The sequence below is a fragment of the Gramella sp. Hel_I_59 genome, from assembly GCF_006714895.1.
Classification (GTDB): domain Bacteria; phylum Bacteroidota; class Bacteroidia; order Flavobacteriales; family Flavobacteriaceae; genus Christiangramia.
In genome coordinates this window covers 2,249,189-2,306,859 of the sequence record NZ_VFME01000001.1, presented here as the reverse complement: position 1 = coordinate 2,306,859, position 57,671 = coordinate 2,249,189, and the positions used below count along the sequence as shown (strand labels likewise).

The 57,671-nt window shown below is 31.2% G+C and carries 62 protein-coding genes (2 of these 62 running past the window's edge); 4 read left to right on the top strand and 58 right to left on the bottom strand.

Features of this window, described 5'->3' with window-relative positions:
- The 9 genes from JM79_RS10580 to JM79_RS10540 all read right to left on the bottom strand — a co-directional run.
- Positions 1–357: the 5' portion of a hypothetical protein gene (locus JM79_RS10580; RefSeq protein ID WP_141878119.1), read on the bottom strand. Its footprint begins 51 nt before the window's first position; 357 of the gene's 408 nt are visible here — the first part of the coding sequence; the start codon lies at positions 355–357; the stop codon falls past the left edge of the window.
- Positions 358–626: 269 nt separating this feature from the next.
- Positions 627–1,295, bottom strand: a complete 669-nt coding sequence (locus JM79_RS10575) for a hypothetical protein (RefSeq protein WP_185739486.1) — start codon at positions 1,293–1,295, stop codon at positions 627–629.
- Between the two features lie 263 nt (positions 1,296–1,558).
- Positions 1,559–2,476, bottom strand: a complete 918-nt coding sequence (locus JM79_RS10570) for a hypothetical protein (protein WP_141878118.1) — start codon at positions 2,474–2,476, stop codon at positions 1,559–1,561.
- Between the two features lie 184 nt (positions 2,477–2,660).
- Positions 2,661–3,029, bottom strand: a complete 369-nt coding sequence (locus JM79_RS10565) for a transcriptional regulator (protein WP_141878117.1) — start codon at positions 3,027–3,029, stop codon at positions 2,661–2,663.
- An 11-nt stretch (positions 3,030–3,040) separates the two neighbouring features.
- Positions 3,041–3,337, bottom strand: a complete 297-nt coding sequence (locus JM79_RS10560) for a type II toxin-antitoxin system HigB family toxin (protein ID WP_141878116.1) — start codon at positions 3,335–3,337, stop codon at positions 3,041–3,043.
- A 220-nt stretch (positions 3,338–3,557) separates the two neighbouring features.
- Positions 3,558–4,064, bottom strand: a complete 507-nt coding sequence (locus JM79_RS10555; protein ID WP_185739485.1) for a hypothetical protein — start codon at positions 4,062–4,064, stop codon at positions 3,558–3,560.
- A gap of 187 nt (positions 4,065–4,251) precedes the next feature.
- Entirely contained in the window at positions 4,252–4,668 is a 417-nt protein-coding gene (locus JM79_RS10550; protein WP_141878114.1) for a hypothetical protein, read from the bottom strand.
- 269 nt (positions 4,669–4,937) lie between these two features.
- Positions 4,938–5,888: a hypothetical protein gene (locus JM79_RS10545; RefSeq protein ID WP_141878113.1), complete on the bottom strand. Its 951-nt coding sequence runs from the start codon at positions 5,886–5,888 to the stop codon at positions 4,938–4,940.
- Between the two features lie 152 nt (positions 5,889–6,040).
- On the bottom strand, positions 6,041–6,538 hold the full coding sequence (locus JM79_RS10540; RefSeq protein ID WP_141878112.1) for a hypothetical protein: 498 nt from the start codon (positions 6,536–6,538) through the stop codon (positions 6,041–6,043).
- A gap of 230 nt (positions 6,539–6,768) precedes the next feature.
- Between JM79_RS10540 and JM79_RS10535 the strand changes: the two genes are divergently transcribed.
- A complete protein-coding gene (locus JM79_RS10535) occupies positions 6,769–7,755 on the top strand; it encodes an IS110 family transposase (protein WP_141878058.1) in 987 nt (328 codons plus the stop codon).
- A gap of 160 nt (positions 7,756–7,915) precedes the next feature.
- On the opposite strand, the gene JM79_RS10530 is transcribed toward JM79_RS10535, so the two are convergent.
- The 3 genes from JM79_RS10530 to JM79_RS10520 form a co-directional block, all read right to left on the bottom strand.
- The gene (locus JM79_RS10530) at positions 7,916–8,302 is read right to left on the bottom strand and encodes a hypothetical protein (RefSeq protein WP_141878111.1); all 387 of its coding nucleotides are present in this window, start codon (positions 8,300–8,302) and stop codon (positions 7,916–7,918) included.
- A 202-nt stretch (positions 8,303–8,504) separates the two neighbouring features.
- A complete protein-coding gene (locus JM79_RS10525; protein ID WP_141878110.1) occupies positions 8,505–9,512 on the bottom strand; it encodes a hypothetical protein in 1,008 nt (335 codons plus the stop codon).
- A gap of 150 nt (positions 9,513–9,662) precedes the next feature.
- A complete protein-coding gene (locus tag JM79_RS10520) occupies positions 9,663–10,244 on the bottom strand; it encodes a hypothetical protein (RefSeq protein ID WP_141878109.1) in 582 nt (193 codons plus the stop codon).
- Positions 10,245–10,480: 236 nt separating this feature from the next.
- On the opposite strand from JM79_RS10520, the gene JM79_RS10515 reads away from it, so the two are divergent.
- Positions 10,481–11,467 (top strand): IS110 family transposase, encoded by a 987-nt coding sequence (locus JM79_RS10515; protein WP_141878058.1) that lies wholly within the window; start codon positions 10,481–10,483, stop codon positions 11,465–11,467.
- A 166-nt stretch (positions 11,468–11,633) separates the two neighbouring features.
- Here JM79_RS10515 and JM79_RS10510 read toward each other — a convergent pair whose 3' ends face one another.
- From JM79_RS10510 to JM79_RS10440, 15 genes are all read right to left on the bottom strand, one after another.
- Positions 11,634–12,611 carry a hypothetical protein gene (locus JM79_RS10510; RefSeq protein ID WP_141878108.1) on the bottom strand — a complete coding sequence of 326 codons (978 nt, stop codon included), beginning with the start codon at positions 12,609–12,611 and terminating at the stop codon, positions 11,634–11,636.
- A gap of 768 nt (positions 12,612–13,379) precedes the next feature.
- Positions 13,380–13,904: a hypothetical protein gene (locus JM79_RS10505; RefSeq protein WP_141878107.1), complete on the bottom strand. Its 525-nt coding sequence runs from the start codon at positions 13,902–13,904 to the stop codon at positions 13,380–13,382.
- A gap of 262 nt (positions 13,905–14,166) precedes the next feature.
- Complete coding sequence (locus tag JM79_RS10500; RefSeq protein WP_141878106.1) at positions 14,167–14,931, bottom strand: hypothetical protein; 765 nt, start codon at positions 14,929–14,931, stop codon at positions 14,167–14,169.
- Positions 14,932–15,095: 164 nt separating this feature from the next.
- Positions 15,096–15,764, bottom strand: a complete 669-nt coding sequence (locus JM79_RS10495) for a hypothetical protein (protein ID WP_260443418.1) — start codon at positions 15,762–15,764, stop codon at positions 15,096–15,098.
- A gap of 155 nt (positions 15,765–15,919) precedes the next feature.
- The gene (locus JM79_RS10490) at positions 15,920–16,792 is read right to left on the bottom strand and encodes a hypothetical protein (RefSeq protein WP_141878105.1); all 873 of its coding nucleotides are present in this window, start codon (positions 16,790–16,792) and stop codon (positions 15,920–15,922) included.
- Between the two features lie 275 nt (positions 16,793–17,067).
- Positions 17,068–17,397 (bottom strand): hypothetical protein, encoded by a 330-nt coding sequence (locus JM79_RS10485; RefSeq protein WP_141878104.1) that lies wholly within the window; start codon positions 17,395–17,397, stop codon positions 17,068–17,070.
- A 165-nt stretch (positions 17,398–17,562) separates the two neighbouring features.
- Entirely contained in the window at positions 17,563–18,126 is a 564-nt protein-coding gene (locus JM79_RS10480) for a hypothetical protein (protein WP_141878103.1), read from the bottom strand.
- Positions 18,127–19,520: 1,394 nt separating this feature from the next.
- Positions 19,521–20,126, bottom strand: a complete 606-nt coding sequence (locus JM79_RS10475) for a hypothetical protein (protein ID WP_141878102.1) — start codon at positions 20,124–20,126, stop codon at positions 19,521–19,523.
- Positions 20,127–20,279: 153 nt separating this feature from the next.
- Entirely contained in the window at positions 20,280–20,774 is a 495-nt protein-coding gene (locus tag JM79_RS10470; protein ID WP_141878101.1) for a hypothetical protein, read from the bottom strand.
- 178 nt (positions 20,775–20,952) lie between these two features.
- Positions 20,953–21,432, bottom strand: a complete 480-nt coding sequence (locus JM79_RS10465; RefSeq protein ID WP_141878100.1) for a DUF423 domain-containing protein — start codon at positions 21,430–21,432, stop codon at positions 20,953–20,955.
- Between the two features lie 281 nt (positions 21,433–21,713).
- Positions 21,714–22,409, bottom strand: coding sequence for a CPBP family glutamic-type intramembrane protease (locus JM79_RS10460; RefSeq protein WP_141878099.1), 696 nt, complete (start codon positions 22,407–22,409; stop codon positions 21,714–21,716).
- A gap of 223 nt (positions 22,410–22,632) precedes the next feature.
- Entirely contained in the window at positions 22,633–23,124 is a 492-nt protein-coding gene (locus JM79_RS10455; protein WP_141878098.1) for a hypothetical protein, read from the bottom strand.
- A gap of 325 nt (positions 23,125–23,449) precedes the next feature.
- Entirely contained in the window at positions 23,450–24,367 is a 918-nt protein-coding gene (locus JM79_RS10450) for a hypothetical protein (RefSeq protein ID WP_141878097.1), read from the bottom strand.
- A 155-nt stretch (positions 24,368–24,522) separates the two neighbouring features.
- The gene (locus JM79_RS10445) at positions 24,523–25,155 is read right to left on the bottom strand and encodes an MAE_28990/MAE_18760 family HEPN-like nuclease (RefSeq protein ID WP_141878096.1); all 633 of its coding nucleotides are present in this window, start codon (positions 25,153–25,155) and stop codon (positions 24,523–24,525) included.
- Positions 25,145–26,248 carry a DUF262 domain-containing protein gene (locus JM79_RS10440; protein WP_141878095.1) on the bottom strand — a complete coding sequence of 368 codons (1,104 nt, stop codon included), beginning with the start codon at positions 26,246–26,248 and terminating at the stop codon, positions 25,145–25,147. Before JM79_RS10440 ends, JM79_RS10445 begins: the two co-directional genes overlap by 11 nt.
- Positions 26,249–26,482: 234 nt before the next feature.
- Between JM79_RS10440 and JM79_RS10435 the strand changes: the two genes are divergently transcribed.
- Positions 26,483–27,469: an IS110 family transposase gene (locus JM79_RS10435; RefSeq protein WP_141878058.1), complete on the top strand. Its 987-nt coding sequence runs from the start codon at positions 26,483–26,485 to the stop codon at positions 27,467–27,469.
- A gap of 167 nt (positions 27,470–27,636) precedes the next feature.
- On the opposite strand, the gene JM79_RS10430 is transcribed toward JM79_RS10435, so the two are convergent.
- The 24 genes from JM79_RS10430 to JM79_RS10315 all read right to left on the bottom strand — a co-directional run bounded on the left by JM79_RS10430 (position 27,637) and on the right by JM79_RS10315 (position 50,533).
- Positions 27,637–28,308 (bottom strand): hypothetical protein, encoded by a 672-nt coding sequence (locus tag JM79_RS10430; protein WP_141878094.1) that lies wholly within the window; start codon positions 28,306–28,308, stop codon positions 27,637–27,639.
- A 139-nt stretch (positions 28,309–28,447) separates the two neighbouring features.
- Entirely contained in the window at positions 28,448–28,747 is a 300-nt protein-coding gene (locus tag JM79_RS10425; RefSeq protein WP_141878093.1) for a HigA family addiction module antitoxin, read from the bottom strand.
- A gap of 18 nt (positions 28,748–28,765) precedes the next feature.
- Positions 28,766–29,047, bottom strand: coding sequence for a type II toxin-antitoxin system RelE/ParE family toxin (locus JM79_RS10420; protein ID WP_141878092.1), 282 nt, complete (start codon positions 29,045–29,047; stop codon positions 28,766–28,768).
- A 184-nt stretch (positions 29,048–29,231) separates the two neighbouring features.
- On the bottom strand, positions 29,232–29,900 hold the full coding sequence (locus JM79_RS10415; protein WP_141878091.1) for a tetratricopeptide repeat protein: 669 nt from the start codon (positions 29,898–29,900) through the stop codon (positions 29,232–29,234).
- A gap of 160 nt (positions 29,901–30,060) precedes the next feature.
- Positions 30,061–30,684: a hypothetical protein gene (locus JM79_RS10410; protein WP_141878090.1), complete on the bottom strand. Its 624-nt coding sequence runs from the start codon at positions 30,682–30,684 to the stop codon at positions 30,061–30,063.
- 398 nt (positions 30,685–31,082) lie between these two features.
- A complete protein-coding gene (locus JM79_RS10405) occupies positions 31,083–31,544 on the bottom strand; it encodes a hypothetical protein (RefSeq protein WP_141878089.1) in 462 nt (153 codons plus the stop codon).
- Between the two features lie 130 nt (positions 31,545–31,674).
- A complete protein-coding gene (locus JM79_RS10400) occupies positions 31,675–32,193 on the bottom strand; it encodes a hypothetical protein (RefSeq protein ID WP_141878088.1) in 519 nt (172 codons plus the stop codon).
- Between the two features lie 779 nt (positions 32,194–32,972).
- Entirely contained in the window at positions 32,973–34,007 is a 1,035-nt protein-coding gene (locus JM79_RS10395) for a S41 family peptidase (protein ID WP_141878087.1), read from the bottom strand.
- Positions 34,008–34,136: 129 nt separating this feature from the next.
- Positions 34,137–35,264, bottom strand: a complete 1,128-nt coding sequence (locus JM79_RS10390; protein ID WP_185739484.1) for a DUF4105 domain-containing protein — start codon at positions 35,262–35,264, stop codon at positions 34,137–34,139.
- Between the two features lie 708 nt (positions 35,265–35,972).
- Entirely contained in the window at positions 35,973–37,232 is a 1,260-nt protein-coding gene (locus tag JM79_RS10385) for an HNH endonuclease (RefSeq protein ID WP_141878085.1), read from the bottom strand.
- A gap of 169 nt (positions 37,233–37,401) precedes the next feature.
- Positions 37,402–38,037 (bottom strand): hypothetical protein, encoded by a 636-nt coding sequence (locus JM79_RS10380; protein WP_141878084.1) that lies wholly within the window; start codon positions 38,035–38,037, stop codon positions 37,402–37,404.
- A 142-nt stretch (positions 38,038–38,179) separates the two neighbouring features.
- The gene (locus JM79_RS10375) at positions 38,180–38,704 is read right to left on the bottom strand and encodes a hypothetical protein (protein WP_141878083.1); all 525 of its coding nucleotides are present in this window, start codon (positions 38,702–38,704) and stop codon (positions 38,180–38,182) included.
- Between the two features lies 1 nt (position 38,705).
- Entirely contained in the window at positions 38,706–39,284 is a 579-nt protein-coding gene (locus tag JM79_RS10370) for a porin family protein (RefSeq protein ID WP_141878082.1), read from the bottom strand.
- Between the two features lie 146 nt (positions 39,285–39,430).
- Entirely contained in the window at positions 39,431–39,994 is a 564-nt protein-coding gene (locus tag JM79_RS10365) for a hypothetical protein (RefSeq protein WP_141878081.1), read from the bottom strand.
- A gap of 369 nt (positions 39,995–40,363) precedes the next feature.
- Complete coding sequence (locus JM79_RS10360) at positions 40,364–40,783, bottom strand: hypothetical protein (protein ID WP_141878080.1); 420 nt, start codon at positions 40,781–40,783, stop codon at positions 40,364–40,366.
- Between the two features lie 479 nt (positions 40,784–41,262).
- Positions 41,263–42,246: an ATP-binding protein gene (locus JM79_RS10355; protein WP_141878079.1), complete on the bottom strand. Its 984-nt coding sequence runs from the start codon at positions 42,244–42,246 to the stop codon at positions 41,263–41,265.
- A 157-nt stretch (positions 42,247–42,403) separates the two neighbouring features.
- The gene (locus JM79_RS10350) at positions 42,404–43,342 is read right to left on the bottom strand and encodes a hypothetical protein (protein ID WP_141878078.1); all 939 of its coding nucleotides are present in this window, start codon (positions 43,340–43,342) and stop codon (positions 42,404–42,406) included.
- A 281-nt stretch (positions 43,343–43,623) separates the two neighbouring features.
- Positions 43,624–43,983: a hypothetical protein gene (locus JM79_RS16190; RefSeq protein WP_141878077.1), complete on the bottom strand. Its 360-nt coding sequence runs from the start codon at positions 43,981–43,983 to the stop codon at positions 43,624–43,626.
- Between the two features lie 404 nt (positions 43,984–44,387).
- On the bottom strand, positions 44,388–46,919 hold the full coding sequence (locus JM79_RS10340; protein WP_141878076.1) for a type ISP restriction/modification enzyme: 2,532 nt from the start codon (positions 46,917–46,919) through the stop codon (positions 44,388–44,390).
- A gap of 73 nt (positions 46,920–46,992) precedes the next feature.
- A complete protein-coding gene (locus JM79_RS10335; protein WP_141878075.1) occupies positions 46,993–47,310 on the bottom strand; it encodes a hypothetical protein in 318 nt (105 codons plus the stop codon).
- Between the two features lie 210 nt (positions 47,311–47,520).
- The gene (locus tag JM79_RS10330) at positions 47,521–48,024 is read right to left on the bottom strand and encodes a hypothetical protein (RefSeq protein ID WP_141878074.1); all 504 of its coding nucleotides are present in this window, start codon (positions 48,022–48,024) and stop codon (positions 47,521–47,523) included.
- A gap of 250 nt (positions 48,025–48,274) precedes the next feature.
- Positions 48,275–48,727, bottom strand: a complete 453-nt coding sequence (locus JM79_RS10325; protein ID WP_141878073.1) for a hypothetical protein — start codon at positions 48,725–48,727, stop codon at positions 48,275–48,277.
- 162 nt (positions 48,728–48,889) lie between these two features.
- A complete protein-coding gene (locus tag JM79_RS10320; protein ID WP_141878072.1) occupies positions 48,890–49,759 on the bottom strand; it encodes a CPBP family intramembrane glutamic endopeptidase in 870 nt (289 codons plus the stop codon).
- 168 nt (positions 49,760–49,927) lie between these two features.
- A complete protein-coding gene (locus JM79_RS10315; RefSeq protein WP_141878071.1) occupies positions 49,928–50,533 on the bottom strand; it encodes a hypothetical protein in 606 nt (201 codons plus the stop codon).
- A gap of 221 nt (positions 50,534–50,754) precedes the next feature.
- On the opposite strand from JM79_RS10315, the gene JM79_RS10310 reads away from it, so the two are divergent.
- Positions 50,755–51,741 (top strand): IS110 family transposase, encoded by a 987-nt coding sequence (locus JM79_RS10310; RefSeq protein ID WP_141878058.1) that lies wholly within the window; start codon positions 50,755–50,757, stop codon positions 51,739–51,741.
- A gap of 167 nt (positions 51,742–51,908) precedes the next feature.
- On the opposite strand, the gene JM79_RS10305 is transcribed toward JM79_RS10310, so the two are convergent.
- The 7 genes from JM79_RS10305 to JM79_RS10275 all read right to left on the bottom strand — a co-directional run.
- The gene (locus JM79_RS10305; RefSeq protein WP_141878070.1) at positions 51,909–52,337 is read right to left on the bottom strand and encodes a DUF3997 domain-containing protein; all 429 of its coding nucleotides are present in this window, start codon (positions 52,335–52,337) and stop codon (positions 51,909–51,911) included.
- Positions 52,338–52,523: 186 nt separating this feature from the next.
- Complete coding sequence (locus JM79_RS10300; protein ID WP_141878069.1) at positions 52,524–53,105, bottom strand: hypothetical protein; 582 nt, start codon at positions 53,103–53,105, stop codon at positions 52,524–52,526.
- Between the two features lie 163 nt (positions 53,106–53,268).
- Positions 53,269–54,111, bottom strand: a complete 843-nt coding sequence (locus JM79_RS10295) for a hypothetical protein (RefSeq protein ID WP_141878068.1) — start codon at positions 54,109–54,111, stop codon at positions 53,269–53,271.
- Between the two features lie 151 nt (positions 54,112–54,262).
- Positions 54,263–55,057, bottom strand: coding sequence for a hypothetical protein (locus tag JM79_RS10290; protein ID WP_141878067.1), 795 nt, complete (start codon positions 55,055–55,057; stop codon positions 54,263–54,265).
- A gap of 158 nt (positions 55,058–55,215) precedes the next feature.
- Positions 55,216–56,181, bottom strand: a complete 966-nt coding sequence (locus JM79_RS10285) for an RES family NAD+ phosphorylase (RefSeq protein WP_141878066.1) — start codon at positions 56,179–56,181, stop codon at positions 55,216–55,218.
- Positions 56,178–56,729 carry a hypothetical protein gene (locus JM79_RS10280; RefSeq protein WP_141878065.1) on the bottom strand — a complete coding sequence of 184 codons (552 nt, stop codon included), beginning with the start codon at positions 56,727–56,729 and terminating at the stop codon, positions 56,178–56,180. The genes JM79_RS10285 and JM79_RS10280 overlap by 4 nt, the downstream gene beginning before the upstream one ends.
- Positions 56,730–56,894: 165 nt before the next feature.
- A protein-coding gene (locus JM79_RS10275) for a carboxypeptidase-like regulatory domain-containing protein (protein WP_141878064.1) crosses the window boundary here: on the bottom strand, positions 56,895–57,671 show its 3' portion. Its footprint extends 63 nt past the window's final position; only the last 777 of its 840 coding nucleotides appear in the window; its start codon lies off the right edge, out of view — the gene reads right to left on this strand; it ends in the stop codon at positions 56,895–56,897.

The window sequence follows — 57,671 nt, the reverse complement described above, 5'->3', positions numbered from 1 at the left end:
ATAATTTATATAGAATAGGCAAGTCCATACTGCAGCCACTACTATACAAGTAATTGAAGTTAGAACAGTGGTGTTTTCAATTTCATTTTCAACCATCACTAATGAAAACAAAGTAATCAAAATCATTAGAATCAACATTATCGATATATAGCTTGCGACTTTTTCAAATCTCATTTCTAAGAAACCTGTCAGAAAATTCCAGCCTTTCAGTTTAGCAGAAATATCAGTTTTATTATTTGAAAAATCTACTTGAAATATGAGAGGTTTTGTAGTTGTTATTATAATGTTATTCTCAATCTCAGAGTAAGATTCGCAGTATTTTTCTAAATGCTCGGTTAGTTGTGATTTTTTATTCATTTTATATATCGGGTTATTTGACTTTTTTAGACTGGTCTGAGTTTATTAAGAAGCAACTTTTAATATTTTCTTTAAGTTCAAGTTTTCATTGGTTTGTTGCCAACGGTCTCGGTTATCGCCAGTTGGCGGAGTAAGGGACTCGGGTTTGTCGGCTTAGTATTGGTTTGTTGGTCAAGATAATTATTTTCTTTCTAACGCTGCCGTCTATTGGCGATTAACCGTTGTTGGCAACTGGCTAATTCTATACTCTATAATTAGAACTATAACTTTTAATCGTTATTTGGTCTTTCAGGAATGTAAACGAAATTAATTTCGATATCATTTTTATATTGAACTATCATAGAACATAACACTGAGACACTTTTTCCATTGTCAATAGCTGGTTTCATAATTGGCATTTTTCTAAGCACTCTCAAAATTTCAGCTTGAATCGTTAATTCTGTATTTCTCACTTTCATACCGGTTAGATTTCCGTTTTCAGTAATTATGAAAAAGGCTTCGACCTTCTTTGGTTCTGAAAGATTTAATTCTTTCAATAAACTTGAGTTAAATTCACTCTCTACAAATTTCGCTACTTTTTCCTTGAAGCATTCTTTTGTTTCTTTTTCTGAGAGATCTTCACAACCATCATACACTGGCGCAACTTCTACATCTTTTAATATTATACTATCGTCAGAAGTATAGATTGCCATACCATCATCTTGCGATACTATGCTGCATAAACTTAATAAAGCCTGTTCCTCTTTTGCCGTCACATTTCCTTGCGCCATCACTTGTTCCTGAACAGCATTTATTTTCGTTATTAAATCACTTTCTGTATTTTTCAAGGAGTTGGATTCTTCCTTACAAGAAAAGCATGATAGAACAACAAAAATGGCTAAAAAGCCAATTAAAGTTTGGAATTCAAATTTTATATTTCGGTTAAAATTGTATTTCATAAGTTTGGATGTTTTAGCTTGTTGCCAACGGTTACGGTTATCGCAAGTTGCGGGAGTAAGGACGCGGACTTGTCGGATTGATATTTTTGTTTCCTGGTTTCTAAAATCACACTTTTTCCGGAATACCCGTTATTTGCGATGAACCGATGTTGTAAAATGTAACAACACTATTAAATTAGTTTGAAGTAACAAATCCGATTAGTCCCAATCATGTTGTATAACTAATATTTTATTGAATTTGCTCTTAAAAGTCTAATGAATCATTATAGATCTTTTAGTTTCCTATATTCTTTTTGCATTTTGTATGGTCTTAAACCTACCTTTAATCTTCTACTATCTAACTCTTGAAAATCCTTAATATTTGTGCTGTCAGCAGAACTATAAATCCCATATGTATATTCATCAGTCCCCCTTTTTCTACTATCAATCATAGCGGCCAAAACATCTGTAGGTGCTTCTCCTTTTCTAATGTAATCTATTAACCTTGGTTTGAACCAGATTGTATCATCAAAATGCATTAAAAGAACTGTTATATCTGGCTGTTCCTGAAAATATCCATGTCCAACGATATTTGAATTTGGATAACCATATTGGTTAAAAATTTCTTTCAAACGTTTTTGATTAACGCTATCGATTTCTTCCCAAAGTTCAACATTTCTAACTCTCCTTACTCTTTGATCCTCTGCGATCATTGCTAAAATTTCCTTTCTAATTTCCATATTAATACCTGCTTGAAATTCCTTTTCTAATTCAGGTGCTTCCTTTTCAAGTTTTTTCCACTTAGGTGTGGCTTTCAATTCCTCAAACAATTGGTTGTTTTCGATGGAGGAGAAGGAGTCCCCTTTTTTTAACAGTGAATATAAATAAGGAAAAGCACCTTCTGGTTTCTCCAATCTAACATAAAGCTCCGCAAGTATTTTAATCTCATAAATTGGAGGTTGGTTTAAAAGTTCACACCTGGATTCAGCTTTTTTTAAAAGATCAAAAGATTTTTGATATTCCTTTCTCAGATAGGCAATTTCTGCTTGATAAACAGTTTGATAATATTCTTCAATATAATTACAACCTTTCTCTTCCTTTGCTGACACAGCTGAAAGAATTTTGTCTTCACTTCCATTTTTACAATTTGTAGTGATTAAAAGTATTGCACTTATTAAAATAATCTGTAATAATTTATTCATTATAAACTTTTTTAATTGTAAAGATTTCTATGTTGTTATTTTTTACAACGGTTTCGGTTATCGCCAGTTGGCGGAGTGAGGGACGTGGATTTATCGGCTTAGTATTGGTTTGTTGGTCAAGATAATTACATTCTTTCTAACCTTGCCGCTTATTGGCGATTAACCGTTGTTCTATGCTGTTTTTTCACTTCGACAATTGGTAATTAGTTACTAATACAGATGCAGAAATATGTAGAATTCTCTCAAGTTCTCTAATCATATCTACCGTTAATCTTTTCTTTTTATTTAAAATTTCTGAAACTCTACTTTTTCCTCCGATGACACCAACTAAATCCTTCTGTTTAAGATTCATTTCTTCCATTCTAATTTTTATAGCCTCAATCGGATCTGGAGCCTCAATTGGATAATGCTCATTTTCATAATTATCAATCATCATAGAAAGAATTTCCGCCTCGTCGCCCTCTTTAGAATTAATTGGAGCGTCAAATATCACTTCTAGTCTTTCTAAAGCCTTATCGTAGTCTTTATCGCTTTTAATAGGTTTAATTTTCATAGCTCTAATTTTTAAATTGTGTTCGCATCTATTTTATCATAATCAGTGTGTGTTCCGACAAACCGAATAAAAGCCCATTGTCTATCATAGTTAAACTTAACTACTAATCGGTATGAGTTTCCTTTAATGTTGAAAACAACTCTACTATTTTTTAAAATGCTAGCATTTACATACGTTTTCTTGATATCACTTGGAGAAGCCCAATTTGAACTTTTTGCTGTTTCGTACCAAGTTTTTAAATACTGTTCTGAATCAGAATGTTTTTTCCAGAATTCTCGTAATGTACTTTTTGCAATTATTCTCTTCATTTGATAAAATCTAAAACAAAGATAATTAAAGTTCTCATAAGTAGAACTTTTTAGTAGAAATCTTTCTGAGAAAATAGCATAGAACGGTTGCGGTTATCGCCAGTTGGCGGAGTAAGGGACGCGGGTTTGTCGGCTTAGTATTGGTTTGTTGGTCAAGATAATTGTTATCTTCCTAACGCTACCGTCTATTGGCGATTAACCGTTGTTATATGCTGTGTTTTTAATAGAATCTATTTGATTTGGGTTCAAAATTTGACAAATCGGGTTTTCCTTCGATTTTGATGAATTCTTCTTCCTTCTTTAAAACTTTATCTTGCTCATAACTGTCAGTTTGAGTTCTGCGGATTCCAGTTAGGAAATCGAGATTTTGATAAAAGATCTTACCTCGTCCATCTGATGCTACAGAATTATATTCCATTAATTTAAATTTTCCATCCCTATACTGGAAATTATGTTCAAAATGTCCACGTAATAGTTCGTGTTTAATCCAGAGATTCCTATCAATAATTTCGATTTCCCAAAATTCCTCTCCATCTGATACATTCCTGCCACTAGGAAAATCAGGAAGAATAGCTTTTTCGGTCATTAGAACCAGCTTCTTATTCTTATCATCCTCCCCGAAAAATATTTCCAGTCTATATGGTCTTTTTTCGTTGATGGTATCTTGAGTTACAGCAACAGAATCTAAGGTTTTATCGTTATTAATTTTTCCAATTTCCGACATCACAAAATGATCAAAATTAGATTCGTTTTGGGCGAACGAATTAATAATGGGAAGAAAAAATAAAAGAAATAGTAAGTTCGAATCTCTCATAAAATATAGCATATAACGGTCTCGATTATCGCAAGTTGGCGGAGTAGGGAACGCGGCGTTGTCGGCTTAGACCTGATTTGTTGGTGAATTTAATTATTTTCTAACTAACGGTACCGGCTATTTGCGATGAATCGTTGTTGTTGCCTGTTTTATTTTCTCCTATTTTGATGCCAAATTCCTTTTCATTTAATAATGTGTAAACTTCATAATTTGAAGTCAAATCATTTCTTAATTTTATTTTATGGCAGCAACCATTTATGCAATTTGAGATATCTAATTCTTTATTTTTTAAATCAAAAGTATAAATTTTAAAGGCTGGGTTATTTGCAACAATCTCCCATTTTATTAGAACTAATCCATTTTTATTTATAGAATAACAGTACTTATCCTGCCACGATTCTTTACTTTTTATTTGAAACGGAAAATCTTCATCAATTATTAAATGGGCGATGTTGTAAGGAGACCCGTGTCGTACTTCAGATATTATATTAAATCTTATTGAAAACGGATTTTTCATAAATAAAATTGGCTACAACGGTTACGGTTATCGCAAGTTGCGGGAGTAGGGACGCGGAATTGTCGGATTAACCATTTTCTTTCCTGGTTTCTAAAATTACACTTTTTCTGCAATACCCGTTATTTGCGATGAACCGATGTTATGCCAAGTAATTAAATTCTAATCTCAATTTGATTAAATAATTCCGGATACCTTTTCTTCTTTTTTCTTATCAGATTTGAGATATACATCAATAACTCCCTACTAGCTTCTATAGCATTTGAAGCTTCCTACTCACCTGGTTCAAAACCGGAATGAACTATTCTGTTTCTTATCTTATAGGTTCTATTGTACCAATTTGTTACCTCCGAGTATTCTAATGTCAAATCCCAATTGCCTCCTAATCTAGTAGGTATTTCAGTTTTTATAAGTGTTTTAAAAGCTGTTTTTTCAATTAAATCATCTATTTCGCCAATTGCTATTTGTCCTTTTTCTAAGAAATAACGATACAGCTTTTTAATTTTTACCTCTATAGCTATTTGAGAAAATATTATCGATTCAGAGAATAAACCTGACTTTAGTTTAAAATGTGCATTTAAAATATACTTCTCTGGAATATAAAATATATAGTCATTTGTTACTAGGTAATCATGAAATCTAACTAAGTTTCCCAGTTGCCGTTTTGATAAAGTTTCTTTATTAATATTGATATTATTAGGATTAGATAATATCCAATTTTTAACTTTCCAGTCTCTAGTTCTTATATGTTCGAAACTTTGTATTTCATTTAGATCAAATCGGGTTAAATTATACACATCTTTATCTTGAAAATGAATAGCATAGGCTGTTATAATAGAATTGAGGTGTTCTAATGATTTTGAAAAGTAAAATTGCAGTTCAGGGACAAAAGTTTTTTTTGGATTGTCTTCGCTCTCTATTTCTGTGAAATCAAATTTTTCAGAAAACAAACATAAATTTACTACGGTTACCTTAGTATCTACATCTTCAACTCCATCGTAAACTCTGACGGAATAAACTTTTTTTCTCGATGAAAAATATAGCATTGAAGAAAAATTTAAATCTTCAAAAGGCTGAAATGTATTATAACCATCTTGAACTGGAATATGAAATGGTAATTCTATTTCATTTTGATAAATCTCTTTATAAGGTATTTTCATCTCATCAAGATAATCTCTAAAATGATTTTCGAAAGTGTCTTTATTTAATAGAGTTTCTCTCAATGATTATTTGGCATAACGGTCTCGGTTATCGCCAGTTGGCGGAGTAAGGGACGCGGATTTGTCGGCTTAGTATTGGTACATTGGTCAAGTTAATTATTTTCTTTCTAACGCTGCCGCTTATTGGCGATTAACCGTTGTTGCCCACTGGTTTTTTATTGAAATATCATTTGTCGAATTGATTTTTCAGTCAGTTTGATATATTCTTCTCCATAGCCCTTTAGTTCAGAATTTGTTTCTAAAAGCAATTTTGAGTTTTGGTAATAATATTCTTTTTCAATTGGTTTGTTTTTTCTTTTACCACGATAAAAATCTACTTTTAGTTTGGCAAAAATCAGTTCTCTGTTTTGATAATAAAACTCAAATTTTTGATATCTTTTGTAACCAGCTTCATTGTATAAAATTCGGATAGGAGGATTATCATTTTGTTTTTCATATAAATAATAGGCTTCCCAACCTCCATTTTTCATAAGTAAACTTTTATAAATAATAGGTCCTTCCGCAATTCCTTCTGAGTAATTTTTTTCTGTCCTGTTGGTTAAGGAAACTATCGAGTCAATTTTATTTACTTCCTCTTTTAATTTTGGTTTAAGGTTTTGTCCAGATATTAGGAAGGGTAAGAATAGAAGTCCTATAAAATATGTTATTCTCATTATGTGAAAACTTGTGGGCAACGGTCTCCTTTACTTCGCTTATTAATAAATATACCTTTGAGATGAAGAAGGAGGAGAACTAAAACGGTCTCGAGATTACAGATCCAATAGCCGTAAGAGTCCTCCATTCTTCATACGGGCAGCAAGAACCATTTGGAATACCAGGTCTTATTATGGACCCGTTAAAGGAGTTAGTTAATGCGCCCTTCAAATAATAATTTTTTAAAAATATGAAAAATTACCAAGAAGTAATCGGAATTGATGTTTCAAAAAACAAGTTAGATGCCTATGCTTACAATCGTAGTTCCCATCGGGAGTTCAGTAATGATGTGAAGGGTTATAAAGCCTTGTTGCAATGGGCTAACGGTAAGGAACAAAAAGTGTTTTTCTGTTTTGAGAATACCGGTCATTATTCCTTGAAGTTAGCGTTGTATTTATCTTCAAAGAAGCAGGTATATGTACAGGAAAATCCTGTAGTAATCAAACGTTCTTCCGGAGTGATCAGAGAGAAGAATGACGTGGTAGATGCCATGATGATCGCCAGGTATGGCTGGCTTCACCGTGAGGAACTTTCACCGAGTGAGCTGAAAGATAATGAACTATTAGAAGTAGGCAGGTTGCTGGCTTTGCGTGATCAGCTGGTTCGTAGTCGTACGGGATTGAAGAATACCCTTTCAGAGCTGAAAAAGTTGCTCAGCAGCAGTTCTACAGATACCTGTTGTAAAACGCTTGTAAGCTCTATTACTCACCTGACTTCTCAAATAAATAAAATAGAGAAGCAACTAAAATCACTGATAAAGACTTCTGAGGCATTATCGCAAAATTATAAGTTGATCACTTCTTTAAAAGGTGTTGGTTTAGTTGTAGGCGCCCAGTTGCTTTATCACACCAATAATTTTGAACGCTTTAATAGCTGGCGCCAATTCTCCAGTTATTGTGGGACGGCTCCCTTTGGTCATAGTTCGGGAAGCAGTATTCACAAAAAGCGAAAATGCCACCCGATGGGAGATCGGCAAATGAAGAGCCTGCTTAGCATGGCGGCCTGTACAGCCATTCAATATGACAGTGAATTACGGCAATATTATAAGAAAAAGCGGGAGGAAGGTAAGTTAAAGATGATTGCGCTAAACAATGTCCGCAATAAACTGTTATCCAGAGTGTTTGCAGTGGTGAAGAGAGGAACGCCTTATGTGGAATTACAAAGATTTGCAGCCTGAAAAAATTAGCACAAAAGGCTTGGATTTAACCTTGGAATACGGTTATCGCCAGTTGGCGGAGTAAGGGACGCGGATTTGTCGGCTTAGTATTGGTTTGTTGATCAAGTTAATTATTTTCTTTCTAACTGTGCCGGCTATTGGCGATTAACCGTTGTTGGCTTTAGTTATGTCGATAATCAAAGTCGAGTTCAAAGTTTTGGTTTAAAGTATCGATAGATTTTATAACAAACTTCATTTCTCCTTTTTTATAAGACGTTTCACCCACATAATCAATAGGCTGTATATAATATTTCCTGTCCTTCCAATCAAAAAATCGAACAAAACCATAGTGATATGCCGATGGAACATTTACCCAAACCGTTTGAGATTGTTTTTTGACTACTTCATAAGTAAGAACGGTATCAGGTAATCCGATTGTAACATTCTTTAAATCAAAATTAGTCGAATTATTGAGGCTGAATTTTAAATCTTTTCTAACCTCGATTATTTCCGCTTCTTTTTTGTCCGCCTTTAATTCTTCATTGTCTACATTATCTTTCTTTTCCATTTTACAACTGCAAAAGAAAAGTCCGATTATTAATATGAATTGAATTTTCATCATAATTAAAGCCAACGGTTACGGTTATCGCAAGTTGCGGGAGTAGGGATGCGGACTTGTCGGATTAAATATTTTCTTTCCTGGTTTCTAATATTACACTTTTTCGATAAAACCCGTTATTTGCGATGAACCGATGTTGTGCATAGTTTTGTTAATGCTCCTTGTAATTTAAATTTTGTAACCTATTTTTTATTTCCTTATCGATTTTAGCTTTTGAAGTGTAAAAAGCTAGAACATTTAAAGATTCGGGAAGTGGTTGCATTATAAAATTATCGAAATTTACATTGGTTTTATATATTCTTAATTGCTCAAGCGATTTTAGATTTATTAGACCTGATAATTTTGTAAAGGATTTACAATTGATCAATTTGAAGTTTTTTAAATATTCTAATGATGTATGGAAATGAAGTTCCTTTAATTTAATCTGGTCTTCAATCAGTAAGCTTTTAAGTTTTTTAAATTTTGAAACATTTTCAAAACTATTAAATCCTCTTACTCTTATTATTTCTAATTCCTCTATATTATTTTCTTCTATTTCTTCCAAATTTTCTCGTCCACCTAATATGATTTTTAAGGTTTTTAAGTTGATTAAAGAATTAATGAAATCTAACTTAACCTTAGAAATAGAATTTAAGCTTAAATAGGTTAGATTATTTAAATATTTTACTTTTTCAATATTTTTAGTATGACCAGAAATAATTAAAAACTTAAGCTTCTCATATTCTATTAAATACTCAAGATTTAAGACTTTTGTCTTAGTATCTCCAATAATTAAATCAGTTAAATTTTTAAAATTTTTGGAATCCAGTATCTCAGTTTCTTCAAGTTCGTAAATACCCAAACTCAATCTTTCAAGATTTTTTAGATTTGAAACTTGATTAAGATTTTTGCCTTTTATTATACAATCAATATATAGCGATTTTACGTTAGGTATATTTTTTACTATATCACAATCAAAGATTTTGGAATAATGACCATAAAACCTAATACTAAAATTTTTATCATATTTTGAACATAATTTATTGAGTTTGGAAAGTATTTTCTTAGAATAAATTTCATCAGAAAATTGAATAAATACGTGATCACCTTCTTTTAGGTGACTTTCAATCAATTTTTGATCAATTTTTTTCGGATTATCTATTCTTCTCTGTATTTCCATCAAAATTATGCACAACGGTTACGGTTATCGCAAGTTGCGGGAGTAGGGACGCGGACTTGTCGGCTTAGTTATTTTCTTTCCTGGTTTCTAAAATCACTCTTTTTCTACAATACCCGTTATTTGCGATGAACCGATGTTGTGTTGCGTTTTTTACTTCTCTTTTAGTTCAATTGACGGCTTCTCGAACGAAATCATTTCATTCAATAATTCACTTCTATTTGCTCCTAAATCTTTTAAAAATGGAGTTATATTTTCAGCGTATGCTCGTTCTGTATAAGCTGTCACAGTTACATATTCTTTGTTTTCAATTTTAATTGCCCGATAATGATATATATTAAATTCAACAATTGTCATTTTACCTTCTTTACTTTCGCTTAATATAAAGTCAACAATAGCCTCTTTTCCATCAGGGCTTTCTATCAATTGATATTGTACTACAGGATCATTTTTCTTGCGCTCAATTAATTCCTTTATTTTAATATCAACTGCTTCATTTATTTGAAGATCTGTATCGAAAAGATGAATAGTCAGCATTTCTTTAAAATCCTCTGGTACTTCACTAGCTAAAAAGTATTCTTGTATATAGTAATTCTCGTTTGGTTTGTCAGACCATTTAAGTTCATAGCTTTTACTATTAAATTCCAAGGGGTCCTCAATTGAAAAGTATTCAGGAACTTGATTATTTGTAAAAAGTATCAGAAAAGGTAGAAATGAAAGTATTTGTTTTATCATATTATTTTAATTAAAAATGCAATACAACGGTCTCCTTTACTTCGCTTATTAATAAATATACCTTTGAGATGAAGAAGGAGGAGAACTAAAACGGTCTCGAGATTACAGATCCAATAGCCGTAAGAGTCCTCCATTCTTCATACGGGCAGCAAGAACCATTTGGAATACCAGGTCTTATTATGGACCCGTTAAAGGAGTTAGTTAATGCGCCCTTCAAATAATAATTTTTTAAAAATATGAAAAATTACCAAGAAGTAATCGGAATTGATGTTTCAAAAAACAAGTTAGATGCCTATGCTTACAATCGTAGTTCCCATCGGGAGTTCAGTAATGATGTGAAGGGTTATAAAGCCTTGTTGCAATGGGCTAACGGTAAGGAACAAAAAGTGTTTTTCTGTTTTGAGAATACCGGTCATTATTCCTTGAAGTTAGCGTTGTATTTATCTTCAAAGAAGCAGGTATATGTACAGGAAAATCCTGTAGTAATCAAACGTTCTTCCGGAGTGATCAGAGAGAAGAATGACGTGGTAGATGCCATGATGATCGCCAGGTATGGCTGGCTTCACCGTGAGGAACTTTCACCGAGTGAGCTGAAAGATAATGAACTATTAGAAGTAGGCAGGTTGCTGGCTTTGCGTGATCAGCTGGTTCGTAGTCGTACGGGATTGAAGAATACCCTTTCAGAGCTGAAAAAGTTGCTCAGCAGCAGTTCTACAGATACCTGTTGTAAAACGCTTGTAAGCTCTATTACTCACCTGACTTCTCAAATAAATAAAATAGAGAAGCAACTAAAATCACTGATAAAGACTTCTGAGGCATTATCGCAAAATTATAAGTTGATCACTTCTTTAAAAGGTGTTGGTTTAGTTGTAGGCGCCCAGTTGCTTTATCACACCAATAATTTTGAACGCTTTAATAGCTGGCGCCAATTCTCCAGTTATTGTGGGACGGCTCCCTTTGGTCATAGTTCGGGAAGCAGTATTCACAAAAAGCGAAAATGCCACCCGATGGGAGATCGGCAAATGAAGAGCCTGCTTAGCATGGCGGCCTGTACAGCCATTCAATATGACAGTGAATTACGGCAATATTATAAGAAAAAGCGGGAGGAAGGTAAGTTAAAGATGATTGCGCTAAACAATGTCCGCAATAAACTGTTATCCAGAGTGTTTGCAGTGGTGAAGAGAGGAACGCCTTATGTGGAATTACAAAGATTTGCAGCCTGAAAAAATTAGCACAAAAGGCTTGGATTTAACCTTGGAATACGGTTATCGCCAGTTGGCCGAGTAAGGGACGCGGATTTGTCGGCTTAGTACTGATTTGTTTGTCAAGTTAATTATTTTCTTACTAAAGCTGCCGTCTATTGGCGATTAACCGTTGTTGTTGCGCGTTTTATTCCTCGTAAATCAATTCTATAGTTGTCCGTTTTTCACTCTTAATTTTCTCATTTGGTAGGTTAACAATAGATGTTCTAATTGTATTAATCTTATGAGGAACACCAGGATTAAAATAATATTGATATTCACTGGAATCAAATGTGTTAACTTTGGCTTCATTAGATATTGACTCTAGTTTATCCTGAGGAGCTCCCATCGCTTTTAAATATTGGACTGTAATATTTTTTACCATTTCTGGATTGAGTGAAATTTCTTCTTGAAATTCTATATAACCATTTTCTAAATCAACATAATTAAACGTCATTACTGCATCCGCCATAATTGGTTTACCACCAAGTAAATTTGGGTATTCTTGTTCATACTCTAAAGGTTCTGATATATCGTATTCGTAACCTAAAGGAGAATGGAAAAATTGGATTTCCGATACAAGTAATGATTCTATTCCTTCCGTAGAAGTGTATATATCCTTTATTGGTTTAATAGCATTTTGTAATCTAATAGAATCTTTTGGATTTTCTAATGTATATTTTTTTTCTATTTGATCAATCACAGTCTTAGCTAATATTTCAATTCCTTTTGAGTTTTCAATTCGGTTGAAAATCCCTAATTTATCGGTTGAGTATATAACAGAATTGAGATTATATTTTTGAAATATTGAATCTAAAGAACCATCTTTATTATAGTTCTCTCTTAAATTGGTTATCAAATCATTAACAGAACTATTTTTGACTGTCCATTGTATTTGATAGCTACTCTCTGTAGAATCTATTACCTTAAAATTGACTACTTGGTTTAATGAATCTATTTTCGTTAGCTTGCCATTTCTCCAATCTTTTTTAACCTTTGTAATTTGGAAATCATAACTGTCGCCAATCGACCAATAAGCAACAAATGAAACATTAGAAGTGTCAATCTGTGATACACAAATGATTGGGTAAAATAGAATTGCAAAAATTATTATTGTGTTTTTCATATAAAATGCGCTACAACGGTTTCGAATAATCGTCAGTTGTGGTTGTACGTATTCGGATTTGTCGGCTTAGGTTTTTGTTAGTTGGATTCTAAAAATACTATTTTATTTCAAATGGCCACAATTGCGAATATTCGTTGTTATATGCTGTTGCGATACGTCCGAGTAAGAACGGGAGATTTGCCGCTGTCAGGAATATCAAAAATTTGAATCTTTAATCATCTTCTTAACTGAAATCATTGCGCACGAGTGAGCGTCCGTCGTTGTTTTAGCGATCCGTTTGAAACTCCAGTTTGCCGCACTTTAAAATTTTTCCAGTTTCAATTGAAAATTCTTTAGTGTAAATATTCAATCAAATGTCAGCGTTCTTTCCCCTGAAATTTCTATTGAACGATAAATGTAAAACTTCATTTATGATCTGAATTTTGTAAGTTATCGATTTACTAAAAATTCTTACTTCGGATTTGTCAGATGAAGGCTTACATGCACATACTTGTCGGATTAGAAGAATTATTGTTCTTAGTAGCTAAAATTGTGCGGAGCAATAGCATATAACGGTCTCGGTTATCGCCAGTTGGCGGAATAGGGGACGCGGATTTGTCGGCTTAGTATTGGTTTGTTGGTCAAGTTAATTATTTTCTTTTTAACGCTGCCGCTTATTGGCGATTAACCGTTGTTATACACTGGTGCGACACGCTTAAGAAATAAGCGAAAATTTGTCATTTAAAGAAACAAATTCAGATCGTCAATTTTCGTCTTTAGATATATTGTCTATTCATAAAAACTCAACCATTCAAGTGTAGGTTTGAACTTGAGTTGAAAATTATTTTTCTCATTTTGGTCAAGTGAATTGTAGTATTTTTTAAACGTAGATTCCGTTAATGCCCCTTTTCCATTTATCCAAAATGTTTTATCAGGACTGATATTGGGATATTTTTCCCAGGGTGGTTTTATCAATTCTGTGTACTTTTCAATCCATTCAAATGGTAAAGAACCCACATCAAGATCCTTAGATTTTGAATTTATTTTGATACTAAATCGAGGTTTTGAGAATAGTCTTAATTTGATTTGGAATCGTTCATTTATGTCAGCTATAATATCCTCTAGATTCAATTCATTTATACTTATTAGAATATTTATTAAACAATCACTTTTTGATTTATAATTAGAAAGATTCACATGGAATATCACTTCATTATTTTCATAAAGCATCCATTCTCCATAAGTGGAATCCGGGAGAGTTATTTCCTCAACTTCACCAAAAATAGTCCGATATATTTTTACTCTATAATGCATTTTCACTCGGTTCTGATAATCTATAGTCTATTTCAAATTGAGTAACTATACTTTTTTGATTTCTAAATTTAAATATTAAAAAATTAAGTTCTTAGTGAATTTTACAGTGGCGGAGCACTTGTGTATAACGGTCTCGTATATTCGTCAGTTGCGGTAGTGAAGATACGGATTTGTCCGATTTATTATTTTAGTTCCTGGTTTCTATTAGACTTTCTTTTAACTCAATAACCGCAATTGCGAATATGCGTTGTTGTGTGCTGGCTTATTTCTCAATTACTGTATCCGAGTGCATACTAGCAATATCTTCGTAATAATTACTAGTCTTAAACAAAGAGTTTTTTCTATATGGCCAAATTCTGATACTCTTCTTGTCTCTACTTTCTGGAATATTATAGTTTTTTTCTTTACAATCCCGATAATGAGAAATTTTTATTCCCATGTTTTTAAGTTGAAGTGTTACGATATAAGAATCTCTTGTGGATTCATAAGGATCTAAATCTTCGTATTTTGTATTAATACAAACTTCCATTTGGAAATTCGACTGTTCCCATTTAAGCTTGTCTTCTGTGTTAATTATACCTATATCAACTTTTGTATTTCTTGGCGGAGTTCTATGCTTATAGAGATGTTCAAAATGATCAATAGGAATGATTTGTCTATAATTAGTTCCAGCATTAATCATCATTGCAGTTTTTAAACCCCAAATTGAAATAGTCTGACGATCAATTTTATTGAGTTGATGTAAATAATTATAATCTGATTCTATTTGAAGGAAAATTTTCTTGAACTCAACTTCTAAATTTGACATCCATCCATTATTGCAGTCTTCACAAATACTTCCAAAAACTAATGATTCTCCTGTTTGAGTTCTATCACTTATAACGCTAACAGTAGAAAAGGAAATGTGAGTTCCTCTATGATAAGATTTTGTATCTCCAGTTAAATGTTTTTGTAGCCATTTTGGCCATATGTGCTCTTTTGATCTCTTGCTGATTTTTGTACAGAAAATACATTTCTTTTTAGCCATATTTTCAATTAAGCTTGCACACAACGGTCACGGTTATCGCAAGTTGCGGGAGTATGGACGCGGACTTGTCGGATTAACTATTTTCATTCCTGGTTTCTAAAATTATAATTTTTCCACAATACCCGTTATTTGCGATGAACCGATGTTGTGAGCTGTTTGTTACACTAATATTTATTCATATCAATTTCATCGAAATCTTGTATTTCAGATAACTTTATCAAGTTTTCAATTTTAATTTTCTCCCAAGTTTCTTTGAAAACTTCCTCTTTATCTTGGGAATTCATATTTTCATTTTCTAAAACTTGTTTTTTCTTTGTTAGAAAATTAATACTTGTTTTGTAATTCACAATCGGTCCACGATTTTCACTTGATTCATAACCAATCAATTTAAAGTCTGATTTATCGTATCTAAAAACATACTCCCAATTACCATATCGGCCATGTCCGTAATGAATTTTTAAAATGTTGTTATGAAGATCAATTGAAAGTTCTGGAGGATAATAAACGCCGCCATCTTCATTTTCAGAGGAGAAGCAATCTAAATTCTTTAGAATTGATTCATAACCATTTTCAGTGCCTAATAGCACAATTATTCCTCTTCTATTACGGTCAACTACATCTCCAAATCTATTTTCAATTATATTTCCCTCTTTTGAATTCTTTATAATCAAAATACAATCCTCTAATCCATCCTCATTAACATCTGCACTATACTCTTTAAACAATAAATATCCATTAAGAATAAATCCAGTTGTTGATTCGGTCCGAGCATTTCCAATGCTGTTATAGAAAAGAAAACTTAGTAAAATTAAAAAATTGAAATTTTGGTTCATTTTTGTTATTCGTATTTTCACAAATTGCTCACAACGGTCTCGGTTATCGCCAGTTGGCGGAGTAAGGGACGCGGATTTGTCGGCTTAGTATTAGTTTGTTTGTCAAGTTAATTATTTTCTTACTAACGGTGCCGCTTATTGGCGATGAACCGATGTTAGAGGCTGTAATTTTTGTCGTAATTATCAGGTAAAGGCCAATCATAAATCTTGTTCATTACCCATAATGGTTGTAAACCTAAAGAATCTCTTCTTTTGTCAACGTTTTTCGGATCTTTCAAAGGAAACATATCATAGTTATGAGGGTACATTCCATAAAGCTGATATTTCTCATTGATAACATTTTCAAACTCTTCATATTGAACCCAGAAGCTTTTTCTGATTTTTCCTTTTTCAATTTCCTTATTTATGAAAGGCTTGAAATAATTCCAAACCCAATTTTGTTCCTTATAGGTTCCTCTTTGGTGCCATAGCAATAATTGTCCTTTATCTTGCCACCCATATTTTTTAGTGATTTCTATTAGACGAACAATGTTAGTTGAATCAGTTTTAACCATTTTTTCTGTAGAACTACCATCCGTGCGAACTTTTTGATCAGCATCTAGTAAACTATCAAGTTCTTTAAAAATTTCTGGGTGTTCTAAATTGGCATAAAATGTTTGAGTGTGTTTGGAAAAATTCTCATCTAATTCATTAAATATCGTTTTGTTTTTAAAAGGAACAAATTCTTTAAAATTGTTGAAATAATCTTGGTTTACATATGTATTTTCTAAAGCTGACCTGAGTATATTTTTGGCTTTTTTATCTTGGTTTAAATGAAAAGCAGCTGCGGAAGCATAGAAATATGATTTTTCATCTTCTTTAGGTAAAATATCTATGGCTTGTTCTAAATGATCTAAAGCACTTTTATATTCTTGATCTTTATATTCAATCAGTCCTTTATATAGTAAATCATCATATTCTACAAATCCTTTTTTTTGAGTTGAACAACTAATTATAAGGAACGCAATAAAAAAATATGTAATTCTCATCTGTGTAAAATTATTGCCTCTAACGGTCTCGGTTATCGCCAGTTGGCGGAGTAAGTGACGCGGAGTTGTCGGCTTAATATTGGTAAGTTGGTCAAGTTAATTATTTTCTTTCTAACGGTGCCGCTTATTGGCGATTAACCGTTGTTGTTGCAAGTTAAACCTTACACACTCTATAATTTTAGTTCCAAAATCTTTAGCATTAGGATTACTTGGAAAACTACCAATTACTTTGAGCTCTATGTTATTGCTTTTTGGAAATTGAACTATTATTCTATCTAATAATTAAGTACATCTGCAGAATAGAAATTTCCGAATGCTTTTAAGCTATCCTCTGGAACATCATAATTTACCAAATTTGGATCATCACTTGTAATTACTAATTCAAATCTCTCATTTTCAAATTGTCCGATTGAACTTATTCCACGTTGTGAAGCATTTCTAACTGTTATTCCTTTTGGAATTTTCAACATTGTAGAATCGGATGTGAATATACCTATTTCAATATCTTTTTCTAATCTTCCAATATCATAAGAAGGAGAATTTAAATAGCTGATTATAAAAACTATATTCATTAATATTGATATTCTAAAGATCCATTTTTTCATACGGAAATTTTAATGGTTTAATTTGCTACAACGGTTACGGTTATCGCAAGTTACGGGAGTACGGACGCGGACTTGTCGGATTAACTCGTTTGTTTCTTGATTTCTAAAATTACACTTTTTCGACAATACCCGTTATTTGCGATTAACCGATGTTGGCAACTGTATTTATTGTTCTTCATATTCTTTGATGTTCTTACTTAAACGGTTATACTTTTTAAGAAAATCAAATGAAATTATTATTATAAATAGTAGAAAAGGGATTTTTAAATATTTCCAATATTCAAAATCATCTATAATTGCGTGTATTATACTAGCAATCATTATGATTACAACTGAGGCAACAATGAACCAATTCTTTTTGTAATGATTGATTTCATTAATTGTAGTTTTCAGTTGAATATTTAAAGTTTCATTATCAGAAAATTTTTTTTCTTCCTTTTTTAGTGTTTTTAAATGTTTTAAAAGTTTTGATTCATAGAAATATCTTGGTCCATGTAGCAAATAAGTTATAGAAAAAATTATGACTACTGCTGAATTATTCCATTCTAGTTTATCGCTTAAAACATTAAATGGTAAAAGAGATTTTATAATGATAATAATTACCAATAAAATGAAAGCAGCAGTAAAAAATTTAAGTATTTCGACATATCTTAATCGATTATCGATTGATTTTTTTCTTTCTCCAAGGAATGATTTGAAAGATTCAATTATTGCAATTCTATTTTGCATTTCTCTTAAATTGAATTTTTCCTGTTATTGACCATATTAATCCTGCACCACATAAAATTCCGGCTAGTAAATGATAATTTTTATGGTCAAAATAATTCATTATTAATATACCAAGAGTTAGTAATAGTATACCTAAAATTCGTGTTTTGTTCATAATTGTGTCTGTATAAATATTGTTGCCAACGGTTTCGAATAATCGTCAGTTGTGGTTGAAGGTATTCGGATTTGTCGGCTTAGATTTTTGTTTCCTGGTTTCTAAAAATACTATTTTATTTGAAATGGCCACAATTGCGAATATTCGTTGTTATACACTGGTGCGACAGAGCCGAGTAAGAACCTGAGATATGCCACTGTCGGGAATACTCTCACATTGATGAAAAATCTCGCTCGTTTTGTTACAATTATAGCGTCCGAGTAAGTGTCCGTTTCTTGGTACTAAGCTTATTTTTGATGAAGTTCTTAGTAGCTAATTTGTTTTTGAGTAGCTACTAAAGGCTTCTTTACTATAAAAAGGCATTCTGAACGATTTGTCTGAATTTCCAATAAAACCAGAATTTTGAAAGTTACCGATAAACAAAAGATTCTTAGTTCAACATTATCAATTGAAGGTTTTAATAGTCAAATTTTTCATATTGGATTTTTAATGTTTTTAGTAGCTAAAATCGTTGTTATACACTGATGTGAAACGTGCGAGTAAGAACCAAAGTTATGCTGAAGTTGCACAAAAAAACTTCAAAATTTAAATTTTCACCTAAATAGATAACAATCTCATTTTTTTAGTTATTTCTATTTTAGTGAACCTTATTATTTTCTTTTAAAGTAAAGTATAATTCTCCACCAAATTAATAAGTTTAGTAATTGACTTAGACTAACAAATATTAGTTCAGAAGTCCAAGACTCAAATCCTCCATATCTTAATCCCCAACTCAAAAGCTGTCCTGGAATGACTAATAGACATAATATTAAATATAGTATGTTATCGTAAATACCTTCAAATGAAAATGGGTCAGAAGGTGAAATTGTGTAAAGCATTATGGTACTTAATCCGACGTAGATACAAGAATAGATAAGTGCAATCCTAGAGTCTTTCTTTAAATTCAAAATAACAGTTTTAATTATTTATTAGGACAGTTTACGCTACTTAAAAGTCTACCTTTCTTTAATCTTGCAGAATCTTTTTTAATATTAAGTCGTATAATTGATATTCAATAGGACATTTCTTTACTTTATTTATTTCGTATTTCATTTTTTATGGCGGAGCACTTGTGTATAACGGTTACGGTTATCGCAAGTTACGGGATTAGTGACGCGGACTTGTCGGCTTAACCATTTTCTTTCCTGGTTTCTAAAATTACACTTTTTCGACTAAACCCGTTATTTGCGATGAACCGATGTTATCTCTCGTTTTGTTGCACATTAATGTTTTTATTTAATAATTCAGCTTTTATATTTCGATTATAATTGGTTGGTAAAATAAGCACTTTTCTTCCTGACGACCACGCCTCAATATTAAGAACACCATAAGTCGGATTAAATAGAAACGGTCCGTTCCAATCCGTAGGTGGATCCACAGCGTAGTATAAATCAAATGCGATATTTGATATTTCCTTATTTATATATCTTTTAGATTCAATAATTTCATGTTTTTGACCTACAATGTAAATCGACTTATCATATTTAGCATATTGAGTAAATCCATAATTATCAAGCGTGTCATTTGTACCAATTAATTGGAATGTAATTGTCGAATCACGCTCCGTCTTTTTTAATATCATTTTAACTTTGCGTTTGAGAACATAATTTTGCAAATTCAAAGTGTCAAGTCCGTATGAGTATAAAATTCTATCATATCTTGATTCAGAATGGCTTAGTTTATTGTCTTCAAAAAATTTATCATCCGATTTTGTTTGAACTATTAGCACTCCAAAAAGTGTAAATCCAACGAAGCCCACTATTAAAATAGCAAGTAATATTAATAATATGTCAAAAGTTTTCTTCAAAATGAGAGATAACGGTTTCGGTTATCGCCAGTTGGCGGAGTAGGGGACGCGGATTTGTCGGCTTAGTATTGGTTTGTTGGTCAAGTTAATTAATTTCTTACTAAAGGTGCCGCTTATTGGCGATTAACCGTTGTTGCACACAGTTATGTTAGTTCAACAGCCACAATAATTTTCGATAGTATAATTATTTTCATTCTCTTTAATCTCATAATAACATCCGGCTTCTCCACCCTCTGGACCATAAATGGTTTGGTCGGAATTCCAAACATTTGGTATATCAGTTAATTCAGCTTTGTAAATTTTTTCAATCCAATTAGTTATTGATGATTTTTGAATTTTCGGAAGTTGAATTGTGTTTGTTATACCTCCAGCTTCTTGGCAGGATTTTGTTGAATATTTTATAACATTTTCAAATTCTTGTTCAAAAGCGCAAATACTGTAATCTAGGTAATCATATTTTTGAACACTTTCCCTTTCTGAGGTAGGTTTATAATTATTTGTCAGATATATATAAATTGGATCTAGTTCTTCACCAGAAGATTTTATTTCTTTTCTTATTTGTGCAGCATTTACATTTTTCAATTCAAAATCTTGTGCGATTAGAAAAGTCGGAAATATTAATATTAGGAGTAAAAAATCTTTCATCATAATTGTGTGCAACGGTTACGGTTATGGACAAGTAGCGGGATTTAGAACGCGGATTTGTCGGCTTAACCTTTTGTCTCTTGGTTTTCTAGATTACACTTTTTCGGCAAAACCCGCTATTTGCTATAACCGATGTTGTAAACTGGAACAACACCGTACTTTTAGTTATGAAAATCTATTTCTAATAGTTTAAATTTTGTTCTAATATTTCAGAAATCAATTTCTTGTATTCTTGAACATTTTTATCAAAATTCCTTTTTAGATGAAACCCTAATAAAACTCCTATTAGTAATAAAATTCCAGCAATTAAGTATGTATAAAAATTGTTACTGTATTCTAGAATTATCGCAGCTAAAAAACCTAAACCTAAAATTATGTGCCCGTACATTAATAATTTTGATAAAGGATGTTGAGAAAATGAAACTTCTACATCTGTTTCATTACCAGAACTAGTTTTAGAAATTTTTCCATTTACAATAATGTTATTTTGAGTGTTTATCTCAAATGGAAGTAGAAGCCTTTTTCTTAGTTTAAAGTTGATCAGATTATGTTTATTATTCTTCATATCAAAGGCAAATCTCTTTGCATTCTCGAGCGATGATTTTAACTGCTTGCTAATCTCTAAAGGACTATTTTTAACTTGAAAACTCCAGTCTTTCATATTCTAAATTTAAAATAGGTCTTGGCGACTTTTAAGTTGGTTGTTTGTTAATTTCAATTTAAAGCAATCTACGATTTAGTTTTTAAATTTTTCTTTTTACTCAAAATTTTGAAGTTGTTCTTGTTTACAACGGTCCCGGTTATCGCCAGTTGGCGGAGTAAGGAACGCGGATTTGTCGGCTTAGTGTTTTGTTGTTGGTCAAGTTAATTATTTTCTTACTAACGGTGCCGCTTATTGGCGATTAACCGTTGTTGCCTATCGTTGCGACATTTATACTTTTGTTAATTTACTATCATTAAAATTATTTTAGGAACTCCATTGTTTAATGCATGAATAACAATAGCAGTCATTATTCCTGAACTTAATCTGACATACGAATAAACTATACCGCTTAAAATTCTAGGTAATAGAATTATAGGGGAAAATATCAATAAATCTGTAGTTATCTCGTAATTTTTTAAGTGATAAAGACTAAATATCATTAATAAAGAATAGAATATTACTAGTTTATTTTTCGACCAAAATGTCGAGATCAATTTTATCAATTTATCCTGGATTATATAATATAGCAATACACCTATTGTAAAGCTTATAACTAAAGAGTATAAATAATCAAGTTGCAAGAATATCCTTAAAGAAATCAAGCTTAAACTAATTGATGCAATTATTAAATTCCTTTTAGAGAATTTTATTGGTAGTCTAAAAGCTAGTTCCTCTACGATTGGTGCATATATCGAAGAAAGTAGAAGTATTTCTAAATCCGATAAATTTTTAAATCTTGATCTATTTAAATTTGTTGGAATTTTATAGATCTCAAATTGATCCAAAATATATATTAGTCCGAACGAAATAATTTTGAATATCAATAAAATCAGAAATATTTTTAGAATAAATATCAAGGTTTGTTTCCAGCTTCTTTTTTGAGCTCCAACGAAACCACATTTTGCAAGTTTCCAAATGTCATTTAATTCTAGCAATTTTTTCTTTCAGGTTAATTTAGTTCAATTATTAATGACAAATTATTTTAAAAAATTATAACTAAATCATGTTGGAGCTATGATTGGCAACGGTCTCGGTTATCGCCAGTTGGCGGAGTAAGGGACGCGGATTTGTCGGCTTAGTATTGATTTGTTGATCAAGATAATTATTTTCTTACTAACGGTGCCGCTTATTGGCGATTAACCGTTGTTACAAAACGTTTTATTGTTCCAAACAATCTTCTGGAACAATTATCGATTTTTTAATTTTATAACAATTCTTTAATATGAACTTATATTCAATATTGTTCTGGTAATCATAGAAAATTTTTTCACTAAATATTCCATTTGGAATTTTCTTATTTATTTCCCATTCCTCAAAAGCTGTAGAATGTGTTAATATTGGTAGATGAAAAGCTGTAGAATCTTTTATAATATAAGTATTTGATCCAACTGGAAATGATTTTTTTCTTTTTCGCTTTCCAATATATTTAAGTTTGTATTGTCTTAGCGATTTATTATTTAAAATAGTATCCGGTAATAATTCAAATTCATATTCCTTGGTTCTAAATTTAAAGTCATTTCTATAGCTTAGGTTATAATCACAAGTAAGGTTAATTCCTTCTGCCATAAAAAAATCTTCTTTTGACACTTTAGTTTCAGCCCAAACTTTGTCTTGATCTACGAACTCTAAATCAAAGTACAAAGTGTCCATACTTTCAATTTTCGCGAAGTAAGAATTATCTTTTGAATTAGTGAGATATAATACTTCTTTATTACTAAGAGAATCTTTAATAGAATTGAATTCATATTCAATTAGAAAATCAAAAGAATATCTCTTTTGTGAGAAACAGGTAGATGTTATTAAAAGAAATAGGAATATAATATATCTCATAAAATGTTTTGTAACTGTCCCGGTTATCGCCAGTTGGCGGAGTAAGGGACGCGGATTTGTCGGCTTAGTATTGGTTTGTTGGTCAAGTTAATTATTTTCTTACTAACGGTGCCGCTTATTGGCGATTAACCGTTGTTAGGCACAGTTACAAATCTAGATGATCTTTTATTTCCTCTTCAGACAATTGTTTGTGACCAGTTTCTTGCCAGTCTAGATCTTTCTTTGGATTTATATTTTTACAAACATATTTTCCATTAGTTATAAGTGATTTTAAACCGTTTTTATATAAGGTAAGAGTGCTCGTAATCTTTGGATTAATTAATCGATCAACTGTTTCAGGTGGAACAACTATATTAATTCCAAAATAATCGGTTTGTACACTTGGGTACACAATACCTTGAACATCTGGGTGTAACATTACAATATTTGTATAAGCCGCACTAATTTTATAATCTTCATGATTTGTTACTTTTTTTGAAAACTCTTCGCTTATAAATTTTAAAAAATCTAAATGAAAATCTATCTCTTTTTGTTCTAATCCGTGTTCTTCTAACATTTTTATCTGTCTTTCATAAGATTTTTTTACGGCTTCATTATTGGCTAAAGCATACTTAGAAAATACTATTTCTACTGCGAGAAATTCATTCGATGTTTCCCACCTACTAACTGTAAATAAGTCTCCAGAATGTGAATTTAATTTAGGATTTCTGAATAATGTTGAAGTTTCTGCAATTGCTGTAAGCCTTGGTTTGTCTATTAAATAACTTTCTAATGCTCCGTAAAACATAACCTGATGTGGACAATTGGCTCGCCCAAATGATGTCAGAATTTTATCAATAACATCTTGATCTTTAATATAACCGAGATCATTTATGTGTTTAAAAAGCTGAGTGCCATCGTTTTGTCTAACTCTATCAATAAAAGCGGCCTTATGAATTTTTGCTAATGGTATTGGAATTGCTTTTATTCCACTTTTTAATAATTCATAGATTTCTTCATAAGTGTGATTTGACAAATCTTTAGAATACTCCCTTAATTTCTCAAACGCTTCGTATTTATCCATTCTGTTTTGTAATTGTGCCTAACGGTCTCGGTTATCGCCAGTTGGCGGAGTAGGGGACGCGGATTTGTCGGCTTAGTATTGGTTTATTGGTCAAGTTAATTATTTTCTTTCTAACGCTGCCGTTTATTGGCGATTAACCGTTGTTGTAAACAGTTTTAATTCTTATAACTTTCTGTAGAAGTAGCGTTTTCTACTAATGTTTTAAAATGTTCCATTAGTGGCAGTATGTTATCAAACACTATTTTATAATCTTCATAGGATACTTCGCGATAAGTACCGTGAGCAATATCATTTCTTGGATCTACCAATTTTTTGTCCAAGAAATTTTCTTTAGAACTAAAAAAATCGTCTTCAAAACCTAAGGATAACAGAATATCCTTAAGAACATAAAACCTCAAATTTGACTTAGTATCAATGACATCTTTATCAAAAATTTTACAAGGCTTGTCACTTTCTTCAATCACTTTTTCAATAAGTTCTATACACTCTTCAATGGACTTTTGCTTATTTAAACTTCTCATATAATTTAGAGCTGTAAAGTTTGTTTTTAAGTCTTTTAAGGGTATTTTTTTTGTCGATATATAACTTATGAAGATTGATGCTGCATTTTTAATAAATCCTTCCCAATGGGCATAACCCAATGCAATACCACCTCTAACCAAAGGTGTAATCTGGAGCGCGTTTTTATTTCTTTCGACAATAAATTTATAGTCAACAAGCTCTTTCTTACGCCACGAAATCTCAGCATCTAACTTATTTTGAAGTTCTGCTACAGTCCTAACTTTCATTACCAAATATTTCTCTTCCTACAGAAATTGTTTTGGGTAGTCTACCCGAAGCGCTATAACCTTTCCATGATATATTCTCATCACTAATTTTTTGCCAGCATTCTTTTATCTTACCTTCTATTCGTTCACTTCTTTCTTCCCAATAATCTAAATTATTCCCAATATTTATCGCGATCATTTCAAAAGCTGAAACTATAAATCCACCATAGAAAGAATCTTTTTCAATACTATATTTTTTAAAAGCGTCTGAACCCATTGAATCATCAATAAGGTTGAATGTCCTTCTAAAATTGTCAGTTACAGCATCCCAGTGTAAATTATCATTCTCGAAAAATTTCACTATTTCATCATCTAAAAATGTACTCAAGTCGCTTATAGAACTAAGTTCATCAGGTTCAAATCCTTTTAATACTAAGTAGCGTGTTGTTAATTCCTTATCATATTGTTCATCTAAGTTTTTATCTGAAATATTTATAGAATTAAGGAAGCTTTCTTCTTCTGATAATGATTTTAGTTTTTCAAAATTATCCTCCTCACTCATAATTAGTAAACAATTTCTAACTTCCTGAGGTGTTAAGGAACTACCACCTGTGTTGAGTCTCTGAAATAGTTCATATTTACTACTAGAGTCACTTTCCTTTTGAATTATCACAAAATTTAATCTACTTCTTTTAAAATATCTTTGTTGGACATCTGTAAACTCATCACCATTATCGCTACTCCAAACCTTGTTTTCAAGAGATGGTAATAAATTAGTTTTTTCAAGTTTCAATGGCGCTACCAATTCGTTATTCTCATTTTTTAAAATACCTAGAAATTCAAAAATTGTAGATAGTCTTTGTAATCCATCAACCACATCCCAAATTCCATCTGGACGTTGTGCCACGAATATTGACGGAATTGGGATATTTAATAGTATGGATTCAATTAACTTAGTTTTTTGTTGGTCTGACCATCTATAAAATCTTTGAAACTCAGGATGGATATCTAAATCTCCTTGTTCATACATACTAATTATTTCTCCTAAAGACATACTCAAATTTTCAGTATGTATTTCTTTTGATTTTAGTTCTATTTCATCTTGTAGAGCCATATTTCTATTTTAAAATTGTTTACAACGGTCTCCTTTACTTCGCTTATTAATAAATATACCTTTGAGATGAAGAAGGAGGAGAACTAAAACGGTCTCGAGATTACAGATCCAATAGCCGTAAGAGTCCTCCATTCTTCATACGGGCAGCAAGAACCATTTGGAATACCAGGTCTTATTATGGACCCGTTAAAGGAGTTAGTTAATGCGCCCTTCAAATAATAATTTTTTAAAAATATGAAAAATTACCAAGAAGTAATCGGAATTGATGTTTCAAAAAACAAGTTAGATGCCTATGCTTACAATCGTAGTTCCCATCGGGAGTTCAGTAATGATGTGAAGGGTTATAAAGCCTTGTTGCAATGGGCTAACGGTAAGGAACAAAAAGTGTTTTTCTGTTTTGAGAATACCGGTCATTATTCCTTGAAGTTAGCGTTGTATTTATCTTCAAAGAAGCAGGTATATGTACAGGAAAATCCTGTAGTAATCAAACGTTCTTCCGGAGTGATCAGAGAGAAGAATGACGTGGTAGATGCCATGATGATCGCCAGGTATGGCTGGCTTCACCGTGAGGAACTTTCACCGAGTGAGCTGAAAGATAATGAACTATTAGAAGTAGGCAGGTTGCTGGCTTTGCGTGATCAGCTGGTTCGTAGTCGTACGGGATTGAAGAATACCCTTTCAGAGCTGAAAAAGTTGCTCAGCAGCAGTTCTACAGATACCTGTTGTAAAACGCTTGTAAGCTCTATTACTCACCTGACTTCTCAAATAAATAAAATAGAGAAGCAACTAAAATCACTGATAAAGACTTCTGAGGCATTATCGCAAAATTATAAGTTGATCACTTCTTTAAAAGGTGTTGGTTTAGTTGTAGGCGCCCAGTTGCTTTATCACACCAATAATTTTGAACGCTTTAATAGCTGGCGCCAATTCTCCAGTTATTGTGGGACGGCTCCCTTTGGTCATAGTTCGGGAAGCAGTATTCACAAAAAGCGAAAATGCCACCCGATGGGAGATCGGCAAATGAAGAGCCTGCTTAGCATGGCGGCCTGTACAGCCATTCAATATGACAGTGAATTACGGCAATATTATAAGAAAAAGCGGGAGGAAGGTAAGTTAAAGATGATTGCGCTAAACAATGTCCGCAATAAACTGTTATCCAGAGTGTTTGCAGTGGTGAAGAGAGGAACGCCTTATGTGGAATTACAAAGATTTGCAGCCTGAAAAAATTAGCACAAAAGGCTTGGATTTAACCTTGGAATACGGTTATCGCCAGTTGGCGGAGTAGGGGACGCGGATTTGTCGGCTTAGTATTGGTTCGTTGATCAAGTTAATTATTTACTTTCTAACGGTGCCGCTTATTGGCGATGAACCGATGTTGTGAATAGTGTTTATTGTAGATGATTTATTTCATCCAATATATTCATTTCTAAATATTCATTCATAGAAAACTTTTGATCATTATACTCATTGAAATATATAAGGTTTTGTCTGTTTTTACGCACTAATTTCTTATAATCTGATGAATTTTTGAGTTTTTGAAATTGTTCGTTTTTAAGTTTTTGATATTTTCTAAAACTTAATTCTAATGTTTTAATTACAATTCCATTTTCAAAATCAAATACGAAATAGTCTTTTTTGTAAAAAAAGGTTCTTCCCTTTATATCTCGTTTAATTTGGTCGCCATATGGAATAACTTGAATATCTGAATAGTTCTTCATAAGAACTTTATCAGTGTTTGGAAAATAAAGATCGAACACTGATTTCTCTCCTAGTTCTGGTATATCATCTTTCTCAGTTGAAATTAATATTTTGACGTCAGTAAGATATAAGCAATCATCTAAAATTGAGTACGTGAAAAGGAAAATACCATAATTGGCAGTTGTTTCGATAGCTTCCTCTGGAGCTTTGAACTTTCTTTTTTCAAATAAATCGACAGCTGGCGAATACCCGTTCCAATCATAATCAGTTCCGTTATAAATTAATATGTCAGGAATTTGTGGGGTAGAACTTACAACTTTAAAAGAAGTAAGAATTAGAAAAATTAGAAGTCGAATTCTCATATAAATATTATTCACAACGGTTTGCGGTTATCGCAAGTTGCGGGAGTAGGGACGCGGACTTGTCGGCTTAAACATTTTCTTTCTTGATCATTAAAATTACACTTTTTCGGCAATACCCGTTATTTGCGATGAACCGCTGTTAGGCTGCGTTATTTTCTAACGGCTTTATGTTATTAAACTCTTTCTCTTTTAAAAATCTTTCCTCTTCCAAATCATAATCATCTTGCAATCCCAACCAAAATTTTGCAGTAGTTCCAAAATATTTTGAAAGACGAAGAGCTGTATCATCAGTTATTCTTCTTTTCTTTTTAATGATTTCACTTATTCTTGTCTGCGGGATAAATGTTTCTTTGGAAAGTCGGTATGCTGTAATTTCCATCGGATCTAAAAACTCTTCTTTTAAGATTTCTCCAGGATGTATGTTTTCAAGTTTTTTCATTTTTCTATTTTTTTAAGTTTAATGGTAGTCAACAATTTGCACCTCAAAAGCATTGTCATTTTTCCATTTGAACATTATTCTCCATTGTTTATTAATTCTAATGCTATGAAAACCTTCTAAATTTCCACTCAGCTTTTCCAAATGATTAGCTGGAGGAATTCTTAAGTCATTTATATTTTGAGCATTATTTACCATTCTTAGTTTTCTTCTAGCTACGTTTTGAATATTAGCAGGAAGCTTTCTTGATTGGGTTCCATTCCAAATTTTGTCAGCTTCTTTGTCTGCAAAAGATTTAATCACAAATAATTTTGTTTTACGTTACTAACGTCAAAGATAAGTAAAAAATTAGAAGTTTCAAGCACGATAAAAATTATGCTGCCTAACGGTCTCGGTTATCGCCAGTTGGCGGAGTAAGGGACGCGGATTTGTCGGCTTAGTATTGGTTCGTTGGTCAAGTTAATTATTTTCTTACTAACGGTGCCGCTTATTGGCGATGAACCGTTGTTGTGCACAGTTTAAATAATTGTTCATCTACTTCTTCAAGGTAAGCGGCATAATCTCCTAATTCGTTGTTATGACGTAGATATTCTATAGCTTTTCTATCTGCGAATATTTCATCACAATCTTCTAATTCAATATTCACCATTATTCTATTCAGTCTTACAGTAAGTTTTTCTACATTATCGCCATTCTGCTTTGAAAGGCTAAAATTCATTATTTCCAATGCTCTTGCATAATCCATTTGATCATAGTAAGTTAAACCTAGATTTGTTGCGGCCATTATGCTTGTAGAGTCAGAAAACATTAAAGATTGATTAAAATATTTTATTGCAGTATTATATATACCTCGATTATAATATGTTAATCCAATGTTGTTTAGAATTATTGGATTTTTCGGTTCTTCAAGAAGAGCTTTCTTCAGAACTTTTTCTGCTTCTTGGTATTTTTTCTTTATACCTAAATCAACTCCTTTACTATTTAATTTTTGGACTTTACTGCCTTCCTTAAAACCAAACTCATTATCTTTTTTGAAAGAAATAATATCATTTCCTGATTTTTGATAATTTTCTCCGGAAAAACTATTTGTATTATTTGAAAATTCACAACCTAAAAAGAGTGGAAATATAATTATTAGCAGCTTGTATTTAATCAAAAATCTTGCTTTTTAAATTGTGCACAACGGTTACGGTTATCGCCAGTTGGCGGAGTAAGGGACGCGGATTTGTCGGCTTAGTCTTAGTTTGTTGATCAAGATGATTATTTTCTTACTAACGCTGCCGCTTATTGGCGATTAACCGATGTTGGCTAGCGTCTTAATTGTACACAATTTCTGTTATAAATATTCGCTTAATTATTTGTTGATTGAAGCTCACATTTGCTTTTATCATATTCTCCGCTATAATGTAAAAGGCTATATCGCCAGCAGCTTCTTTCAGATAAATATAATCGTTTAAAAAATCACTTTTCGGATCATGAGATTTTAATTCATTAATGTAATTACTATAATAATTGAAAGAAATTTTATTTTTAAATGATTTTACAATTGAGTCTTTATCCATTCCAGGTTTAAAATACCCGAAATCACTATTTTTGTATTTGTAATTCTGCGTTGAGTAATCCCAACATTTTTCTTTCAAGTGTACAATGGAAAGATTTTCATCGATCCAAACAGAATCTGTTGAGCATTGCAATTCTTTTTTCAAAGTATTCTGAAATAGAGTCTTTCCCATTTTTGTTTTCAAATCTGATATCTCAATCTTTCTATCTAGAATATCTTTAAGAAGACGATGATAAGCCTTACTCGTTTCTAAATTTGGATAAATTTTATGAAGCTTATTTTTCTCAAAATCATTAATGAGGACTTTATACGGATGTACCTCTTTTCTATTAGTATTTTCATTAGTCTTACTTTTCTTTTCTAGAGATGAACAGCTCATATATAGGAAAGACAGAAGAAAAATTATAATTCGACTCATAGTATTAATATGCTAGCCAACGGTCTCGGTTATCGCCAGTTGGCGGAGTAAGGAACGCGGATTTGTCGGCTTAGTATTGGTTTGTTGGTAAAGTTAATTATTTTCTTTCTAACGGTGCCGGCTATTGGAGATTAACCGTTGTTGTGCTTAGTTTTTATACTCAAATTAATGTATTAACCACTACGGCGATTAACGGAATAAAAATTAAACTAACTACTCCATTTATAAAAGCATCCTCCTTTAAAAACTCTTTAAATTTTTTATCGGAGCTCCATAATCTTGTAATTGACCATCTGATTGCTGCTCCAGGATACCTTAAAATCAATATTACGATGGTTTCGAATATAATCTCCATTTGATTAATCTAGGAATGTTTCTGCTAAGCTACTATTCAATTTGAAAGTTCTACAACCGTCAGTCGAAATCATATAATTTTCTAAAACCAAATCCTCAAGATTTCTCGAATGAGAATTTTGCCCCATTCTATAAGTTTGTTTTACATTCTGAACTTTTTCTCCTGTAATAACATACTGTTCGCATAACTCAAAATAATTAGCGCAGTTTCCAGCTTGATTTTGATTTATTAGGATTGTTCTTGAATTTAAATTTTTGCCTTTAATCAAAGAATCGATTTGAAAAACTACTATATCTTCCTCATAATTATTTTCTGATGCAATTATTTCAGTTGGAAATCCAATTGCAATTAAATCACTTTTCTCTTTCAACTTTTCAATTGTTCTTGCATTTAATGGAAAGCAATCGCACAAGTTAAAATTTAAGGCTAATGTTGAAAGAATTAATGTATAAAGTAGTATTCTCATTCTTAAAAATTAAGCACAACGGTTACGGTTATCGCAAGTTGCGGGAGTAGGGACGCGGACTTGTCGGATTAACTATTTTCTTTCCTGGTTTCTAAAATTACACTTTTTCGGTTAAACCCGTTATTTGCGATTAACCGATGTTGGCACGACGTGCATCTTTTCTAATTATTTCTCTATAAACTTTTAATTTAAAATCAATTATTTCAGTGCTTTTCTCGTTTTGCTGGTCTCCGGTATCATCAGATAGTTTATCCCAGGTTATTTCATTAAGATATTCGGAGTGTAGAAATTCATCAATAATATCAACCTCGTTCGAAGTGAATTCTAAATCTGCTTCAAATGGTAATTCGGAGTGATTAGAATTGATAAAGTTTAATCGGAGTTGTCCGGCCATTTCATCAAACCATATGTAGTAAATTAAATTGGAGATAGTTTGAGAAACATTAATTTGTGACTTTCTATTCTTCTTTATGCGAGACAGAAAACTTATAAAATCGGTAACCTTGAGTTTAGCCAAATGCTTTTTAGAAATAGTAAATGATAGCATATTTTCATAAATCTCATTTTCTACTTGAGAAGTTTCATCAGTAAGAGAAATTTTCTCCGCGATATATGATTCGTATTGATTGAAATATTCTTCTTTACTCATAATCTTATGCATGCGTGCCAACGGTCTCGGTTATCGCCAGTTGGCGGAGTAAGGAACGCGGATTTGTCGGCTTAGTATTGGTTTGTTGGTCAAGTTAATTATTTTCTTTCTAACGGTGCCGCTTATTGGCGATGAACCGATGTTGGCACTCGTTAAGTTATATTAAGTATGTTGATTTAGCATTGTTTATAATCTCACCCATTTTACTATGATCAACCACCATAGAAAAAGATGACGATCCGAAACTTGTGTATCCAAAAATTCTCTCCGTGGGAAAGATTATCAATTTTTTGTTTATTAAAGCAAAATAAAGAGGTGGAACCGCTATCAAAATTTGACCAACTCTGTCTACATCTTTCCAGTTAATATCAACTTCTTTTCCATTCTCTTTATAAATAATTCTGCTATGATTTACTTTAACACTTTTTATTCTGTCGAATAAAATTATATTCAGCACAATCAATAACGATCCGATTCCACTAAATATGATTAGATTTTTCCAATCAGTTATATGACCAGGATTGTAAAATTTTAGAATACTTAGACTAAAAAGTAATACTCCAATTATTAGAGTTAAATATCTGGATATGGAGACTAATAATTTATTGCTTTCTATCAATTTACATCTTCTTTAATGAGTGCCAACGGTCTCGTATATCGACAAGTGGCGCGGAATTATGTATGCGGATTTGTCGGCTTAACGGTTTTGTTTATTATGAAAACTAATTTAGTACTTTTCTGATAAACCCGCCATTTGCGATATACGTTGTTGGGCGAAGTTATTCTCCTCTTGATATAAATTCTATTGCTTCTTGAATATTTCTATCTAGAAGTAAATTTTCAAAATTGTCTTGTTTTGAAACTTTGACATCTGGAATGATTTGCTCATAAAAATTCCCATTTCTATCGCAATCATACCCAACGGTTAAAGCCATATATGCCCCAAATGGTAAATTAGCAAGCGTATTCGTTGTTGTTTTACCATTCGTTTTTTCTCCTATGAAATTCACATTTTTTCTTCCTTTAAAAGCTAGTGCCGTTACTTCACCTGAACTACCTGTAGCTAAATTGGTTATGATTGCAACCTTAGCTTCATCAAGCAACATTCCTTTTGGCTTTATGTAAGAGCTTTTCTTAGAATTATTTATATATTTTCCATTTAATAATTTTACGTTCGTAACTTTCTTTTTATTAATATCAAGTACACCCCAAACATCATTATCACCTAGAAAATCATATAATGCTAAAAGCATAGGTGTAATATTACCACCCGTATTAAATCGTAAATCTATAATCCAACCTTTAATATTTTTTGAACTCTTGATATTATAAATTTCATCATACATCGGTTGTGATAGTTTATGAATGTTTTTCGAGCTAACATCTTCAAACATCATTCCTGGCAACAGTATATATCCATATTCGTTATCTAGTACTTTAACTTCAAAATTTGGTTCAGTCGAGTACTTTTTCACCCATTGTTCACTAAAATCTTTTTGAGTTGGTGTTTCGAAATTGCCAGAATAGGTGTTTTGATTGTAATAAACTTTACAATGGTCTGCATTGATAAGATTAAATAAAGTTGCCACTTCATCTAATGAACTATTGAAATCTGAATATTCTTTTAAATTTTTCCGAACTTTTGGTTCTATTTCTTTCCAATTTACATTGTCTTTATATAAATATTCATTTTCCATAATAGAAAACAGCTCATCATAAAAGACTTTAATGCTATCTTGAGAAGTATTTAATTTTTGTGCGTTACAATTGAATGCACAGATTATAATAAATATAAACACTAAAAACTTTTTCATTGATTTTAATATAATTAGGTCAGCAGAATTTTTGTGAATAATTGCGCCCAACGGTTACGGTTATCGCAAGTTGCGGGAGTAGGGACGCGGACTTGTCGGATTAACTATTTGCTTGCTTGGTTTCTAAAATTACACTTTTTTGATAATACCCGTTATTTGCGATGAACCGATGTTGTAGCCAGTTTTAATGTACCTAACATTCATTATAGTTAGAATTAAAAGTACTGGAATTATTCCTACGTCAAATGATTGATAATTAGTAATCCAAATTAAAATACTTATGACGAGCAACGTAATCAATATGTAAGCTATGTACTTCTTTAATTGCTCATTATTTTTAAGTGGAATATAAATTAGATATAATGGATTTGCCCATAAAATGTTCAAATTATTCTTTACTTCTGGATGTTCTGAAAATATCCACATTAGTAGTAATATTAATCCAATAGTACCTATACATAAACTAAAAATTGTTTCCAATGGTTTATAGAATGTGAAAAGATAAATTATTAGTAAAATTGAAAATATTACAATCGGCGAAGTCCATTTATACAATTCACTTTCTTCTTTAGATTTCACATTGTTCAAAGATTTTCCTGACTTTACTAGCTTTTGACCATTTATTGTAGAATTATTAATTTCTTGTTCTAAATACTTGGGAAGAAACATACTTTGAAATTTATTGCTTTTTTCATCTAATGATTTTCCTAACATCAAATTGGTTCCGAACCGAAGCCACGGTTTTGTTATCAGATGAGAATTTATTAAATCTCTGTTGCTTTTTTCTAAGTTCGCTTTGGGAAATTTCACTCCATTTTCTATCAATAGATCACGAATTTCAGTAGAACAATTTTTTTCTTTAAAAGAGTATGTGTAATATCTGTTTTCAGGTCTGTAAAGGAAGTTTAGTTTTTCTATTAATTCATTTTTTTGTTGCTTTTGAAGCTTTAATCTTTGTTCTGATACTTTTCTATTCTCATCTGAATAAATTTTGATGAAATTGGCGGTTTCTTGAATGCCTAATTGATATTTTAACCGACCAGTAACAAATTTTAAAGTAAAGTTTGGTGTATCAAAGTCAAACATTCCAAAATTGTATATAATATCTTTATCGTTATCTACAATTCTAATTGCTGAATGTCCGAAAACTGAATAAACTTCTTCGCCAGGATAACAAGTCAAAATACTGATTTCAGGAGCATTTTGTGAAAAGCAAAATTGAGTTATTAAAAATATAAATATGATTATTTTCCTCAAATTTTCTCGTTTTAAAATTGGCTGCAACGGTTGCGGTTATCGCAAGTTGCGGGAGTAAGGACGCGGACTTGTCGGATTAACCAATTTCTTTTCTGGTTACTAAAATTACACTTTTTCGTTTAAACCCGTTATTTGCGATCAACCGCTGTTATTTAAAGTTGCACAAACTAGAAACATGTTTAGAGTTCATATTAATTGAAATATGATTCTATTATATTCTTCCAGTTAAATGCTAATAGGAAAGCGACCGTAAATAGTACAAATGGTATCGAGCTTAATACAATCCATTTCACATTTTTTGACGCATCTTTTCTTCTCAGGAGTTTCAGAGAGTTTATAAATGACATAACTACAACTCCAACAGTGAGTAGCACGAGAAACAATCTACTATTTTCAAATAACCATTCATTTAAAACTCCTCTCAGGAATTCCGTTATACAGAATATTAGTAAAAGAGAGATACAGAAAATTGAGAAGATCCAAACAGAAAGCTCCTTATAGTCAGTTTTCTTAGAAATGTTGTTATTCATTCTTATTATAAATCAAAAAATTATTAAACTAAAACTCAAATGTGCAATTTTATATAACGGTTACGGTTATCGCAAGTTGCGGGAGTAGGGACGCGGACTTGTCGGCTTAGTTGTTTTCTCTCCTGGTTTCTAAATTTACACTTTTTCCACAAAACCCGTTATTTGCGATGAACCGATGTTAGGCAATGTTAATTTGTTGTTGCTTGTAAAAGAAACGAAGTATTTTTTTGTCCTTTTCAGAGTAATAGGTTCCATTTAAATTATACTGATTCAGTATAGTTTCTATTTCTTGTATTGCTATACCTTGTAATTTTTCTAACATACCATAATTATCTGAGTTTTCTTCGTTTTCAGAAATTTGAACACAATTCATTGAATTAGAATTAAAAATAAATTTCATAAGAACTTTTTCCTCCTCATTTTCTAATTTCAATATTTCGTTTAGATCCTCTTTTAAAAACTTTAAAAATTCTTCTGTTTTAAAATTTTCAAAAACAGCCCCAATATGAATTACTGCTTTGATCCCATCTACAATGCTTTTTAGGTGAAATTCAGCGTGCTTTTCTAATGTTTCGAAAGAGTATTCATCTTGTTGATTTTGGGCTTCTGGAATTAAATTTTCCTTTTCCCAATTGTTCACATCTTCTGTCCAACTTTCCAAAAGATTCTTCCACTGAGACCAATTATTAGCCTCTATACTTCTCGGCATTACTTCTTCTTCTAAATCTTGTGTAATTTTCTCGTCAGACCAGCCGAAATTTTGCAAAGCAGTAACATAATTGTTTAAAATAATAGAACCTTTTTGGTTATCCCAATATGAAAATCTATTTCTGCAAATACCTTTTATATAAGCTAATTTCTTTTTTAGCTCTGGCATATTTTTTAAAGCACAAATACCTCCAACTTTATTAAATGCATTTTCCACACTCTCTTTTGTGATTTCGCCTTCTTCATCAAATTTTAAATATTTTTCGTTAGCTACATCGATTGCTTCCAGAACATCTTCAATAGAAAACTTTCTAATTAATTTTTCTAAAGTTTTTTTTCCATTTTCATTTAAAGAAAATGGGTGCATAAGAGAGCCCCAATAATCACTTATTATTTCAATTTTGTCACTTTCTAAATCGGTTAATGATTTTTTCCATTCTAACATCAACTCTAATTGCTCTCGTCTTTCTTGCAACTTTTCTAATTGTTTCCTTTGTTTTTTTATAACACTATCATCACTTAGAAGTCTTGCTTTTTTTCCTTGATTGCAGTCAAAGCAACTTGTAATCAAATTAATTAAATCATTGGATCCGCCATTGGCTACTGGATCAATGTGATCTACATTTAGCACGATATCGGGGGCTGATTTACCACAATACTGACATTGAAATTTATCCCTTTTAAAAACTTCGAATCTTACTTTTTTTGAAAGAGATTTTCTTTTAGACATTTAAGAAGAATTATGATTATTAATATTGCCTAACGGTCTCGGTTATCGCCAGTTGGCGGAGTAAGGTATGCGGATTTGTCGGCTTAGAGTTTTGTTGTTGGTCAAGTTAATTATTTTCTATCTAGCGCTACCGTCTATTGGCGATTAACCGTTGTTGTAAAGCGTTTTGTTATTTAATTGGTATTGTTGGTTCTTCAATATAAATATACCCGTATTCCTGTAATTTTATTTTAAGTGGTATCGAATCTCCTTTTGTATTTCTTATTCCGTTGAAAGCATTGGAAATCTTTAAAAGTTGCTCCTTAATATCTATAGATTTAAATAAGGAATCTTGGTGATAAAATATAATTGCCTTTTCAATACTCGTTGAGTATTTTGGATTCTTTCCTTTATTCAAAATATGATTATTCAATACTTTCTCAATGCTATCAAATGGTTTTGACATTTTATCGTTAATAATTATTGAGTCGCCTTGTATAAATATGATGTTTCGTTCTTTGTAATCGGCAATATTAAAAGCGATTAAACAATCTTTATCTATTAAAAATTTAAATATGGCGTCTTTATTCTCGAAATAAATTGAAGGTGATTTTGTATCACAGACAATTTCATCTGCTATGTTCAATAATTCTTCAAAATTATCTAAGCTGTCGAGCTCTACTTTTTTTAGTAATGTTTCGTTTTGAAAATTTGCAACAGTTGGATAATAAAAAGTTTCTTTTGTAGAAGTCTGATCTTGTTTAACTGTTTTATCACAATTAAATAGAGTCAGAGATAATAATAGTATGTAGTAAACTTTCTTCAAAATGCTTTACAACGGTCTTGGTTATCGCCAGTTGGCGGAGTAAGAGACGCGGATTTGTCGGCTTAGTATTGGTTTATTGGTCAAGGTAATTATGTTCCTAATACGGTGCCGCTTATTGGCGATTAACCGTTGTTACTAAACGTTATGATTGTTCAACTGTTGAAAAGGAACCACTATAGCTACCTTTAATAATTGTTCCATTTTCTTTGGTAAAGTTAAATTCAAATTCTATTTCCGAATTTGAGACTGATATTATTTCTACTGTAGTAGAAGTTGCTTGTATACCATTTGTTGTATCATCTAATACAACAGTTCCATCAGTTATTTGACCATTATTTATTGATGCATTAGTCACAATTCGGTAATCAGGAATTTCATTTACTATTCCTTCTTGAATTTCTACACCTTTAAAATCAAAATACACAAAGTTTACTCCCGAATTTTGGTTAGAATTTAATATATCTACATTGCTCATGATTATTGCAATATCACTAGGCTCATTATTCTCAACATTTTCATCATTTACATAGACATATTCTGTTTCTAAAAATGAATTATTCATAGTAAATCCATTATTTATAAGTTCTGGTGCGATATCATCGGGATTGTCTGTTGAGCAAGCGACTAGGAAGGAACAGATTAGAACAAGGCTGAAGAATTTTTTCATTTTAATTTTGGAATTTATAGCCAATTGATAGGCTGATTACTGAATTTTTATAGTTTTCATTTTCAAATATTTCCTTAACTCCGTAGCTGTATCGAGCTTGTAAAAAGATATTTCTTTTAATCTGATAGCCAAAACCGCCATTAAGAGCTAAATCTAAAACTTTGGGGGTTGTTTCTACTACATCAGAATTGTATTCTGTTTTTTCTGCTACAAGAAACCCCACTTGAGGTCCCAGTTGAAAATTTATACTTTCTAGAATATTTATTTTAGCCATGATTGGAATGTCTATGTATTTAACCTTAGAGGTAGCTCTTATAACCATCTCATTTCCTGGAATTGTATAATTTCCTGCTTTTTCATTAAATATTAATTCTGGTTGAATGCTCAGGAAATTTGAAATTTTATGATCTACAATCAAACCTGCGTTTAAACCAAATTCTCCAGTATATGTTGAAGTACCAGTATGAAAACCTGTGAAATTTACTCCTACTTTTACTCCCAATGAAGTTCTATTTTGCGATAAACTCTTTGTGATACTTAAGGAAGTTATCAATAATAGTAGTAAAAATCTTTGTATCATAATGTTTTGTAACGGTTACGGTTATCGCAAGTTACGGGAGTACGGACGCGGACTTGTCGGATTAACTCGTTTGTTTCTTGATTTCTAAAATTACACTTTTTCGACAACACCCGTTATTTGCGATTAACCGATGTTGGCAACTGTATTTATTGTTCTTCATATTCTTTGATGTTCTTACTTAAACGGTTATACTTTTTAAGAAAATCAAATGAAATTATTATTATAAATAGTAGAAAAGGGATTTTTAAATATTTCCAATATTCAAAATCATCTATAATTGCGTGTATTATACTAGCAATCATTATGATTACAACTGAGGCAACAATAAACCAATTCTTTTTGTAATGATTGATTTCATTAATCGTAGTTTTCAGTTGAACATTTAAAGTTTCATTATCAGAAAATTTTTTTTCTTTCTTTTTTAGTGTTTTTAAATGTTTTAAAAGTTTTGATTCATAGAAATATCTTGGTCCATGTAGCAAATAAGTTATAGAAAAGATTATGACTACTGCTGAATTATTCCATTCTAGTTTATCGCTTAAAACATTAAATGGTAAAAGAGATTTTATAATGATAATAATTACCAATAAAATGAAAGCAGCAGTGAAAAATTTAAGTATTTCGACATATCTTAATCGATTATCGATTGATTTTTTTCTTTCTCCAAGGAATGATTTGAAAGATTCAATTATTGCAATTCTATTTTGCATTTCTCTTAAATTGAATTTTTCCTGTTATTGACCATATTAATCCTGCACCACATAAAATTCCGGCTAGTAAATGATAATTTTTATGGTCAAAATAATTCATTATTACTATACCAAGTGTTAGTAATAATAAACCTAAAATTCGTGTTTTGTTCATAATTGTGTCTGTATAAATATTGTTGCCAACGGTCTCGGTTATCGCCAGTTGGCGGAGTAAGGGACGCGGATTTGTCAGCTTAGTATTGGTTTGTTGGTCAAGATAATTATTTTCTTACTTATTGTGCCGCTTATTGGCGATTAACCGATGTTGGCAGCTGGCATTTAGTAATAATCTTCTTGAATACATTTAAACCCTTTGTTTTTAAAGAGAAACTATTTTTTTAATCCAATTTTCATAAATCCTTCTTCCATTTTCATTCTGAGATACAAAATTTCATTACTCATAGAAAATGGTAATGTATCATTCATTGTATTTTTTTCTGATAATATGACGTAATTATTATTTCTATCTATTTCGTAAGTTCCTTTGATTTCCGCCAACATTGGATGAAGCATTTCGTATTCATTATTATCTTTAAAGGTATAAGTAACAGGTAGAATCATCATTTCAAACATTTTTCTAAAATTCTCCGCTTCTGTCTTTCTAGATTCATCTTTATAATAAATTGAATCTGTCGTTTGATTATAATATACAATCTCGTCTTCATAAGATGTGACATTCCATGTACCGGTCAATTCCTGAGCGGTGATATTGGTTGATAGAAATAGAAATAATATTATAAGTTTTTTCATAATGAAATTTTTAATGCTTGCTGCCAACGGTTACGGTTATCGCAAGTTGCGGGAGTAGGGACGCGGGCTTGTCGGATTAACTATTTTCTTTCCTGGTTTCTGAAATTACATTTTTTCGACAATACCCGTTATTTGCGATGAACCGATGTTGTGCAAAGTTTTTATGTTCAAATTAATCTTAATAATATACTAGAATTTTAAGTGATATTTCCAAAAACTTAATTGTTTCACCTGAAAGGTTATTTTTCAAGCAAAATCACTTAATTTCTTTTCTTGAAATCGTTTATTTCAACGTAGGTTTTTTCTGTTGGGATATAAATAGTTCCATTCCTAGTATCTAATAATACAGAAGAATCACCTCTAAATATAAATCTTCCATTATTTGAATAATTGTGTAGAATAAATAGAAATAATATGCTAAAGGCGGAAAAAATTATCAGTTTTAATTTTTGGTATTTCGTTATCTTCATTTGGAATTTTTATATTGAAAATTTAAGTTCTTGCTTTAAAGGACCTTCTAGAAAATCATCGCTGCGTATTATCAAGTCTGCTATTATTTCATCTATTTCACAGAAATCAACAACTATTTCTTTTTGAAAAATTTCTTCTTCTTTTTGATTTTGGAATAAAGTAATTGGGAACTTCTTTGTTTTGGGATTCATTTTAATAACGTAATAATCCCATTTTTCTTCAAACGTTATGTCTAGACTTGGTAAAATTTGAGTATGTAATCCAAATCCAAATGAGGAACCCTCATATTTCTTTTCCTCTATTTTTCTTAAAATCTCTGATCTTTCAGATATTTTATAACTTTTCAAATCTCTCTTTATTCGTAACTCTATGTCTATGTCTATAGATTTATTTGAAACATTCGATATATGAACTTCTAGAACTGGATGTCCTTCTAGATCCATATCATAATTAAATGTTTCATAATTAATTTCCAAATCTGATTTTCTATCTTTTGCTTTAACTTTATCATTATAAATAGAATCAAAATCCTTTCTAATTAGTTTTCGAGTAGAAGTTCCCATTCGAATATATCCATCTCCAGCTCTAAATTCTACTTTTTTATCAGTTGATCTTTTCAGTTCTTTCTTGAAAAGATATGGACGATTCTGATTATTGAATATTCTAAAATAGGTTAATTTGTAATCTTTATAATTGAAACTTTTATACTCAAAGTTAATTTTTGGTTCAATATTACTTTCTATAAATTGTTGATATTTAGCCTCGTCTGTTACTTTATCAATGTTTCTAAAATCTTTTGCTAATCCATTTTCTTCAATGACACCAATTATTATTAATTTTTCATCATTAGAAGGATGATTCGCTAATGCAGAAAAATCTTTTAGGATTTCGTTCTTTTTAGGATTATTTCCAAGAGAATATTCAATTTCCTTAAAATCAAGCTTATGACTTTCTGATTCATAATCAATAATTTTCTCAATTTCATCACTCATATTCTTCTAAAAAATTTTGCACAACGGTTACGGTTATCGCAAGTTGCGGGAGTAGGGACGCGGACTTGTCGGATTAACTCTATTGTTTCCTTGGTTTTTAAAATTACACTTTTTCGACAAAACCCGTTATTTGCGATTAACCGATGTTGTAAAAAGTTTAGTTCTCGGATTCTTTCTTAATATGTTCCAAAACTCTAATGTGGATTTTATGAATTATGAAGTCTGACCACAATTTCCAGTAGAACTCTGGATAAATATCATTTTTATACCAAGTTGTTCCTTCAAGAATTGTCGCATTATTATTTTCTTTTGTGAGTTTAAATTGTCCTTTATATGATTTGAAATAGCCATCTAAATGTGGTGGGTGAATATCCCAAAATGGATTTATTTCATTCATTGGAATTGGTTGTTCTTTTACATCAAACTGTAATAAATTTGGTTCGTTCCAAGTAGTAATTGGTTCTACAAAGCTACCTGTTGTAAAATTGCAATATCTGATTGCTCCTACACCTGTTCCTTCTATTGTTGCATTTGTCGGATAAGATATACCTGTTTTAAATATCCAGTTTTCAGGTTCTTGTATTGTATCAAATGTCACTACATTTTTCCAGACAGTTTCAATTGGTGCGTTTACTTTAACTTTTGTAGTTACAGGAATCAATTTTTCAGGTTTATTAATTGTGTCAAATCCTAAAAATCCAAATGAAAGAATTACAATTATTATAGTCAGGTTTGTTGGATTAAGTTTTTTTGTTCCTGATAATCTGTATCCGAAATATGATCCAATCCAACCTGCTAAAAGTAATAATGGACTGGCCATTGCGAGACAAATCAGTCCTTCAATTGCAAAAATTAATAATAGTAGCGAAGCAAAAATAAATGCCACAAAACTTAAATTATAAGCATCCGATTTAGAAAGTTTTATTTTTCTACCAGAAATAAATGGAGGTAAAAATCCTAAAATTATTGGTATTAAGATAAATACTGTCCATCCGTAATCTCCAAAATAATTAATAGATATATATCCAAGAACTTGTACAATAACCAATGTTATAATCCAGGATTTATAGTTCGTTTTGTTCCAAATTTGATTCACGAAATTATTCTTCTAAATTTTTTACAACGGTCTCGGTTATCGCCAGTTGGCGGAGAAAGGGACGCGGATTTGTCGGCTTTGAATTGGTTTGTTTGTCAAGGTAAATATTTTCTTTCTAAAACTGCCGCTTATTGGCGATGAACCGTTGTTCTACGCAGTTTAATTTAGGTAAAGTTTAGTTGAACAATTTTATTTAACTGAATAAAATTTTGAAACAATAATAAAACAACAAACCCATTACAATTGTCCAAAAAATTCTAGCCGATTTTTTAAAATTTTCATCAGTCATAAGTAAATCCTGCTTTTTTTATTTGAATAGTATCAATTATTTCTTTTTCCAAATTAATCAAACTATAATTAGGGTCGATTTTAGATACTTCTAATTGATAATATTTTCCAATAAATTTTTTACTATATAGAACGTCTGCGTTATTAGATCCATTATACTTTACATTATTAAAATAAAATACATACTTAACAGAGTTTCCTGATGTTCGATGAAATCTAAATCCTGTTACCTGACAAATTGTATAGACTGTGTCTTTGTAAATATAGTCTCTAAAAATCATTACGCTCAAATAGAATAGTACGATTAAAACGAAAACATAATCAAGTTTATAAATTTTGTATCGTTTCTTCATTGATTACTTTTCTTAATAAGCAAATCTTGATATTAAATTGCGTAGAACGGTCTCGGTTATCGCCAGTTGGCGGAGTGCGGGACGCGGGTTTGTCGGCTTAGTGTTTTAATCGTTGGTCAAGTTAATTATTTTCTTACTAACGGTACCGCTTATTGGCGATTAACCGTTGTTGTTGCCAGTGCCCGTTTCCAAAAATTAAATAATATTACGGGTCAAGTTTTCTAAATTGATCATTTTAAAATTAGTATATGCTATAATTCTAATAACCCTCTCAATATTTTCAATTTCTTCTAAATCTAATTTTCGGTTTCTACGATCTTTTAGATATTTATCTAATACTTGATATCCTCCAATATGAAATTCCCAAACACTAGATGGAACATTGTCGAAATATTGAGTTTCATTTATATATATATACGACCGTTTTCATCTTCTCTATTGATTACAAACTTTCTTTGTGAAGCAATATCATCTCCTTTACCTTTGAAATCTCCATAAGGATATTCTTTGTACCCTGGTACTTTTTTGAATATATGTGCATTTATAATATCCCAACCAATTTTTGATAATTGATAAAATTGAGATTTATCTTCAACGAATATTATTCTTGGGAAATCAATATCTAGAAATGATCGATATTTCTTTCTATAAATGGGGGAATATAATATTGAATATATATACCCTATTATTTCTTCTCCAGTAGGATTATCGTATTTTAAGTTTAATTTATTCCTAAAATCGGGAGTGAAATTTTCAGATTTTATGAACTCACTATTCTTTTGATTATTAAATAAACCATTGGGTTTAGAATAAATGTAGAGAGGATATAAAACTTCGCCACCTCGATAAAATAGATTAAGATCAATTATATTTTCACTTATATAGGCTAAATTCCATTCAACCGAAGCATTCACATTTTGTCCAGCTCTGCCAACACAAATGCCAATATTTTCGTGTAGCATATTTTTCATTACTTCGGTTCGAGGCCAATCAATCATAATTGAATTATAAAAGATATGTCTATAATCAAAGGGTCTATAATTGATTAATTTAAAATGTTCTTCCCAATTTTCTAAGTTATTTAAAGACTCCCTAGCTTTTGAAATTTTCCAACCACGAGTATCCTTTATTTTAAATTTCTCCTTAATTTCTGTTTCCGAAAGATTTAAATCTTTGAATGTTTGAAGTCTTTTCCTTAATGGATCAAGTTCTAAATCGGTTATAAATTTATCTCTTGAAGTTTGAACACCATTGACATCCTTTTGGAATATTTGAGACAAAAACAATCCTTTTTCATAATCTTCCCTATAATCATTTTCATCTTCTATAAACAAATAAAATGGGCTGGTTGGATTAATTTCTTTCCACTCAACAGTTTCTATATCGTTTTCTAGACAGAAATCATATTTGTCTGCTCGTTTTCCAAATAAGTCTGATTGAAATATTTTTTTATCTAATCCTTTTTTCTTTACAAAAAATGATATTGCTACTCCTTGCTCTATATCAAAAACGTTTTCATCCGGACTACCATCTGGAGCAAACTCTTTAGGTTTATTACTGCCGTGTAAATCCAGTAAATAAATTTGATCAAATGATTGCATTAAAGATTGTCTCATTCCTCGGAATGTTGGGTTAGATAGGAACCGATGATTAGTAATAATACCAACAACGCCTTCTTCTACTTGATCCATTTTCCATTGTGCAAATCTTATGAATTTAACGTAATCATCACCTAACCAATGCTTTTTTTCTTTAAAATGACTGCCATCAACGTATTTGTATGTCTCTATAAGATCAGTAATCCATTTTCCTTTATTTTTTGAAACACCGCTATAAGGAGGATTTCCAGTAATTACCAAAATTGGTTTATCCTTAACTTCCTGCGCCGCTTTTGATTCTTGGGATAAAGAAGGAAGTAATGGAATATTCATTTGTTTATTTACAGGTTCTAGAGTATTGGTTAGATAAATTTGAAATCTATCATCGTCCTCAAGAAGATAATTTTGGTCTTTTAAGAATTGAGACAGTTTTAAATTAGCAACAGTATATGGAGCAATCAAATATTCAAAACCATAGAAATTTTTTAATATATGGTGTTTAATCAAAGAATCTTTTTTCCCACTTCCTTTGGGTAAATCATTAAAAGCTTCTTCCAAAATTTCCAGTAAAAAAGTTCCTGTTCCTGTTGCGAAATCGAGGACTCTAACTTTATCCTTATTAGCAAAACCATTATCAATTTGAAAATCTTTTTTAATTAAGATATTAAGTGATTTGACAATAAAATTGACCACCTGAGGTGGTGTATAGTATACTCCTTTAGTCTTTCTTAATTTTTTGTCATAGGCCGCAAGAAAATGCTCATAAAAGTATATATAAGGATCTTTATAAGAGATGTTAGATTCATCAAATAAATTTGAAGTTCTAAATTTTTCATAGGATAAATTCTTTATGATTTTTGCTAGATTGAGCGTATTCATAACGCTTAAAATCTCTTCAACTATCCATTTTGAATCTTTATATTCTCTTTTTTCTAATACATCTAGAAAATCAACTAATTCACTTATTAGTCCAAAAGCTGGTAATATGTATTTTTTTGCATTGTATAAATTTATAACATTAGTGTCAGCATTTAACTTCGAAAGAAAAAGACCATATACTAATGTCTGAGAAAATGCATCAGAAAATTCCTTAGTACTTAATTCTGAGAATATATTTTTCTTAAAAGTTTTGTACAATCCATATAACCTCCCCTCAGTATGCTCAACTTCCTGCCTTTCTAATTCCTGATTTAAAAAGTCTCTTAAGAATCTTGCTCTTATTGCTAATACTTCTGCTAATTGCTTAGGAGAAGAAATTCCTTTAGGAGTTTGGCTATAGAAGTTTTCAATAATTGACTTTACCCTTGAAATTTTATTTGGATCTAGAAAGAAGTTCATTTTACTTGAGATATCCTCAAGTTGACAAAGCTTAGCTCTATCTATGATTTCTCCATCTTTAATCCAGACCCACTCAATAATTTGTAATTAAAATATTGTTAGATAAAGAATTATATTTTTTAATCTGATCAGACTTGACAGTTTTATCTAAATCCTCAGTAATTTTTTTATTCTCAACATATCCAATAATAGATTCAACAGTTTTAATCTTAAAGTCAGGCGCACCAAATCCGCTTTCTCTTTTTGGTTCGTGTTGTATTTTAATACTGGCATTCTTAGTAGTTGCTATTACTTCGAGTAAATCTTGAAGTTCTTTCCTATAAGTGTGTTCGGTGATATCTTCTAAATCAAATTTTTGTAATGATTGAATATACTTTTGAAATGTATCCATTAGTTGGTTAGTTGTTTTAGAATTTCAATGCAATTTAAAATTAAAATTGAATTGTGAAAGGGCATTGGCTACAACGGTCTCGGTTATCGCCAGTTGGCGGAGTGAGGGACGCGGATTTGTCGGCTTAGTATTGATTTGTTGATCAAGTTAATTATTTTCTTTCTAACGCTACCGCTTATTGGCGATGAACCGATGTTATATGCTGTGTTTTTAATAGTATCTATTTGATTTAGGTTCAAAATTTGACAAATCAGGTTTTCCTTTAATTTTGATAAATTCTTCTTCTTTCTTTAAAACCTTATTTTGCTCATAACTGTCAGTTTGAGTTCTACGGATTCCAGTTAGAAAATCGAGATTTCGATAAAAGATCTTACCTCGTCCATCTGATGCTACGGACTTAAATTGCATTAATTTAAATTTTCCCTCTCTGTACTGAAATTTGTGCTTAAAATGCCCTCGTAATAGCTCATGTTTGATCCAGAGATCCCTATTAATAATTTCGATTTCCCAAAATCTTTCTCCATTTGATACGTCTCCGCCATCAGGGAAATCAGGTAGAATAGCCTTATCGGTCTTAAGAGCCAGCTTCTTATTGTTATCATTCTGTCCAAAGAATATTTCGAGTCTATAAGGTCTTTTTTCATGGATGGTATCTTGAGTAACAGCAACGGAATCTAAGATTTTATCATTATTAATTTTTCCAATTTCGGACATCACCAAATGATTGAAATTTGATCCGGTTTGAGCGAATGAATTAATAATTGGAAGAAGAATCAAAAGAAATAATAAGTTCGAATTTCTCATAAAATATAGCATATAACGGTCTCGGTTATCGCCAGTTGGCGGAGTAAGGGACGCGGATTTGTCGGCTTAGTATTGTTTTGTTAGTCAAGTTAATTATTTTCTTTCTAACGCTGCCGGCTATTGGCGATTAACCGTTGTTACCTGCTGGCGGTTTGCACAATCATTCATTTAAGTCCCAAAGGAAATATGAGTTATTAAATTTCCTAATTATAGCTAAAGAATAAATTACATTTCCTATGGTTTGATCTGTTTTAGTTAGTGAATTGTTTATAAAGATATATCCATTTTTATTCTCGATAAAGTAACAGAATTCCCAGCTCATTTTTTCACTTTGTGAGAATGTTTCATTAAAGTCATCTCTGAGAATTTGATCTATTTTCGAAATCAGATTATCAAACTTTTTAAATTCTTGACTTTCATTTTCATTTAATGTTTCATCAACTTTTAGATTATTTGAATTTTTTAAATGCTTTTTTATATAGGATGAAATATCTATTAATTTTTCTTCATCAATTTCTTTAAATCGGACATCATATTTTTTTAAATCGAAATCTTGAATTTCAATATATTCTTTCTTTCTAAAAAACTCTTTTATTTTTTCGATTATGTTCATTTACGATTTTTTGTCCGCTTGCAGGTAACTATCTCGGTTATCGCCAGTTGGCGGAGTAGGGAACGCGGATTTGTCGGCTTAGTATTTGGTTGTTGGTCAAGTTAATTATTTTTTTACTAACGGTGCCGCTTATTGGCGATGAACCGTTGTTCTACGCAGTTTTTATTCCTCAGGTTTAATTGTTTTCCTCAAGAAGGTTTCTAATTCCTTTCTCATCATCCCATTTGAACTATTTATTTTAACATCAACCCATTTATCTTCAAATTGGTGAAACTCTTTTATTTTTAAGGAGTCTATAAAGCTGGATAAACTGATATCATTTGCTTCAATATAGAATATTGTATCTTCATTAAATTTGCTTTTATAGTACGTTTCATTCTTGTCCACATATGCTTGTTCAATAATTTTTATTGAAAAGTCTTCATTAGATTCTTCTGTAATAATTTGGTTGTGGGAAATAATTAATCCAAATAGTAAAATAACTAAATTGAAGGCAGAATGTTGGAGAATTGACCAAATAAAGCCCAATTTTATTCTAGTATAACTCAAAAAAACACCTCCAATTAATTGACTACCCACTAAAATTGGTGATATAATAAAAAATAAAGTCTCGCTATTATTATAATTTGGTAAGTGAATCATTCCAAATACTATAACTGACAGGTATAAAAAATACTTAAAAAATGAACCCCACCTATCTTTTAGCCATCCTCTAGATAAATAGTTTATAAATTTTAGTAAATAATTTCTTTTATATTTTAGAGGGAATCTGAATATGAATTCTTCAATCATGGGAGCTATCACAACCATTAATAAGAAGATCAGTATTAAATGAGAATCATCCAATGGCATATCCAGATTTAAAACATAAGAATCTATAAGGTAAATTAGTCCTAGAAATAGTAGCCCTACAAATAATTCTAAGATTAATATTTTTGAGACTATTTTTATTTTTTCTCCTGAACTTAGAGTTAATCTTACCTCATCCGGATGCTTTATCCAGTTATATACATCATAATAAAGTTCTCTCATATATGAAAATTGCGTAGAACGGTCTCGGTTATCGCCAGTTGGCGGAGTAAGGGACGCGGATTTGTCGGCTTAGTATTGGTTCGTTGGTCAAGTTAATTATTTTCTTACTAACGGTGCCGCTTATTGGCGATTAACCGTTGTTGCCTACAGTTATGATGTTACAAACTTTCAAATTGACCTTTTAAATAATCTTATATAAGTTTCAGGATATGTGCGTAAGAACCAGTTCATAAAAACTTCCTTTTCTTTTTTTGAAGATCTGTATTTTTCAATTACACCATTATATTTTAAGTCTTTTAATTCCTCAATTTGATCCAGTTTTAATAAGTGGATTAAATAATCAAATTTCTGCTTTTCATTTTGATGATATTCAATCTGTCTAAAGTCATTTAGTTGCCAGGAGTTTCTATTATCTTTTGTTCTTTTAGACCAATTATTTGGAATTCTACCAATGAAAAGAAAACACAGTTTCGGAAAAAAAATGACTAAATTTTCGTAAATCTTTTCTACGGTTTTAGCTGTTTTGATTTCATTTATTTCTTCATTTATTAGAATGTCAATTTCTTTTAAATGAGACGAATCTGTATTTAAACATGTTTCTTTAAATGATTTTCTTAATGTGTTTAAGAGCTTTATAAATTGCTTTTTATAATTCGGAAGAGTGGTTGTTTCTTTAAAATTATAATACTCATCTTCACCATAAATTGAATTAAACAGCAATGTTAATCCAATGTCTATGTCATAATATCCTTTTAAATATTCACTTTCTTTCATAATTGTAGGCAACGGTCTCCTTTACTTCGCTTATTAATAAATATACCTTTGAGATGAAGAAGGAGGAGAACTAAAACGGTCTCGAGATTACAGATCCAATAGCCGTAAGAGTCCTCCATTCTTCATACGGGCAGCAAGAACCATTTGGAATACCAGGTCTTATTATGGACCCGTTAAAGGAGTTAGTTAATGCGCCCTTCAAATAATAATTTTTTAAAAATATGAAAAATTACCAAGAAGTAATCGGAATTGATGTTTCAAAAAACAAGTTAGATGCCTATGCTTACAATCGTAGTTCCCATCGGGAGTTCAGTAATGATGTGAAGGGTTATAAAGCCTTGTTGCAATGGGCTAACGGTAAGGAACAAAAAGTGTTTTTCTGTTTTGAGAATACCGGTCATTATTCCTTGAAGTTAGCGTTGTATTTATCTTCAAAGAAGCAGGTATATGTACAGGAAAATCCTGTAGTAATCAAACGTTCTTCCGGAGTGATCAGAGAGAAGAATGACGTGGTAGATGCCATGATGATCGCCAGGTATGGCTGGCTTCACCGTGAGGAACTTTCACCGAGTGAGCTGAAAGATAATGAACTATTAGAAGTAGGCAGGTTGCTGGCTTTGCGTGATCAGCTGGTTCGTAGTCGTACGGGATTGAAGAATACCCTTTCAGAGCTGAAAAAGTTGCTCAGCAGCAGTTCTACAGATACCTGTTGTAAAACGCTTGTAAGCTCTATTACTCACCTGACTTCTCAAATAAATAAAATAGAGAAGCAACTAAAATCACTGATAAAGACTTCTGAGGCATTATCGCAAAATTATAAGTTGATCACTTCTTTAAAAGGTGTTGGTTTAGTTGTAGGCGCCCAGTTGCTTTATCACACCAATAATTTTGAACGCTTTAATAGCTGGCGCCAATTCTCCAGTTATTGTGGGACGGCTCCCTTTGGTCATAGTTCGGGAAGCAGTATTCACAAAAAGCGAAAATGCCACCCGATGGGAGATCGGCAAATGAAGAGCCTGCTTAGCATGGCGGCCTGTACAGCCATTCAATATGACAGTGAATTACGGCAATATTATAAGAAAAAGCGGGAGGAAGGTAAGTTAAAGATGATTGCGCTAAACAATGTCCGCAATAAACTGTTATCCAGAGTGTTTGCAGTGGTGAAGAGAGGAACGCCTTATGTGGAATTACAAAGATTTGCAGCCTGAAAAAATTAGCACAAAAGGCTTGGATTTAACCTTGGAATACGGTTATCGCCAGTTGGCGGAGTAAGGAACTCGGATCTGTCGGCTTAGTATTGGTTTGTTGGTCAAGTTAATTGTTTTCTTTCTAACGCTGCCGTTTATTGGCGATTAACCGTTGTTGTTGTGCGTTTTTATTGTAACTCTCTAAAATTTATCACATTAACCAAAGGTTCTGAAATATTATTTTTATTCATTTGCTCAAAAAATTCTTGCTTAGTTAATTGACTTGGTTTTTTAGAAGCTTTTATTTCTTTATTCAAATCAATTATATAATAATAGGTCAGATCTTTTAATATTTGATCGTTTCTATTTTTAGGATGTTGCTTTGCTATTATGAAACGTTCATTGTATTGAATTTCAAATACAGTTTCATCAATCATTCCAACGTAACTATTCCCAGAGACTTTATAACTTAAACTCATCTGGTTCATCACGTCTGTAGCAATTAAATAAATATTATTATCAATTTGTTTCTCATATGTGAAGCCAAATCCTCCACATGAAAAAATTGCAACAAGAATAATTAAGAGTAAGTTGAATTTGACAAATTTTAAAATCATTACTTTTTGTGAAAATGCACTACAACGGTTACGGTTATTGCAAGTTGCGGGATTAAGGACTTGGATTTGTCGGATTAGTGATTTTAATAATTGGTGTCTAAAATAACCATTTTCACCAAACTGCCCGTTATTGGCAATTAACCGATGTTGTAAAATGTGGTGCGAACGAGGATATTTTTTAAATTTTTACTCCATCCAACCATTAGCCTCAGCTAGCAAATCATAATCATTTTTATGTAATTCCTTTTTGTAAATTTTTATTCCTCCAATCATGTTTCCAGGAATTCCCTTTGAGTATTCAAATAGAATATACTGAGAGTTCTTGCTAACAACTAAATTACTTATCGTAAAATAATATATGCCTGTTTCTGGTGGTATTCCATTTTTTGAGTTCTCTTTATTTAGTTCATTTTTAAAATTCTCACGTTTAATATGGTTTGGTAATTCTAAATATTTTAGAACATAATTATTGGTTAATTGAAGCTTAAAATTTTCTACCTGACTATCATTAAAAATAGCTTCAAAATTTTTAAAATTTATACGAGTTGATAGATCGTCAAACTCATAGTCTCCACTATTTAAAATCTTATTTTTATTATTTATAAATTGAATTAAATTGTCATTTCCAGCAGTTTTAAAAATAACTCCGTCATTACTGATAATTTCAAATTCTTCATTTAAAACATTTTGAATAATCTTAATATGATTTTGTGCTAAACTTTTATAGCATAAAAAAATTAGACTAATATATACAACTATCTTTTTCATGTTTAATATTCCTGAGGTTCATTTAAAATCTTCAACGCACCATTTTTTACAACGGTCCCGGTTATCGCCAGTTGGCGGAGTAAGAGACGCGGATTTGTCGGCTTAGTATTGGTTTGTTGATCAAGTTAATTATTTTCTTTCTAACGCTACCGTCTATTGGCGATTAACCGTTGTTAGCCACCGTATTTTCTAAATTACTTTCTAACCAATTTGCCATTTTAGTTACAAATTTCCAATCTTTGTCTTGATTCTCAGTTAAAACATGATTTATCATTTCACCTTTTAGTCTATTATCGATGAAATGATCAATTTGAAATCCATAATCTTTATAATCATTCAAAATTGCATAATTATCATTCTTATTAAAGTTGGAATAAATAACTTCACATGTAGGAGATTGTTTATGTGGAGGTAATAAGTTGGTATCATATATTATTTTATAACCATAGTTTTCAAGAAATTTAAATTCTGTTTTAATCTTTTCGAGAAGTTTATCTCTCCTAAAGCCAGATTTTACTTGCCATTTATTTAATGATATTTTATCAATTGTTGCTCTATCAATCCAATAAGATCCCTCAATAAGTTTTAACCAATGTATTTTAAGTAATTCAATCATTTCCAAAACATACTTTCGCTTTTTCTCTTCTGTGAACACAGCATGTTTAATATGATTAAAGGTTTTTGGGTCAGCCATTAAGTCTAAGTCTGTAATACTAACTATATTTTCATTGTCATAAAAATCAGGTATCATAGAACCATTTAGCTTTTTAATTGTCCAAAGTCTGTAATCGCTATTTCTATGAATTATAATTTCTATTTGTCTTTGCCTCTGATAATTGGTGTATTTTAAATAGTAATATTTTGCGCCACCCGGATATTTATCAAATTCCTTCTCCAAACTTTGCGAAAAGTCAAAATCATCAATTAAAAATTTCAACTTCTTTTTAAAGAACTGTATCAGTTCTATTCTTTCAGTTTCAAGTCTTGATTTCTTATAGTTCCACATGTCTGTTTAATATGGTGGCTAACGGTTACGGTTATCGCAAGTTGCGGGAATAGGGACGCGGACTTGTCGGCTTACCGTTTTTTTCTTGGTTTCTAAAATTACACTTTTTCGACTAAACCCGTTATTTGCGATGAACCTATGTTGGCAAATGTTATCTTTCTAATTCTTCCTTAATTTGGCGATGGAAGAAGTCTTCTATTTCGTTTTGTGAAAGTTTCCTGAAATACTTTGCATTTTCTTTATCGTATTTCATTCCAAAGAAACCTCCTGTATTAGGAATCGAAAAATCTAAAATACTGTCTAATTTAATATTTAAATTACCTTCATCATTTTTCATCAGATCTATTCGTGTCATAATATTTCCGTCTCTTTCAGGGAACTGTATCCAATAATATAGAGCCTCTATACTATCGTTTCGGATTATTCTTAATTTTTTTACAGCGTCCTCATACTTAATTTGAGTATTCAATTTATAATCAGATTTCAGGTTGTATTCTTCTGATTTTTGCTGAATTGTAGTTGCTAAAAATGAAAAGCAACAAATTGTTATAACAATAGGTCTAAATATTCTTTTAGAAGATAGTTTAAAATTACTTTTTGATTTCCAAAATCTATATGAAACGGGGATAATAAATAATGCAATTAAATCAGAGTAATCAATTACTCTATTTACTAACATTCCATGATCATTTAAAATATCGATTACTTGCTGGGAATAAGGTGTTTTCCACCAAATAAATAAGAAAGCAGTTAGAATATATATCGCTCTAATTCGCTTTTCAAAAACAGTTGCAATAAAATAAGGAAAGGCAAATAGTCCGGCAAAGTCAGATAATTTTCCAGTGAACTCATTATGGAATTCATACTTTAAATAGAAATCATTTATTAACAATATCAATAAAGATATTAGAAATGATAACCTCAATAATTTATCTTCTTTTTTCACTCCTCTTGATAATTTTTGCCAACGGTCCCGGTTACCGCAAGTTAGGGGAGTAAGGACGCGGATTTGTCGGATTAGTTCTTTTAATAATTGGTCTCTAAAATAACAATTTACAGCGAACCACCCGTTATTTGCGGTGAACCGTTGTTATATGCTGCCGCCTAGTTTTCTTTAAACTTTTGAATTTCTACCTCTCGATAATGATTTTTTCTGTCATCGTTATTTCCTGTAGTGGGTAGATATTTTATGAATTGATTTTTAGTATATCGTTTGCTTGGTTTTGGATCAAGGGAAAATGATAAGTTTTCTTTTCCATTTTTTCCTTCAAGTTTAATTGAAACTGGATGTTCGCTGTGGTTAGAACTTTCAAGGTCTATATTACATTCAAATTCAAAAAAGTTCCCTGTTAATTTAATTTTAGAGTTATCGTAGTTTTTTTCAGGAATAATAAAATTTCTGATCTTCTTTTCATCTTGGAATTCGTAATCAATTCTTGCTGAAGGGACTTTAAACGAACCATCTTCTTCTGTATGTAAATAAGTTCCTAGTAATCTAGAAATTTCATAGTCATTACCAAAAATGAAGTCACGTCCAAAATTGTCACCTATATATCTATTAAAGCCAATAGTTTGACATAAATCTTTTAAACCCTCCTCATCATTACAAATTTCTTTTGTGCATAAATCTTCATCAATTTCAATTTCAAAGGCAATTATGAGCGATTCTAATTTTCGTGGAATCTTGACATTGAAGGTAGAAGTAAACTTTCTGTTATTTTTCTTCATTCTTGAATAAAGAGGTAACGCACCGTCGAATTGATGATATAGAACTTCAAGCGCAGATACAAGAGGATGATTAGATGAATATATAACACCAAAACTTTTTGAAGGATTAAATCTTCCTCCTTGCATCGCGTTATAATCTAAGCTTTTCGTGAAGAAATCTGTACTTGAATTATCACATATATCTTTGATTATTAATCTTTTATTTTCAAGATGTTCATCATAAAACCACCAGTTTTGTAATTTTTTAGCCTCATCGAAACTTAGTGATTCCCAAACAAGTTTTGCGTAATCTGAAGTAAGCCAAATTAGTTGGCTAAATTCAATTGCTCTGTAAATTTTCATATTTTTCTTCCTGTGGCTAGTTTTGATTCTATTTGGTAAATGGTATTCACAACATTTTCCTGGGCGTTTAAAATAAGTTCGTCCAGTTCATTATATGAATCCCTTGCCTTTTGCATTCGATCAGATAGACTTTTACTGCCTTTATCTGATTGTTTTTCTTCTATCTTGTTAATTCTTTGAACCACATTATCTTGATTTTTTTCTAATGTATTAAGTCTTTCAATATCTTGTCTAAGTGAGGACATTGACTGAATACCATAAAAATATGTTCTAGGAATTTGGCCATTTAAAAACCACTCGTGTATATTTTCAGTGGACATATTTGAGTTAGCAAAAATTGCAATGTCTAGAAATTTTTGAGCTAATTCTTTACTATTTTGAGGATCTGTCTTTTCAAGAAAATCTAAATAAAGAGTAGGAAAAATGTTTTTATTTCTTAAATCTACTAATGCACTGAAAACATTTTTGTTTTCCGGATTTAATTGACCCTTTACATCTTTTTTGGAAAGTGGTTTTAAGTATTGAATTTTTTCAAATGTCTTTCTCATTTATAAAATAATTTTTGTGGCGGTTGCATATAACGGTTACGGTTATCGCAAGTTGCGGGAGTAGGGACGCGGACTTGTCGGCTTAGTTATTTTCTTTCCTGGTTTCTAAAATTACATTTTCTCGAGAAAACCCGTTATTTGCGATGAACCGATGTTGGCAATAGTTTATTGTTCTACTGTCACGTACATTGACATTGAAATTCCTTTCTTGATATCCCAAGTTCCGAAACTAGAAGATCTAGTTATACTTTTACCTAATAATTGTCCGCTATAACGAAAAGGTTCTTCCTCGTCTTTAGTTTTAGGAAGATATTCTAATGTGATAAATACAGGGTTCTCAAATTTTAAATTAAATTTTTCTAAGTCAAATGAATTCCATCCGTTTTCTATATTTTGTTCTATAATTATATTCTTAGAAGAAATCTTTTCGAAAGGAAGGTCATCTTTAATACTGTAAAAATTCACTCTAAAACTTGTAGTATCTACATTCACATTAAATAAGTTAATATTCAAATCTAGGATTTTAGAAGGCTTTTTAATTTTAAGTTCCTTTGCAAATTCCTGGATGTTCTTGTTTTTGTCATTGTCAGCACGAACATAACCTGCGACCATTGATACGTAAGAAGTTGTGCCCAATTCTTTCTCCTTTTTCTTTTTTGTATGAATAACAATTTCATCTAGTTCGGTAGATTTTTCTTTCAACTTGAAATTCTTAATATCATTATTTATTACATCTGATATTCTCAAGTTTAATTCTCCAAAACCGACATAAGAGAAAGATAAAGTATCTTCTTTATTTTTATCATTTATAACTAATTGAAAGTTTCCTTCTTCATCTGTAATAGTGCCAATATTTTTATTTTTGATTCCAATATTTACAAAATCTAAATTTTCATTCTTTGAGTTTGTAACGATTCCTTCTATAACTCTTTCCTGAGAAAA

Excerpts from the sequence above, each read along its gene's own strand:
- JM79_RS10575 (WP_185739486.1), bottom strand. The coding sequence starts at position 1,295 with ATGAAATACAATTTTAACCGAAATATAAAATTTGAATTCCAAACTTTA.
- JM79_RS10325 (WP_141878073.1), bottom strand. The coding sequence starts at position 48,727 with ATGAACATAATCGAAAAAATAAAAGAGTTTTTTAGAAAGAAAGAATAT.
- JM79_RS10315 (WP_141878071.1), bottom strand. The coding sequence starts at position 50,533 with ATGAAAGAAAGTGAATATTTAAAAGGATATTATGACATAGACATTGGA.
- JM79_RS10370 (WP_141878082.1), bottom strand. The coding sequence starts at position 39,284 with ATGATACAAAGATTTTTACTACTATTATTGATAACTTCCTTAAGTATC.
- JM79_RS10510 (WP_141878108.1), bottom strand. The coding sequence starts at position 12,611 with ATGAAAAACACAATAATAATTTTTGCAATTCTATTTTACCCAATCATT.
- JM79_RS10385 (WP_141878085.1), bottom strand. The coding sequence starts at position 37,232 with ATGTCTAAAAGAAAATCTCTTTCAAAAAAAGTAAGATTCGAAGTTTTT.
- JM79_RS10365 (WP_141878081.1), bottom strand. The coding sequence starts at position 39,994 with ATGCAAAATAGAATTGCAATAATTGAATCTTTCAAATCATTCCTTGGA.
- JM79_RS10470 (WP_141878101.1), bottom strand. The coding sequence starts at position 20,774 with ATGATGAAAGATTTTTTACTCCTAATATTAATATTTCCGACTTTTCTA.
- JM79_RS10515 (WP_141878058.1), top strand. The coding sequence starts at position 10,481 with ATGAAAAATTACCAAGAAGTAATCGGAATTGATGTTTCAAAAAACAAG.
- JM79_RS10550 (WP_141878114.1), bottom strand. The coding sequence starts at position 4,668 with ATGAAAAATCCGTTTTCAATAAGATTTAATATAATATCTGAAGTACGA.
- JM79_RS10285 (WP_141878066.1), bottom strand. The coding sequence starts at position 56,181 with ATGAAAATTTACAGAGCAATTGAATTTAGCCAACTAATTTGGCTTACT.
- JM79_RS10430 (WP_141878094.1), bottom strand. The coding sequence starts at position 28,308 with ATGAGAATTCGACTTCTAATTTTTCTAATTCTTACTTCTTTTAAAGTT.
- JM79_RS10445 (WP_141878096.1), bottom strand. The coding sequence starts at position 25,155 with ATGAAAGTTAGGACTGTAGCAGAACTTCAAAATAAGTTAGATGCTGAG.
- JM79_RS10530 (WP_141878111.1), bottom strand. The coding sequence starts at position 8,302 with ATGGAAAAGAAAGATAATGTAGACAATGAAGAATTAAAGGCGGACAAA.
- JM79_RS10405 (WP_141878089.1), bottom strand. The coding sequence starts at position 31,544 with ATGAGAATACTACTTTATACATTAATTCTTTCAACATTAGCCTTAAAT.
- JM79_RS10340 (WP_141878076.1), bottom strand. The coding sequence starts at position 46,919 with ATGAACTTCTTTCTAGATCCAAATAAAATTTCAAGGGTAAAGTCAATT.
- JM79_RS10500 (WP_141878106.1), bottom strand. The coding sequence starts at position 14,931 with ATGGCTAAAAAGAAATGTATTTTCTGTACAAAAATCAGCAAGAGATCA.
- JM79_RS10485 (WP_141878104.1), bottom strand. The coding sequence starts at position 17,397 with ATGAAAAAATGGATCTTTAGAATATCAATATTAATGAATATAGTTTTT.
- JM79_RS10410 (WP_141878090.1), bottom strand. The coding sequence starts at position 30,684 with ATGAGCTGTTCATCTCTAGAAAAGAAAAGTAAGACTAATGAAAATACT.
- JM79_RS10280 (WP_141878065.1), bottom strand. The coding sequence starts at position 56,729 with ATGAGAAAGACATTTGAAAAAATTCAATACTTAAAACCACTTTCCAAA.
- JM79_RS10305 (WP_141878070.1), bottom strand. The coding sequence starts at position 52,337 with ATGATTTTAAAATTTGTCAAATTCAACTTACTCTTAATTATTCTTGTT.
- JM79_RS10300 (WP_141878069.1), bottom strand. The coding sequence starts at position 53,105 with ATGAAAAAGATAGTTGTATATATTAGTCTAATTTTTTTATGCTATAAA.
- JM79_RS10330 (WP_141878074.1), bottom strand. The coding sequence starts at position 48,024 with ATGTCCGAAATTGGAAAAATTAATAATGATAAAATCTTAGATTCCGTT.
- JM79_RS10425 (WP_141878093.1), bottom strand. The coding sequence starts at position 28,747 with ATGAAAAAACTTGAAAACATACATCCTGGAGAAATCTTAAAAGAAGAG.
- JM79_RS10480 (WP_141878103.1), bottom strand. The coding sequence starts at position 18,126 with ATGCAAAATAGAATTGCAATAATTGAATCTTTCAAATCATTCCTTGGA.
- JM79_RS16190 (WP_141878077.1), bottom strand. The coding sequence starts at position 43,983 with ATGAAGAAACGATACAAAATTTATAAACTTGATTATGTTTTCGTTTTA.
- JM79_RS10395 (WP_141878087.1), bottom strand. The coding sequence starts at position 34,007 with ATGAAAAAGTTTTTAGTGTTTATATTTATTATAATCTGTGCATTCAAT.
- JM79_RS10520 (WP_141878109.1), bottom strand. The coding sequence starts at position 10,244 with ATGATAAAACAAATACTTTCATTTCTACCTTTTCTGATACTTTTTACA.
- JM79_RS10320 (WP_141878072.1), bottom strand. The coding sequence starts at position 49,759 with ATGAGAGAACTTTATTATGATGTATATAACTGGATAAAGCATCCGGAT.
- JM79_RS10355 (WP_141878079.1), bottom strand. The coding sequence starts at position 42,246 with ATGAGTGATGAAATTGAGAAAATTATTGATTATGAATCAGAAAGTCAT.
- JM79_RS10295 (WP_141878068.1), bottom strand. The coding sequence starts at position 54,111 with ATGTGGAACTATAAGAAATCAAGACTTGAAACTGAAAGAATAGAACTG.
- JM79_RS10310 (WP_141878058.1), top strand. The coding sequence starts at position 50,755 with ATGAAAAATTACCAAGAAGTAATCGGAATTGATGTTTCAAAAAACAAG.
- JM79_RS10360 (WP_141878080.1), bottom strand. The coding sequence starts at position 40,783 with ATGAAAAAACTTATAATATTATTTCTATTTCTATCAACCAATATCACC.
- JM79_RS10465 (WP_141878100.1), bottom strand. The coding sequence starts at position 21,432 with ATGAAAGACTGGAGTTTTCAAGTTAAAAATAGTCCTTTAGAGATTAGC.
- JM79_RS10400 (WP_141878088.1), bottom strand. The coding sequence starts at position 32,193 with ATGAGTAAAGAAGAATATTTCAATCAATACGAATCATATATCGCGGAG.
- JM79_RS10435 (WP_141878058.1), top strand. The coding sequence starts at position 26,483 with ATGAAAAATTACCAAGAAGTAATCGGAATTGATGTTTCAAAAAACAAG.
- JM79_RS10525 (WP_141878110.1), bottom strand. The coding sequence starts at position 9,512 with ATGGAAATACAGAGAAGAATAGATAATCCGAAAAAAATTGATCAAAAA.
- JM79_RS10565 (WP_141878117.1), bottom strand. The coding sequence starts at position 3,029 with ATGAAAATTAAACCTATTAAAAGCGATAAAGACTACGATAAGGCTTTA.
- JM79_RS10570 (WP_141878118.1), bottom strand. The coding sequence starts at position 2,476 with ATGAATAAATTATTACAGATTATTTTAATAAGTGCAATACTTTTAATC.
- JM79_RS10560 (WP_141878116.1), bottom strand. The coding sequence starts at position 3,337 with ATGAAGAGAATAATTGCAAAAAGTACATTACGAGAATTCTGGAAAAAA.
- JM79_RS10450 (WP_141878097.1), bottom strand. The coding sequence starts at position 24,367 with ATGGATAAATACGAAGCGTTTGAGAAATTAAGGGAGTATTCTAAAGAT.
- JM79_RS10490 (WP_141878105.1), bottom strand. The coding sequence starts at position 16,792 with ATGAGAATTACATATTTTTTTATTGCGTTCCTTATAATTAGTTGTTCA.
- JM79_RS10455 (WP_141878098.1), bottom strand. The coding sequence starts at position 23,124 with ATGGACACTTTGTACTTTGATTTAGAGTTCGTAGATCAAGACAAAGTT.
- JM79_RS10540 (WP_141878112.1), bottom strand. The coding sequence starts at position 6,538 with ATGAGAATAACATATTTTATAGGACTTCTATTCTTACCCTTCCTAATA.
- JM79_RS10505 (WP_141878107.1), bottom strand. The coding sequence starts at position 13,904 with ATGCATTATAGAGTAAAAATATATCGGACTATTTTTGGTGAAGTTGAG.
- JM79_RS10440 (WP_141878095.1), bottom strand. The coding sequence starts at position 26,248 with ATGGCTCTACAAGATGAAATAGAACTAAAATCAAAAGAAATACATACT.
- JM79_RS10375 (WP_141878083.1), bottom strand. The coding sequence starts at position 38,704 with ATGAAAAAATTCTTCAGCCTTGTTCTAATCTGTTCCTTCCTAGTCGCT.
- JM79_RS10495 (WP_260443418.1), bottom strand. The coding sequence starts at position 15,764 with ATGAACCAAAATTTCAATTTTTTAATTTTACTAAGTTTTCTTTTCTAT.
- JM79_RS10535 (WP_141878058.1), top strand. The coding sequence starts at position 6,769 with ATGAAAAATTACCAAGAAGTAATCGGAATTGATGTTTCAAAAAACAAG.
- JM79_RS10335 (WP_141878075.1), bottom strand. The coding sequence starts at position 47,310 with ATGGATACATTTCAAAAGTATATTCAATCATTACAAAAATTTGATTTA.